The 56,309-nt window shown below is 71.5% G+C and carries 54 protein-coding genes (1 of these 54 only partly in view); 15 read left to right on the forward strand and 39 right to left on the reverse strand.

Annotation, left to right across the window (positions count from 1 at the left end):
* Positions 1-114 precede the first annotated feature (114 nt).
* The 9 genes from ABH926_RS40155 to ABH926_RS40195 all read right to left on the reverse strand — a co-directional run bounded on the left by ABH926_RS40155 (position 115) and on the right by ABH926_RS40195 (position 8,152).
* The gene (locus ABH926_RS40155) at positions 115-1,086 is read right to left on the reverse strand and encodes a lysophospholipid acyltransferase family protein (RefSeq protein ID WP_370371410.1); all 972 of its coding nucleotides are present in this window, start codon (positions 1,084-1,086) and stop codon (positions 115-117) included.
* Position 1,087: 1 nt separating this feature from the next.
* The gene (locus tag ABH926_RS40160; RefSeq protein WP_370371411.1) at positions 1,088-2,074 is read right to left on the reverse strand and encodes an NAD-dependent epimerase/dehydratase family protein; all 987 of its coding nucleotides are present in this window, start codon (positions 2,072-2,074) and stop codon (positions 1,088-1,090) included.
* A gap of 29 nt (positions 2,075-2,103) precedes the next feature.
* Positions 2,104-2,205 (reverse strand): 30S ribosomal protein bS22, encoded by a 102-nt coding sequence (locus tag ABH926_RS40165; protein ID WP_015796886.1) that lies wholly within the window; start codon positions 2,203-2,205, stop codon positions 2,104-2,106.
* Between the two features lie 137 nt (positions 2,206-2,342).
* Positions 2,343-2,567, reverse strand: a complete 225-nt coding sequence (locus tag ABH926_RS40170) for a helix-turn-helix domain-containing protein (RefSeq protein ID WP_015796887.1) — start codon at positions 2,565-2,567, stop codon at positions 2,343-2,345.
* Between the two features lie 208 nt (positions 2,568-2,775).
* Positions 2,776-3,573: a phosphatase gene (locus ABH926_RS40175; RefSeq protein ID WP_370371413.1), complete on the reverse strand. Its 798-nt coding sequence runs from the start codon at positions 3,571-3,573 to the stop codon at positions 2,776-2,778.
* 66 nt (positions 3,574-3,639) lie between these two features.
* Entirely contained in the window at positions 3,640-4,824 is a 1,185-nt protein-coding gene (locus ABH926_RS40180; protein WP_370371415.1) for an ABC transporter permease, read from the reverse strand.
* Complete coding sequence (locus ABH926_RS40185) at positions 4,821-5,516, reverse strand: ABC transporter ATP-binding protein (RefSeq protein WP_370371417.1); 696 nt, start codon at positions 5,514-5,516, stop codon at positions 4,821-4,823. The genes ABH926_RS40180 and ABH926_RS40185 overlap by 4 nt, the downstream gene beginning before the upstream one ends.
* Positions 5,517-5,519: 3 nt before the next feature.
* On the reverse strand, positions 5,520-6,911 hold the full coding sequence (locus ABH926_RS40190) for an efflux RND transporter periplasmic adaptor subunit (protein WP_370371419.1): 1,392 nt from the start codon (positions 6,909-6,911) through the stop codon (positions 5,520-5,522).
* A complete protein-coding gene (locus tag ABH926_RS40195; protein ID WP_370371421.1) occupies positions 6,908-8,152 on the reverse strand; it encodes an MFS transporter in 1,245 nt (414 codons plus the stop codon). The genes ABH926_RS40190 and ABH926_RS40195 overlap by 4 nt, the downstream gene beginning before the upstream one ends.
* Positions 8,153-8,223: 71 nt before the next feature.
* Between ABH926_RS40195 and ABH926_RS40200 the strand changes: the two genes are divergently transcribed.
* Positions 8,224-8,475 carry a hypothetical protein gene (locus ABH926_RS40200; RefSeq protein ID WP_370371422.1) on the forward strand — a complete coding sequence of 84 codons (252 nt, stop codon included), beginning with the start codon at positions 8,224-8,226 and terminating at the stop codon, positions 8,473-8,475.
* Positions 8,476-8,512: 37 nt separating this feature from the next.
* A complete protein-coding gene (locus ABH926_RS40205; RefSeq protein WP_370371423.1) occupies positions 8,513-9,664 on the forward strand; it encodes an SPFH domain-containing protein in 1,152 nt (383 codons plus the stop codon).
* Positions 9,665-9,755: 91 nt separating this feature from the next.
* Here the strand turns inward: ABH926_RS40205 and ABH926_RS40210 are convergent, their stop codons facing one another.
* The 10 genes from ABH926_RS40210 to ABH926_RS40255 all read right to left on the reverse strand — a co-directional run bounded on the left by ABH926_RS40210 (position 9,756) and on the right by ABH926_RS40255 (position 20,174).
* Positions 9,756-10,583, reverse strand: coding sequence for a S1C family serine protease (locus tag ABH926_RS40210; RefSeq protein WP_370371425.1), 828 nt, complete (start codon positions 10,581-10,583; stop codon positions 9,756-9,758).
* 236 nt (positions 10,584-10,819) lie between these two features.
* Positions 10,820-12,451 (reverse strand): purple acid phosphatase family protein, encoded by a 1,632-nt coding sequence (locus ABH926_RS40215; RefSeq protein WP_370371427.1) that lies wholly within the window; start codon positions 12,449-12,451, stop codon positions 10,820-10,822.
* Positions 12,452-12,549: 98 nt separating this feature from the next.
* The gene (locus ABH926_RS40220) at positions 12,550-13,998 is read right to left on the reverse strand and encodes a CoA transferase (protein WP_370371429.1); all 1,449 of its coding nucleotides are present in this window, start codon (positions 13,996-13,998) and stop codon (positions 12,550-12,552) included.
* Positions 13,999-14,065: 67 nt separating this feature from the next.
* Positions 14,066-14,998: a hypothetical protein gene (locus ABH926_RS40225; protein ID WP_370371430.1), complete on the reverse strand. Its 933-nt coding sequence runs from the start codon at positions 14,996-14,998 to the stop codon at positions 14,066-14,068.
* Positions 14,998-15,519 (reverse strand): SigE family RNA polymerase sigma factor, encoded by a 522-nt coding sequence (locus ABH926_RS40230; RefSeq protein WP_370371432.1) that lies wholly within the window; start codon positions 15,517-15,519, stop codon positions 14,998-15,000. The genes ABH926_RS40225 and ABH926_RS40230 overlap by 1 nt, the downstream gene beginning before the upstream one ends.
* An 86-nt stretch (positions 15,520-15,605) precedes the next feature.
* Entirely contained in the window at positions 15,606-16,412 is an 807-nt protein-coding gene (gene proC, locus ABH926_RS40235) for a pyrroline-5-carboxylate reductase (protein ID WP_370371434.1), read from the reverse strand.
* Between the two features lie 53 nt (positions 16,413-16,465).
* Complete coding sequence (locus tag ABH926_RS40240; protein ID WP_370371435.1) at positions 16,466-17,395, reverse strand: proline dehydrogenase family protein; 930 nt, start codon at positions 17,393-17,395, stop codon at positions 16,466-16,468.
* A gap of 148 nt (positions 17,396-17,543) precedes the next feature.
* Complete coding sequence (locus ABH926_RS40245) at positions 17,544-18,308, reverse strand: class I SAM-dependent methyltransferase (protein ID WP_370371437.1); 765 nt, start codon at positions 18,306-18,308, stop codon at positions 17,544-17,546.
* 10 nt (positions 18,309-18,318) lie between these two features.
* Entirely contained in the window at positions 18,319-19,239 is a 921-nt protein-coding gene (locus ABH926_RS40250; RefSeq protein ID WP_370371439.1) for a sugar phosphate isomerase/epimerase family protein, read from the reverse strand.
* 5 nt (positions 19,240-19,244) lie between these two features.
* A complete protein-coding gene (locus ABH926_RS40255) occupies positions 19,245-20,174 on the reverse strand; it encodes a Ppx/GppA family phosphatase (protein ID WP_370371441.1) in 930 nt (309 codons plus the stop codon).
* Between the two features lie 59 nt (positions 20,175-20,233).
* Between ABH926_RS40255 and ABH926_RS40260 the strand changes: the two genes are divergently transcribed.
* Together ABH926_RS40260 and ABH926_RS40265 are read left to right on the forward strand one after the other, a co-directional pair.
* Complete coding sequence (locus ABH926_RS40260) at positions 20,234-20,977, forward strand: hypothetical protein (protein ID WP_370371443.1); 744 nt, start codon at positions 20,234-20,236, stop codon at positions 20,975-20,977.
* Between the two features lie 130 nt (positions 20,978-21,107).
* Positions 21,108-22,634, forward strand: coding sequence for a sialidase family protein (locus ABH926_RS40265; RefSeq protein WP_370371445.1), 1,527 nt, complete (start codon positions 21,108-21,110; stop codon positions 22,632-22,634).
* Between the two features lie 150 nt (positions 22,635-22,784).
* Here the strand turns inward: ABH926_RS40265 and ABH926_RS40270 are convergent, their stop codons facing one another.
* A complete protein-coding gene (locus ABH926_RS40270) occupies positions 22,785-25,850 on the reverse strand; it encodes a hypothetical protein (protein WP_370371447.1) in 3,066 nt (1,021 codons plus the stop codon).
* Between the two features lie 171 nt (positions 25,851-26,021).
* The gene (locus ABH926_RS40275; RefSeq protein ID WP_370371448.1) at positions 26,022-27,323 is read right to left on the reverse strand and encodes an RNA polymerase sigma factor; all 1,302 of its coding nucleotides are present in this window, start codon (positions 27,321-27,323) and stop codon (positions 26,022-26,024) included.
* Between the two features lie 193 nt (positions 27,324-27,516).
* Here ABH926_RS40275 and radA point away from each other — a divergent pair, with 193 nt between their 5' ends.
* A complete protein-coding gene (gene radA / locus ABH926_RS40280; protein WP_370371449.1) occupies positions 27,517-28,923 on the forward strand; it encodes a DNA repair protein RadA in 1,407 nt (468 codons plus the stop codon).
* 145 nt (positions 28,924-29,068) lie between these two features.
* Complete coding sequence (gene disA, locus ABH926_RS40285; RefSeq protein ID WP_370371579.1) at positions 29,069-30,127, forward strand: DNA integrity scanning diadenylate cyclase DisA; 1,059 nt, start codon at positions 29,069-29,071, stop codon at positions 30,125-30,127.
* On the opposite strand, the gene ABH926_RS40290 is transcribed toward disA, so the two are convergent.
* A complete protein-coding gene (locus ABH926_RS40290; RefSeq protein ID WP_370371451.1) occupies positions 30,086-30,967 on the reverse strand; it encodes an MFS transporter in 882 nt (293 codons plus the stop codon). The genes disA and ABH926_RS40290 overlap by 42 nt on opposite strands.
* Positions 30,968-31,027: 60 nt before the next feature.
* Here ABH926_RS40290 and ABH926_RS40295 point away from each other — a divergent pair, with 60 nt between their 5' ends.
* Together ABH926_RS40295 and ABH926_RS40300 are read left to right on the forward strand one after the other, a co-directional pair.
* Complete coding sequence (locus ABH926_RS40295) at positions 31,028-31,108, forward strand: TetR family transcriptional regulator (protein ID WP_370371581.1); 81 nt, start codon at positions 31,028-31,030, stop codon at positions 31,106-31,108.
* Positions 31,109-31,516: a hypothetical protein gene (locus ABH926_RS40300; protein ID WP_370371452.1), complete on the forward strand. Its 408-nt coding sequence runs from the start codon at positions 31,109-31,111 to the stop codon at positions 31,514-31,516.
* A gap of 85 nt (positions 31,517-31,601) precedes the next feature.
* On the opposite strand, the gene ABH926_RS40305 is transcribed toward ABH926_RS40300, so the two are convergent.
* A complete protein-coding gene (locus ABH926_RS40305; protein ID WP_370371454.1) occupies positions 31,602-32,405 on the reverse strand; it encodes an alpha/beta fold hydrolase in 804 nt (267 codons plus the stop codon).
* A gap of 185 nt (positions 32,406-32,590) precedes the next feature.
* Positions 32,591-33,310 carry a hypothetical protein gene (locus ABH926_RS40310; RefSeq protein WP_370371456.1) on the reverse strand — a complete coding sequence of 240 codons (720 nt, stop codon included), beginning with the start codon at positions 33,308-33,310 and terminating at the stop codon, positions 32,591-32,593.
* Between the two features lie 131 nt (positions 33,311-33,441).
* Between ABH926_RS40310 and ABH926_RS40315 the strand changes: the two genes are divergently transcribed.
* A complete protein-coding gene (locus ABH926_RS40315; RefSeq protein WP_370371458.1) occupies positions 33,442-34,374 on the forward strand; it encodes an A/G-specific adenine glycosylase in 933 nt (310 codons plus the stop codon).
* A gap of 54 nt (positions 34,375-34,428) precedes the next feature.
* The gene (locus ABH926_RS40320; protein WP_370371459.1) at positions 34,429-35,001 is read left to right on the forward strand and encodes a DinB family protein; all 573 of its coding nucleotides are present in this window, start codon (positions 34,429-34,431) and stop codon (positions 34,999-35,001) included.
* A gap of 74 nt (positions 35,002-35,075) precedes the next feature.
* On the opposite strand, the gene ABH926_RS40325 is transcribed toward ABH926_RS40320, so the two are convergent.
* Positions 35,076-36,020 (reverse strand): helix-turn-helix transcriptional regulator, encoded by a 945-nt coding sequence (locus ABH926_RS40325; RefSeq protein WP_370371461.1) that lies wholly within the window; start codon positions 36,018-36,020, stop codon positions 35,076-35,078.
* Between ABH926_RS40325 and ABH926_RS40330 the strand changes: the two genes are divergently transcribed.
* Positions 36,019-36,618, forward strand: a complete 600-nt coding sequence (locus ABH926_RS40330) for a YbhB/YbcL family Raf kinase inhibitor-like protein (protein WP_370371463.1) — start codon at positions 36,019-36,021, stop codon at positions 36,616-36,618. The two genes, ABH926_RS40325 and ABH926_RS40330, sit on opposite strands and share 2 nt — an antisense overlap.
* A 156-nt stretch (positions 36,619-36,774) precedes the next feature.
* Positions 36,775-37,626, forward strand: coding sequence for a chaplin (locus ABH926_RS40335; RefSeq protein WP_370371465.1), 852 nt, complete (start codon positions 36,775-36,777; stop codon positions 37,624-37,626).
* Positions 37,627-37,881: 255 nt separating this feature from the next.
* Here ABH926_RS40335 and ABH926_RS40340 read toward each other — a convergent pair whose 3' ends face one another.
* Positions 37,882-40,437 carry an ATP-dependent Clp protease ATP-binding subunit gene (locus ABH926_RS40340; protein ID WP_370371468.1) on the reverse strand — a complete coding sequence of 852 codons (2,556 nt, stop codon included), beginning with the start codon at positions 40,435-40,437 and terminating at the stop codon, positions 37,882-37,884.
* A 331-nt stretch (positions 40,438-40,768) separates the two neighbouring features.
* Here ABH926_RS40340 and ABH926_RS40345 point away from each other — a divergent pair, with 331 nt between their 5' ends.
* Positions 40,769-41,317, forward strand: coding sequence for a hypothetical protein (locus ABH926_RS40345; RefSeq protein WP_370371470.1), 549 nt, complete (start codon positions 40,769-40,771; stop codon positions 41,315-41,317).
* Positions 41,318-41,414: 97 nt separating this feature from the next.
* Here ABH926_RS40345 and ABH926_RS40350 read toward each other — a convergent pair whose 3' ends face one another.
* The 11 genes from ABH926_RS40350 to ABH926_RS40400 form a co-directional block, all read right to left on the reverse strand.
* Positions 41,415-41,750, reverse strand: coding sequence for an Lsr2 family protein (locus ABH926_RS40350; RefSeq protein WP_370371472.1), 336 nt, complete (start codon positions 41,748-41,750; stop codon positions 41,415-41,417).
* 99 nt (positions 41,751-41,849) lie between these two features.
* Positions 41,850-42,368, reverse strand: a complete 519-nt coding sequence (locus tag ABH926_RS40355) for an amino-acid N-acetyltransferase (RefSeq protein WP_370371473.1) — start codon at positions 42,366-42,368, stop codon at positions 41,850-41,852.
* Positions 42,365-43,693: a globin domain-containing protein gene (locus ABH926_RS40360; RefSeq protein WP_370371475.1), complete on the reverse strand. Its 1,329-nt coding sequence runs from the start codon at positions 43,691-43,693 to the stop codon at positions 42,365-42,367. Before ABH926_RS40360 ends, ABH926_RS40355 begins: the two co-directional genes overlap by 4 nt.
* A gap of 270 nt (positions 43,694-43,963) precedes the next feature.
* Complete coding sequence (gene lysX / locus ABH926_RS40365; protein WP_370371477.1) at positions 43,964-45,484, reverse strand: bifunctional lysylphosphatidylglycerol synthetase/lysine--tRNA ligase LysX; 1,521 nt, start codon at positions 45,482-45,484, stop codon at positions 43,964-43,966.
* 80 nt (positions 45,485-45,564) lie between these two features.
* Positions 45,565-46,605, reverse strand: a complete 1,041-nt coding sequence (locus tag ABH926_RS40370) for a hypothetical protein (RefSeq protein ID WP_370371479.1) — start codon at positions 46,603-46,605, stop codon at positions 45,565-45,567.
* A gap of 135 nt (positions 46,606-46,740) precedes the next feature.
* Positions 46,741-47,529: a type III pantothenate kinase gene (locus ABH926_RS40375; RefSeq protein ID WP_370371481.1), complete on the reverse strand. Its 789-nt coding sequence runs from the start codon at positions 47,527-47,529 to the stop codon at positions 46,741-46,743.
* 4 nt (positions 47,530-47,533) lie between these two features.
* Complete coding sequence (gene nadC, locus ABH926_RS40380; RefSeq protein ID WP_370371482.1) at positions 47,534-48,442, reverse strand: carboxylating nicotinate-nucleotide diphosphorylase; 909 nt, start codon at positions 48,440-48,442, stop codon at positions 47,534-47,536.
* On the reverse strand, positions 48,442-50,115 hold the full coding sequence (locus ABH926_RS40385; protein ID WP_370371484.1) for an L-aspartate oxidase: 1,674 nt from the start codon (positions 50,113-50,115) through the stop codon (positions 48,442-48,444). Before ABH926_RS40385 ends, nadC begins: the two co-directional genes overlap by 1 nt.
* Before the next feature lie 38 nt (positions 50,116-50,153).
* Complete coding sequence (gene panD, locus ABH926_RS40390; protein ID WP_370371486.1) at positions 50,154-50,573, reverse strand: aspartate 1-decarboxylase; 420 nt, start codon at positions 50,571-50,573, stop codon at positions 50,154-50,156.
* Positions 50,573-51,439 (reverse strand): pantoate--beta-alanine ligase, encoded by an 867-nt coding sequence (gene panC, locus ABH926_RS40395; RefSeq protein ID WP_370371488.1) that lies wholly within the window; start codon positions 51,437-51,439, stop codon positions 50,573-50,575. Before panC ends, panD begins: the two co-directional genes overlap by 1 nt.
* Positions 51,436-52,323 (reverse strand): Rossmann-like and DUF2520 domain-containing protein, encoded by an 888-nt coding sequence (locus tag ABH926_RS40400; RefSeq protein ID WP_370371489.1) that lies wholly within the window; start codon positions 52,321-52,323, stop codon positions 51,436-51,438. The genes panC and ABH926_RS40400 overlap by 4 nt, the downstream gene beginning before the upstream one ends.
* A 164-nt stretch (positions 52,324-52,487) precedes the next feature.
* Between ABH926_RS40400 and ABH926_RS40405 the strand changes: the two genes are divergently transcribed.
* Together ABH926_RS40405 and ABH926_RS40410 are read left to right on the forward strand one after the other, a co-directional pair.
* Positions 52,488-53,735: an aromatic acid exporter family protein gene (locus ABH926_RS40405; RefSeq protein ID WP_370371490.1), complete on the forward strand. Its 1,248-nt coding sequence runs from the start codon at positions 52,488-52,490 to the stop codon at positions 53,733-53,735.
* 61 nt (positions 53,736-53,796) lie between these two features.
* Complete coding sequence (locus ABH926_RS40410) at positions 53,797-54,570, forward strand: GNAT family N-acetyltransferase (protein ID WP_370371492.1); 774 nt, start codon at positions 53,797-53,799, stop codon at positions 54,568-54,570.
* A gap of 79 nt (positions 54,571-54,649) precedes the next feature.
* Here the strand turns inward: ABH926_RS40410 and fbaA are convergent, their stop codons facing one another.
* On the reverse strand, positions 54,650-55,675 hold the full coding sequence (gene fbaA, locus ABH926_RS40415; RefSeq protein WP_370371494.1) for a class II fructose-bisphosphate aldolase: 1,026 nt from the start codon (positions 55,673-55,675) through the stop codon (positions 54,650-54,652).
* 58 nt (positions 55,676-55,733) lie between these two features.
* Positions 55,734-56,309 carry the 3' portion of a DedA family protein gene (locus tag ABH926_RS40420; RefSeq protein ID WP_370371495.1) on the reverse strand. 171 nt of this gene lie beyond the right edge of the window, so the window shows 576 of its 747 coding nt (coding positions 172-747); its start codon lies beyond the right edge, outside the window; the stop codon is at positions 55,734-55,736.

Raw genomic sequence — 56,309 nt, forward strand, 5'->3', positions numbered from 1 at the left:
CCCTCGGGGTAAACCACGTCATCTGATAGGCACGGGACACCGTGCCGTGTGTCCGCGATCACAGCAGGTCGAGACTCTTCAGAAGGACACCGGTTTTCAGAAGAACACCGGTTTTCAGAAGAACACCGACCGGCGCTGCAACAGCAGCCGGTACAGCGTGTCCTGGATCGTCTCCCGCACCTGGTCGGTCAGGTCGAAGACGAGCATCGGGTCGTCGGCGGCGCCGGCGTCGTACCCGGTGGTGGCGATCGGCTCGCCGAAGGCGATGTGCCACTTCGTCGGCAGCGGCACCAGGCCGAGCGGGCCGAGCAGCGGGAAGGTCGGGGTGATCGGGAAGTACGGCAGCCCGATCAGGCGGGCCAGCGGCTTGAGGTCCGCGATCTTGGGATAGATCTCCTCGGCGCCGACGATGGACACCGGGATGATCGGCACGCCGGTGCGCAGCGCCGCCGAGACGAAGCCGCCGCGGCCGAAGCGCTGGAGCCGGTAGCGCTGTGAGAAGGGCTTGCCGACGCCCTTGAAGCCCTCCGGGAACACCGCCACGACCTCGCCGCCGCGCAGCAGGCGCTCGGCGTCGGGGTTGCAGGCCAGGGTGTGGCCCATTTTGCGGGCCAGCTCACCCACGAACGGCAGCGTGAAGACCAGGTCGGCGGCCAGCATGCGCAGGTGGCGGCGGGCCGGGTGGTGGTCTAGGAGCGCCACCTGGGTCATCAGCGCGTCCACCGGGACCGTGCCGGAGTGGTTCGCCACTATCAGGGCGCCGCCCTCGGACGGGACGTTCTCGATGCCGGAGACCTCGACGCGGAAGTACTTGTCGTAGAGCGGGCGCAGGGCGCCCATCAGGAGGTTGTCGTTGAGGTCCGGGTCGAAGCCGAACTCGTCGACCTCGTAGTCGCCGGTGACCCGGCGGCGCAGGAACGCCACGGCGCCAGCCGCCTTGGCCTCCCAGCCGCCTGAGGGGTGCTGGGCGTGCTCCGGGGCGTGCTCCGACGCTTGGGCTTGCTCCGACGCTTGCTCCGGGGCTAGCTCCGAGGCGTGTTCTGGAGCGTGCTCTGGAGCGGCATCCGCCTCGGACCGGTCCGCCACCTCAGTACCCCTTCGTCCAGCCGGGCACGACCGGCTTCAGGCCGGCGGCCTCGGCGTGCGCCCGTAGCGCCTCGGCGGTGGTGTGCCCCGGCTCCCAGCCCAGGCGCTCCTTGACCCGCGCGGTGTCCAGGACCCGGCCGTAGCGGACCATCGCCACCTGGTCGGGCGTGAAGTCGACGATGCCGGCCCGGCGGATCACGCCGCCGAAGAAGCCGGCGCCGAAGGACAGCACCGGGATGGTCGGGCGGCCCAGGCGGCGGGTGATCTGGGACAGCGGCATGGCGCCGTCGCCGGCCACGTTGTAGGTGCCCGGGTGCCCGCCCAGCGTGGCCAGCACCAGGGCCCGGACCGCGTCGGCGAGGTGCACGAACTGCAGGCGCGGGTCGTAGCCCAGCACCGTGGGCACCACCGGCAGGGTGAGGTAGTCCAGCAGCGGGGAGGCCACGCCGGGACCGGCGAACGGCGCGAAGCGCAGCACGGACACCGCCACGTCGGGGCGGCGCCGGGCGAAACCGCGGACGTACCCCTCGGCCTCCGCCACGTCCTTGCCGTAGCCGGAGGTCGGCGGCAGGTGCGGCGGTGTGTCCTCGGCGAACAGGGCCGGGTCGCGGGGCGCGCATCCGTAGACCGCGCCGCTGGACTTGACGACCAGCCGCTTCAGCCCCGGCGCCCGAGAGGCGGCGGCCAGCAGTTGCATGGTCCCGATGACGTTGCGTTCCTTCATCGCCGCCCGGCCGCCGGCCCGCGAGGGCAGGGGCTCCAGGCCCAGGTGGACCACGGTGTCGGGGTCCGTCTCGGCGATGAGGCGGGCGATAGCGGGGGAGCCGGAGGCGTCGGCCCCGTCGGCGCCCGCGACGAAGCGGACGCGGCCTTGCTCACGCAGGGCCTCGACGACGGACCGTCCCAGACGGCTGTCCGCACCGATCACGAGCACGCGACGGCCGCCGGACGGCTTGCCGTCCGCCCGAGTCCGACCCGCTGCTGCCATCGTCGCGGCCAACCCCCGACGCGCCGGCGCTACTTCTTCTTGTTGCGACGCTGGATGCGCGTCTTCTTGAGCAGCTTGCGGTGCTTCTTCTTGGCCATACGCTTACGGCGCTTCTTGATGACTGAGCCCACTCGGGTGCCCTCGCTCACTTGTGACAGGGATTCGCGACTGGCCCAGAGTACCTGGTCGTCCGGTCCCGCCACCAAACGCCCGTCGGCGCAGGGTCCCACGGACCCGCGGCGCAAGTCCGGCTGAAGGTTTCGGGGCCCTAAAGAGTGTCCGCCACGTAGGCGTCGCGCAGGTATTCCTGCACGGCTTGTTCGGGGACCCGGAAGGAGCGGCCCACCCGGACCGCGGGCAGTTCCCCGCTGTGCACCAAGCGGTACACCGTCATCTTGGACACCCGCATGACCTGGGCGACTTCGGCGACCGTGAGGAACTTGACCTCGGAGAGCCGCGCGGCGTCGCCGCCCGTGCGAGCGCTCCCGTGCATGTCGGATATCTCAGAAGCCATGTTATGAGGATAGGGGTGGATGATACATATGGGGAAGAGGATGCGGCATTCGTGTGATTTGCGGACTGTTACACCTGGGGTGGCCCGCTTACCCGCTGTGGGCCGCCGCACACGTCCCGGCGCGCCCGCCGCGTCCTGTTCCGGCCATCCTCAAGCGTCCCTCAGGCGCTCCCGACGCTCCGGCGCCCTATAAGCCGGCCCGAGCGAGTACGTACCGTGACATAGGCGTGTAGTGCCGGGGCGCGATGCCGTCGTCGAGCGGCACCGCCACCTGCACCACGCCCTCGGCCTCCCCGACGAACAGCGCCGGGTCGTTGGAGTCGGCGAACCCGATCGCGTCGATCCCGGCCTGCCCCGCCCCGCCGCACCAGCCGTGGTCGGCCACCACCAGGTCCGGCAGCGGCTCGCCGTCCCCGGCCAGCGACGCCAGCGCGGCCCGGATGGGCCGCGCGGAGTGCGTGTGCACCAGCGACCCGCCCTCGGCCGTCACCCCCACCCCGCCGAAGTAGGCGATGGACCGGCGCTTGCGCCCGACCTGCGCCGAGGCCTGATACGACCAGCCGGCGCCGGCCTCTATCACCTCGCACCCGGCCTCGCGCAGCCCGGCGGCGAAGGCCAGGTGCACGGCCAGCAGGGTGCTGGGATGCCCGGTGGCCAGCAGGACCCGCTGCCGCCGCTCGCGCGCCAGCCCGAGCCGGTCGGCGAACCGGTCCAGGCCGTCCAGCGTGCGGTCGACGTCGATGTGGTCCTGTCCCGAGCGATACTTCGGGTCCGCGGACACCCCGGCGCGGTCGGCCATCAGCTTCACGACGTCGCTCTGCGTCCACACCCGCTCCGGCTCCAGCCCGAACAGGTGGTACGGATCCCGCTCGGCGAACATCGCGTACTTGCGGAGGTTGTCCTCCCGCGGAGTCGCCACGGCACCGGCGATGCGGTGCGTCAGCAGGTGGTCCCGGAGTTCGTCGCGAGCGGGGGCGGCGGTCATAGGGAAAAAGTAACCCGGCTACACGTACCGCCGCCGCTCGTTGTGCCTACATCACATGTACGGCACCTATTCGGTCCGCAGAGCCACCACCGGATCGAGCCTTCCGGCCCGCCGCGCGGGCATCACCCCGAAGAACACCCCCACCGCGGCGGACACCCCGAACGCCAGCACGATCGACCACCACGCCAGGACCGCGGGCAGCGGTGTGAAGGCGGACAGTATGTAAGACACGCCTATACCGAGCCCGATCCCTATGACGCCGCCGATGCTCGTCAGCATCACGGCCTCCAGGAGGAACTGCGCCAGGATGTCGCGCTGGCGCGCGCCGAGCGCCTTGCGCAGCCCGATCTCCTTGGTCCGCTCCCGGACCGAGACCAGCATGATGTTGGACACCCCGACCCCGCCGACCAGCAGCGAGATGCCGGCGATCGCGGCCAGCACCAGGGTGAGCAGCGACAGGATCTTGCCGATGGTGCCGAGGATCTCGGTCTGGGACACCGCGGTGAACTCGTCGCCCCGGTACTTCTGTTTCAGCGCGTCGACCATCTTGGCGCCGGTGGCGTCCACGTCACCGGGGCTGTCGGCCTTGGTGGCGAAGCCTGAGATGGTCTGCATGCCGAACAGCCGCTGCGCGGCGGTGACCGGGATGTGCACCTCGCTGTCCGGACTCAGGCCGAAGGCACCGCCCTTGGCCTGGAAGAGCCCGATCACCCGGAACTCGACGCCGCCCATGTCCACCTGGCGGCCGATGGGATCGGTGTTCGGGAACAGCGCGGCGGCGGCGTCGGGGCCCAGGACGATCACCCGGCGCGCGGTGGCGATGTCGGCCTTGGAGACGTACCGCCCCTCGGCGACCGGCCGGTCGAAGACGTCGACGACGTTCGCCGTGGTCCCCTGCACCGTCGCGTAGAAGGTGTTGGTCCCGGCGCGCAGGTTCTCGGCCGACGCCAAAGAGACGGCGACGGCGTCGGGCCGTCCGAGCACCCGGTCCAGGTAGTCGGCGTCGGAGAGCTGGAGCCGGGAGATGGCCGGGGAGGTGCCGAGCTGGAACTTGCCGGGCGCGACGAACACGATGTTCGAGCCCAGACCCTCCACCTCGGAGGTGACCAGCTGCTTCGCGCCGCCGCCGATCGCGACCAGGACGACCACCGCGGCGACGCCGATCACCACGCCGAGCATGGTCAGCAGGGAGCGCAGGCGGTTGGCACGCAGGGCGTCGAAGGCGACGCGGAAGGATTCGGTGACTCTCATGAGGACTCCGGTGCTTCCGCTGTGCCCTCTATAAGGCCGTCCCTCACCCGGATGATCCTTCGGGCGCGCGCCGCGATATCAGCCTCGTGGGTCACCAGGACGACCGCGACTCCGCGTTCCTTGTTGAGCCGTTCCAGGATCCCCATCACCTCATCGCCGTTGACGGTGTCGAGGTTCCCTGTGGGTTCGTCCGCTAGAAGTAGTGCGGGTTCCCCTACTAGCGCTCGCGCTATAGCGACGCGCTGCTGTTCTCCGCCGGACATCTGCGTGGGCCGGTGCCCTATGCGGTGCCCCAGGTTCACGGCCTCCAGTGCCTCGGCTGCACGCCTTCTGCGTTCCGCCCTGCGTACTCCTCTATAGACGAGAGGCAGTGCGACGTTGTCCAAGGCTGTGGTCCGTGCCAGAAGCTGGAACGCCTGGAAGACGAACCCGATCGTCTGGTTCCTGAGTTCGGCCAGCTCGCTGTCGTCCAGCGTGCCGACATCGCGGCCCCGGACCAGGAGGGTGCCGGAGGTCGGCCGGTCCAGGCAGCCGAGCAGGTGCATCAGCGTGGACTTCCCGGAGCCGGACGGTCCGATGATCGCCGCGTAGTCGCCCTCTTCGATGGTCAGGGAGACGCCGCGCAGGGCGTCCACGGTGACGCCGTCCATGCTGTACGACCGAGTGACGTCTACCGCCTCTATTTCGGCCATGCCTTAGAGCTTCTGCCCGTCGTGGACCTTGTCGGCCCCCGAAGTGACGATCACGTCCCCGGCGTTCAGCCCCGACGAGACCTCCACCGTGGTGTCGCCCTGCGCGCCGAGCCGGACCACGTGCCGGTGCGCCTTGCCCGCGGTCACCAGCCACACCGTGTCCTGGTTGCCGTCGTGCACGATGGCCGCCACCGGCACCGCGAGCACATGCGGCTTGTTCGCGACCTGTAGGTCGGCCACGGCACTCATCCCGGGGCGCGGGACCGGGGCCGCGGAACCGTCGCCCAGCGTTCCGGCCCCCAAGGAGAGCCGGACCCGGTAGGTGACGCCGCCCCGGCTGGAGGCCTCGCCCTGGCTGTCGACGGAGATGACGGTCCCGGGGTAGTCGCCGTCGGGGACCGCGTCCAACTGCATGTCGGCGGTGACGCCCGGGGTGACCTGGAGGATGGAGGTCTCGTCGACCTGCGCGGTCACCGTCAGGGTCGAGGAGTCGGTGATGACCAGCAGCGGGGCCCCGGAGTCCACCGGGGACCCCTGGGAGATCACGGTGTCGTCCCCCGGGTCGGTGCTCCCGCCGGCCCCGGAGGCGGCGGATCCGAGGCTGCCGCCGGCCGCGCCGGCCAGCGCACCGAGGTTCCCGCCGAGCTGGGACAGCAAGGAGGAGACATCCACTCCGGAGGCACTGGCTCCGCCGACTCCGCTGCGCAGGGATATGTCCCCCGATATGGAGGCCTTGATAGTGAGGGAGTCCACTGTCTTCTGCGCTATAGCGACTGCGGCCTGTGTCTGGGTCCGTTGTGCATCGCTAAGGGAACCGATCACGTCCGATGCGGAGGCGATCCCGTTATTGAAGTTCGCGATAGTGGTCCGCACCTCGGAGGACGCTGTGGCGTACTGATTCCGCGCGCTGGTGATCTGGCTCAGGATCGACGCCTTGATCGCCGGATCGGCGATCTGGTTCGCGGTGGCCTGCGCGGCGTCGAAGGCCTTCTCAGCGTTCGCGTCGGCGTCGGCCTCCGACTGGGAGAAGTCCAGGACGCTGCCGCCGCCGGAGGACTTCTTGCCCTGCGCCGCGGCCTGGGCGTCCGCCGCCTTCGCGGCGTTCAGCTGGGCCTGCGCGTCCGGCGAGTCGATCTTCAGAAGGGTCTGGCCGGCGGTGACGTGCTGGCCGTCGGCGACCATCAGCTGGGCGACGGAGCCCGAGGCGGTCGCGTCGAGCGTGATCTGTGACTTCGGTGTCACAGTCGCCGGCGCCTCGACGACCTGGGTGACAGGTCCGTAGGCCACCGGCGCTTTGGTGATCCCGGACGGAGTACCGCTACCACAGGCGCTCAATCCGGCGACGAGTAGAGAACTGAGAACCAACCCCGCTATTGCCGTGCCACGTTTGGTCACGTCCCCAATGTAGGTACCGTTTCCGCGCCGCCGACGGCCGGGGTCGGCTGCCCGCCGGGCCGGCTGTGGTCCGGCGCGCGCCGCGGGTCGAAGGCGTAGGCCAGCAGGACGATCACGGCGATCATCACCATCGGCACGGCCATGCCCTCGCGGTGGCTGACGCCCGCCCCCCATAGGCCGGTCACCAGCGGGGCGCCGAGCAGGAAGCCCAGGTAGTTGAAGACGTTGATCCGCGCGACCGCCACCCCGGAGCCGGTCGGGTCGTTGGCGTAGGCCGAGGTGAAGGCCACCGGCACCAGCGGGGACAGCCCGAAGCCGGCGATGAGGAACCCGACCAGGGCCATGTACGGGCCCGATGCGCCGACCACGATCGCGAACCCGGCGGCGCAGACGACGGCCCCGGCCCGCACCACCTTGACGCTGCCGAACCGCTGCACGGCCAGGTCGCCGCGGAACCGGCCGAGCACCTGGCCCAGGGTGTAGGCGCCGACGACCAGGCCGCCGAAGGTGTCGGAGGACTTCAAGCCCTTGGTGAGGTAGTCGCTGCCGGCGGCGGTGACGCTGGACTCGCCGATGTAGGCCAGGGTCATGACCACGCAGAGCAGGATCATCGGGCGCCAGGGGATGTGCGGCAGCCGGCCGTCGGCGTCCTTGACGATCGTCTCGTCGCGCAGGTTCTTCAGCAGCATCGGACCGGCGTAGAGGGTCGCCGCGACGCCGACCACCGCGGCCACCAGGTAGGTCAGGCTCAGGTGCCAGCCGGCCGCCGAGCCCAGCGCGCCCCAGCCCGAGCCGACGATGGCCCCGGCCGCCCAGACCCCGAAGAAGGCCAGGACGATCGACCGGCCGTAGCGCCGCTCCAGCCCGCAGGCCTGCATGTTCATGGTGGCGTCGGCCGCGCCGACCGCGAGGCCGAAGACCATCAGAGCCGGGATCGCCTGGTAGAGGTTCCCGGTGTGCGGGACGACCACCAGGATGCCGACCACCGTCGGCTCGGCGATCCGCAGGACCGCGGCCGAGGTCGTCCAGCGCATCGCCAGGCCCGCCAGCACCGAGCCGACCCCGGCCAGGATCGGGACCAGGGCCAGCAGGATGGACAGCGTGCCGTCGTCGACGTGCAGCTGCTTCTGGATGACCGACACCTTCGAGGTGAGCAGGGAGAAGGCGAAGCCCTGAACCCCGAAGAAGACGAAGGTCGCTATCCGGTTCCGGGTCAGCCCGCCCGGTTCTAGCTGCGGCATGCCCGCAGCGTAGGCGACGTGATCTTCGATGGGAAGGGGTTGCGTGCCCCGGGCCCGGGCACGGGTGTAACGTGCGGAAAGTGCCAGATGACGCGGTGATCGGATGCGTGGGGGTCCTGCACGTCGGTACACGCGGCCAAGGGGGGCCCGGCGAGGCGGTGGTGAAGGTTCGGGGCGGTACCGAGGCGTTTCTGGCCTGGTCGGAGCAGCCGCTGCCGAAGGGCACCCGGGTCCTGGTCGTGGAATCCCGCGGAGAGCGTGCGGTCGACGTCATCGAGTTCCCGGAAGCCACCGACCCGTTGGACGAACTGGACAGGCTGTGAACATCCATCTCAGCTCACGGGAAGAAGGCTGACCACCATGTTCGGCTACAGAGTGCCCGCCCCCGACCAGGCGATGCTCATCTCCGGCGGCCGCCGGGGGCAGGGCGGGGCGCCGTTCCGGGTCGTCACCGGCCACGGCAAGTTCATCCTGCCGGTGTTCCGCAAGACCCGGTTCCTGACGCTGTCCATGCAGGAGGCCGAGGTCTCCGAGACGTGCGTGACCAAGCAGGGCATCGCCCTGACCGTGACCGCGGTCATCGCCTTCAAGGTCGGCAACGACACCGAGAGCATCGTCAACGCCGGCCAGCGGTTCCTGTCCGACCAGAACCAGATGTCGACGCTGACCGCCCGCATCTTCGCCGGCCACCTGCGCTCCATCATCGGCTCGATGACGGTGGAGGAGATCGTCACCGAGCGCCAGAAGCTGGCCGAGGAGGTCCTGGACACCTCCAAGTCGGAGATGGGCAAGATCGGCCTGACCGTGGACTCGCTGCAGATCATGTCCATCGACGACATGAAGACCGGCTACATCGACGCCATGGCCGCCCCGCACAAGGCCGCCATCCAGCGCCAGGCCCAGATCGCCCAGGCCCAGGCCACCCAGGCCTCGGTCGAGGCGCAGCAGGAGGCCGAGCGCAACAAGGCCGAGTACGCCCGCCAGACCGCGATCGTGCAGGCCAAGTACAAGGCCGAGGTCGACCAGGCGCAGGCCATAGCGGCCCAGGCCGGCCCGCTGTCCGCGGCCAGGGCCCAGCAGGAGGTGCTGATGGCCCAGACCGAGCTGGCCCAGCGCAACGCCGAGCTCCGCCAGCAGCAGCTGGTCGCCGAAGTGGTCAAGCCCGCCGAGGCCGAGGCCGAGCGCGTCCGCATCACCGCCGCCGCCGACGCCGAGCGCATGCGGGTCCAGGCCGAGGCCGCCGCCAGCTACGACCGCGTGGCCCTGGACCGCATGATCATCGACCAGCTCCCGCTGATCGTCGAGAAGGCCGCCGCCGGCCTGAACGGCGCCAACATCAACGTCCTGAACGGCGCCGACGGCCTGTCCGAGATCGCCGCCGGCCTGGTCGGCCAGGGCCTGGCCATCCTGGACTCGGTGAAGAAGGGCATCGGGGACGAGGACGGCGCCATGAAGGACAGGAGCGCGAAGCCGCAGGTGGTCGAGCGGGTGCAGATCGAGAACGGGAAGTAGGCACTCAGCGCGTCAGGAGCTCCCAAGTCAGTGGCCTGAAGTATTCGGGCTACGGCTTGGGGGCTCGCTGCTTTAGGTCTGGCCGCGGGCGCTACTTCCCCTCGGCCAGCCGCCCCGGCACCACGTCGAAGGTGACCCGCTTGCCGTCGCGCACCACCTCGACCGGCGTCTCCTTGCCGATCAGCGCCCCGCCCAGCAGGTCGAACAGCGCCGCGTGCCCGTCGATTTCCTGTGCGGCCAGGCTGATCAGCACGTCGCCGGGCTGGAACGGGCTGTCGAAGACGACCCAGCCCTCAGCGATCAGCTGCGGGACGACGCGGGCCACGGTCGCCGCGGGTACTGCGAAGGCCATGCCCTGCGCGTCGTCGCGGATCATGGTGTTGACACCGACCACGGCGCCGTCCAGGTCGACCAGCGGGCCGCCGGAGTTGCCGGGGTTCACCGCAGCGTCGGTCTGGATCAGGCGTTGCAGGGGGCGTTCGTGCTGGGCGGCCTGGAGTTGGCGGGACAGGCCGCTGACGATGCCGACTGAGACCGACTCCGGGTAGTCGCCGAGCGGGTTGCCCATCGCCAGGACGAACTCGCCGAGCCGGACCGGCCGGTCGCGCAGCGCCAGCGCCGACTCGTGCGGCTCGGAGAGCTCGACCACGGCCAGGTCGGTCAGCGGGTCGCGGCCCAGGATCCTGATCGGCTGGGTGGGGTAGCCGTGGATGGCCGCGGTCCAGGCGAATCCCTCCTGCTGGTCCACGACGTGGTTGTTGGTGACCACGTGGCGGGCGTCGTCCAGGACGAAGCCGGAGCCCGCGGTCCAGGAGTCCGCGCCCTGGTCGCCCCGGATCGCCACGACGTTCGGCAGCACCTGCTCGATCAGGTCGGCCAGTCCGCCGCTGAACGCGGCCATCGCCGAGATCGCGCTCATCGCCTCGGACCTCCACCGAGTCGTCGGCGGCGGGGTCGCCGTCGAAGACGGTGTGGCCGGCGCCGACCAGCTCCTTGAACCGGTCGTCGTACTCGTCGGCGATCCGGCCGATCTGCGCGCAGGCCCCGGTCAGCTGGTCGGCGGTGCCGAAGACCTGCACCAGACCCAGGCCGTCGTCGGCCTCGCCCGCGGACACCCAGTACAGGGCGCTGCCGTGCCGGAGCTGGTACGAACGTTCAGCCGTCGCTGCGCTTCCGGCTCAGCGTGAACGTCTCCAACGCCGCGATCTTCCCGTCCGGCTGCCCGACCGTGTAGTACGTGACGTGGATCCGCGTCAGCCCGCCCGCGTGCGTCCCCGGGTCCACGTCGAACGCGGCGAAGCCGTACGGGTGCTCCTCGTCCCGGACGCCGATCCAGGGGGCGTCCTCGAAGATGTACGTCGGCGTCTTCTTGCCGCTGGCTCCGACCGCGCCGACACCCATCAGGACCTTCGCCTTGCTGCCGGCGAAGAACTTCTGGTTGGTGGGGCTGGAGGTGCCGCCGCCGCCGAGCACCATGTGGACGGTGCCCTTCGAGGTGTCGATCTGGCTGGTGTCGGTGGCCACCGGGTTGGGGGTGAGGGTCTGGCTGCCGGAGACCACGCCGCGGACCGGGTGGGAGCGCTCGTAGTCGTGCTCGTGGCCGCAGACGACCAGGTCCACCTCGTACTTGTCGAACAGCGGGCCCCACTGCTCGCGGATGCCGATGTCGGCTCCGTTGGCGTCGGAGCTGGAGATCATCACCTGGTGCATGCAGACGACGATCCAGTCGATCTCGTCGTTCGCGCGGGCGGCCTTCAGCGTGCGCTCGAGCCAGGCGCGCTGGCGGCCGGCGCTGTAGCCGCTGACGTAGGTGTCGCCGCCGTCCTGGAGGGCCACGTCGTCGTTCTGCAGGACGACGAAGCGGACCGAGCCGACGGTGAAGGCGTACCAGAGGCCTGCGAACTCCGGGTCCTCGCCGTTGGGCGGAAGGGCGAAGCGGGTCTGGAAGGACGAGAAGCCCAGGGGGCCGTTGCCCTTCTCGTTCTCGTGGTTGCCGGCGGCCGGCATCCAGGGGCGGAAGCGGGCCGAGCGGGTGTTGTTCTGGAAGAACGAGTCCCAGGTGCGCAGCCGGTCCGGGTTGATGTTGGCGTAGCACAGGTCGCCGTTGAGCAGGTGGAACAGCGGCGCGACCTGCTCGATGCCGGCGACCACGTCGGAGGCCGCCGGGCTGGCGATGGTCGCCGCGACCGAGCTGAAGCCGCCGCCGGCGGCCACCGACCACGTCGTGCCGGGAGTGGCCTGGTCGCCGAAGCTGGTGAAGGTGAACGGCCGGCGGCCGGACGGCGCGGTGCGGAACGCCGCCGAGTCCGGCAGGACGCCGTCGTGCAGGGCGCTGTAGACGTACGTCGAGTCCGGGCGCAGGTTCCCGATGCGCGCGTGGTGGACGTACACCTCGCGGCCCGAGGCGCCGTCGGTGTAGGTGCGGGTCTCGGCCTGGACGGTGTCGCCGTGGCCGCCCTCGACGGTGCCGAAGCGGACCCGCGGGCGCCGCACCGGCGCCGTGGTGGTCCACGACGCGTACATCTCGCGCGACGGATCCGCGCCGAACGTCAGGTGCAGCCCGTCGACCGGCGGGGCGCCGAGCGCGCCGGGCGTGGTGAGCAGAAGCGGGGAGCCGGACGCGGCGGCGGACCCGGCGGCCGCCGGTCCGGAGTCGGCGGACCCGGCGGCGGGCTCCGTGGCGGCCGCCGCCGGCGACGCGAGCACCGGAGCGGCAACGATGGCGGCGCCGGCGGTCCCGGCGGCGAGCAGGGCGGTACGGCGGTCGACGGACATCCGATCGGTCATGCCCGGGACGCTAGCCAGGAGGCTGACTCCGCCGGGTGAACGCGCAGTGAGCACCGGACGAAGGTTCGCCCGTCCGGCCGACCGTGGGCGACCGGGGATCACTCGTGCGGAGGCGGCCCCGACCAGCCGAGTCCGGCCCCCGCCACCGTGCCCGGGAACCGCACGTGGGTCAGCGTCCCGGCGGCACTCTGACTGCGCGCGAGAAGATCGTCGATGTCTGACAGCGCCGGATCGGGCACCGCGAGCCCGACCCCCGGATCCAGGCGGCCGAAGGCGTCCAGCGCGCGCCCGACCCCGGCCAGGCTCACATCGACCGCCAGTCCCCCGCCCCGGCGCAGCGCCTCGACCGCGCCGGCCGCCGCGAGCCACCCGGCCCCGTGGTCCAGCACCTGCGCGGGCAGCGGTACCGGACGCCCGGCGCCCGCGGCGCGCATGCCCTCCTCGGCGATCCCGACAGCCATCTGCACCAGCGAGTCGAAGCCGCGGCGCCCGCCCCACGGACCGCCGGAACCGTAGGCGGAGATGGAGACGTGGACCAGGTCAGAGTTGACGGCCGCCAGCTCGGCCGGGCCCAGCCCGAGCCCGGCCAGCGCGCCGGGCCGGTAGGACTGGAGCACGATGTCGGCGCCGCGGACCAGGTCCAGGAAGGCCGAACGGCCCGCGTCGGTGCGCAGGTCGAGGAAGCGCAGAGCCTTGCCGAAGTTCAGGTCCAGGTCCAGACCGCGGATGGTGGGCAGCAGCGGCGAGCGGACCATGGTGACGTCGGCGCCGTAACCGGCCAGCACGCGGCCCGCGTTGGGGCCGGCGATGATGCGGGTCAGGTCGAGGACGCGGATGCCGGACAGCGGACGGGGATTGAGCGCGGACGCGGGGATTCCAGGCTCCGAGGCGGACAGCCGGTCGGCGCCGGCGCCGGGACTCGCACTGGCCCCGGCCCCAGCACCGGAGGTGGCACTCGCCCCAGCACCGGCACCGGCACCGGCACCGGCACCGGAAAAGGTGCCACCGACACCGCCGGACTCGGCCGCGCACACCCCGGCCGCGAACACCCCGTCGCCGGCCAACGGCGCCATCGCCACCACCGGCCGGCCGGCGACCACCGCGCTGTGCGGATGGGCCAGCCACTCCTCGCGCGTCCGCATCGCCGCCGCGACGCCGCCGGCCTCGGCGATCGCGTCCTCCAGCTCGAACCGCCCGCGCCGCCGGACCGCGGCCTCCACCGCCGCGCGGTCCTGCGGCACCCCGAGCACCCGGCACGCGATCTCCGCGTGGTGCTCGAAGTTGCAGTGCAGCCGCACCCAGCCGTCGGCCGCCTCGTAGTCCCCGGACAGCGGCGCCCACTCGAACGCGGCCTCGCCGTCCACCCGCAGATAACGCTCGCTGCGGAAGGCGATCGCCGCTTCCCGCACGCCGACCGCCACCCGCGGCATCGCCTGCAGGCAGTTGCGCGTCGCGAAGTACGCGGCCGCCTGCGTGTGCGCCGCCGTCACCGCCCACGCCGCGAACTGCCCCACCCGGAACACCGACGGCAGACCGAGATCATCCATGGTCCCCACGGTAAGGCGGCGGCCCGCGTGAAGGACCCGCGGACCGCTGCCAGAAAGGGCAGGTGTGTCAGGGACCACACTTCTCGTGGGGCTGGAAACCGTCCGCGAACGGCAGCGGCAACGACACGTCGCTCACGATCCCGCTCAGCTGCGCGGCGGTGAAGGGGAACGGATTCGTGGGCTGGGTCTTGCTGTCCGGAGCGCTGGAGCCGTCCAGCGCGTAGATCAGAATCTGCTGACCGTTGCTCAGGGTCCGGACCGCCTGTACGTGGTGACCGTGGTCCGTCGTACCGGCTCGGACCACCGAGCCGTCCGGCAGCGTGCTCTTCGTCAGGGGGCCCCAGCCGTCGGAGGCCTGGAACTGGTCCACATTGTCCCCGGGGGCGTAGACCACGGCCGAGACCTGGACGTAGGGGCTCGTGGTGCTCGGGTAACGGGGAAACGGGTCCTTGCCGTTGGCCGTCCAGTCCCCGTTGAGCGCGTAGGCGGTCTGGATCCCGGTCTTCTCCACGCACTCCCCGCCGTTCGGCGCGAAGTCTCCCCCGGGCGAAGAATAGTGCGTGATGTGCTTCATCCCGGGATCGAGCTCGCCGAACATCTCGATGAAGACCGCGCGCGCCAGCTTCTGCTCGGCGGCCGTCCGCTCCTTGTCGGTCAATGGCGGCTTGGCAGCGCTCGTGCTCGTGCTCGTCGGCGCCGGCGAAGACGAAGACGAACTCACCGTCGTACTCGCCGCGGAGACGACCGTGCCCCGCCCCCCGCCGCCCCCGGCGAACGCCGTCGCCGCGACCGCCACCGCCGCGACCGAGGCCGTGCTCCCCACGACCGCGGCCACCCGCCGGCGCCGCACCCGCCGCCGGCCGCCGGCCACCAGGTCGTCGGCGGTGAACGCCAGCCGGTGGGGCTGGACCGCGGTGCGCGCGAACAGCTCGCGGGCCTGCGGGCCGTCCTCGTCGGCGCCTCGCCCTGCCGGGCCCGCCGTGTCTTCGAACTCTGTCATCAGGACTCCTTCTCCACGCGGCCCAGGGCCGTCGCCTGCTGGTCGAGGAGGATCCCGCGCAGGGTGGCCAGCCCTCGCGCGGTCTGTGAACGGACGGTGCCGGGTGAGCAGCCGAGCAGATCCGCGGTCTGCTCGATGGAGAGGTCCTCCCAGAACCGGAGGACCAGCGTGGCCCGTTGGCGCGGCGCCAGATGCGCCAAGGCCTGGAGAACGGCGTCCCGCTCCCCGATGTCCGGGCTGTCGGGCGCCGGCGATTCCGGCACCGCTGCCACCGAGCGCTCGCGGCGCCAGCCGCGGCGCTTCTCGTCGATGACACAGCGCACCAGGACGCGGCGCACGTACGCGTCGCGGTTCTCGGCACGCTCGACCCGGTTCCAGGCCACGTACAGCTTCAGCAAAGCCGTCTGCACCACGTCCTCGGCCTGATGCGCGTCGCCGCACATCAGGAACGCGGTGTGCCACAGCGCGTGAGAACGCGCTGTGACGTAGTCCTTGTACTCCGCTTCAGCAGAAGCTCGCATCGTCCGTCCTCCCCTTCTGGTGGTAGGACGGAACGACTCATCCTCGGCGCTGCATCACCGGCGAGGAGTTTCCCGGCGCCCCGGCCTCACGTCCCCGAAGCCAGCTCCCGCGACCGGTCGCGGGCCGCCTCCAGCGCCGCGATCATCGCCGCGCGCACCCCGTGGTCCTCCATGGTGCGGATGGCGGAGATGGTGGTGCCGGCCGGGGAGGTGACCGCCTCGCGCAGCTTCACCGGGTGCTCGCCGGAGTCGCGCAGCATCACCGCGGCGCCGATGGCGGCCTGCACGATCAGGTCGTGGGCGGCGGCGCGCGGCAGGCCGAGCAGGATCCCGGCGTCGGTCATGGCCTCGACCAGGTAGTAGAAGTACGCGGGCCCCGAGCCGGAAAGGGCCGTGACGGCGTCCTGCTGCGCCTCCGGGACCCGGATGGTCTTGCCGACCGGAGCGAAGATCTGCTCGGTGCGGGCCAGGTGCTCCTCGGTGGCGTGGGCGCCGGCCGAGATCGCGGACATGGCCTCGTCGACCAGGACCGGGGTGTTGGTCATGACCCGGACCACCGGCACGCCCTCGGCCAGCCGGGAGGCGATGAAATGGGTGGTGATGCCCGCGGCGCCGGTGACCACCAGGCGGCCGGCCGGGACGTGCGGAGCCAGTTCCTCCAGCAGCGCGGCCATGTCCTGCGGCTTGACCATGAGGATCAGGGTGTCGGCCTTGGCCGCCGCCTCGGCGTTGCTCACCGCGTCGACCCCGTAGGCCGCCTTCAGGGCCGCCGCGCGTTCCGGGCGGCGGGCCGTCACCAGCACCTCGGAGGCCGGTTTGCCGGCCCGCAGCAGGCCCGAGACCAGGGCCTCGCCGATCTTTCCGGTACCGAGGACGGCGACGCGCTGGCTCATGGGGTCCGGTCTCCTCACATCCGCCACGAAGGGCTCGGGTGGCTCAGGCTGGCTCAGTCTTTCGAGAGCAGCGACCGGGCGAAGAAGCCGAGGTTCGCCGGACGCTCCGCCAATCGTCGCATGAGGTAGCCGTACCACTCGCTCCCGTACGGCACGTACACCCGCATGCGTTCGCCGGCGGAGGCCAGGCGCTTCTGCTCGTGCGGCCGGACGCCGAACAGCATCTGGAACTCGTAGCTGCCGATGCCCCGGCCGTTGCGCACCGCCAGCGCGCCGCCGATCTCGATCAGCCGCGGGTCGTGGGTGGCCAGCATCGGGTAGCCCTCGCCGGCCATCAGGGTGCGCATGCAGCGGACGAAGGACAGGTCCACCTCGTGCGTGCCCTGGTACGCCACCGACTCCGGCTCGCGATAGGCGCCCTTGACCAGCCGGACCCGCGATCCGGAGGCGGCGAAGTCCTTGCAGTCGGCCTCGGTGCGCCGCAGGTAGGCCTGCAGGCACAGCCCCGCCGTCGGATAGTCCCGCCGCAGCTCGGACACTATCTTCAGGGTCGAGTCGGTGGTGGTGTGGTCCTCCATGTCGAAGGTCACCGTGGTCCCGGCGCGCTGCGCGCCCTCGCAGATGGCGTGCGCGTGTTCGAGCGCTATCTTCTCGCCGTCGTTGCTCAGCGACTGGCCGACCGCCGAGAGCTTCACCGACACCTCGGCGTGCGGCGTGAGGCCGGCCGCCGCCAGCCGCTCCAGCAGGAGCAGATAGGCCTCCTTGACCAGGATCGCCTGGTTGGCGTCGGTCGTGTCCTCGCCCAGATGGTCCAGGGTGGCCAGCAGGCCGTCCTCGATCAGGGCGTCGGCCACGGCGACGGCGTCGTCGGTGGCGGGACCGGCGACGTAGCGCTTCACCACCTGGCGCGACCCCGGGGAACGCTCGACCAGGGTGCGGGTGCGATCACTGCCCGCCGCCGCCAGCAACGTCCGACGCAACACCGCAGAGCCTCCTCGACCGGTCGGTACCCAGCAACCCAAGCCTAGGACCAGATCGAGGAGGCGGCCGAGCCGGTGAGCCGCGCGGGGTACGCGGTGGGCCGGACGGCCCAGACGGCTGCTGACGGCTGCTGACCGTTTCCCACGGCTGCTACGGCCGCCGCACCACTCCCAGCCAGGTCGTGTACTCCTCGACCACCATCCCGTCCGGGAAGTGCTTCAGCAGGACCTCGCGCTCGACGTCCAGGAACGCCGCCAGCCGCTCGGGGTCCACGGTGCTCATGTACGACCGCGAGGTGGCGTTGGTGAGCCGCTGCTCGATCGGGATCCGCCGGGACCACGCGGCCCGGAACACCCGCACCGGCAGGTGCGACCACCGGCCGCCGAGCTCGATCCGCGGCTCCTGGTCGAACGCGCTGCTGCTGTTGGTGTAGCCCGGCTCGCCGCCGATCAGCTCCCTGATGCGGTCGTTGTAGCCCGTCCGCCACGGCGCGTCCGTGTCGGGCTTGTTCCAGAAGCAGGCCAGCGCGCCGCCGGGCTTGAGCACCCGGAAGACCTCCGGGACCGCGAGCTCCGGGTCCACCCAGTGCCAGGCCTGTGCGAAGGTCACGAAGTCGACCGACTCCTCCCGCAGCGGCAGCGCGTTGGCGCTGCCCAGGACCGCGCCGACCCCCGGCGACTGCGAGACCAGCTGCCGCAGCATCGGTTCGGACAGCTCGACGGCGGTCACCTCGGCGCCGCGCTCGTGCAGCTGGCGGGAGGAGATGCCGGTGCCGGCGCCGACGTCGGCGGCGCGAGACCCGGACAGCGCGCGCCCGGACAGCTCCTCGATCGCGTCGAAGATCTCCGCCGGATATGTCGGTCGGGACTTGGCGTAGGCGGACACCAGGGTGTCGAACTTCGATGACTCGGCCAACGGAACTCCCCTATGAGTCGGACACCGGCAGAGCCCGCGGCTCCGCCTCCTCCCGCACGCTCGCCAGAGCGCGGCGGGCGAAGACCAGGGATTCGCGGAGGTCCTCCTCGCGCTGCAGATCGTTCTCCGCGCGCCGAGTACTCACCTCCAGCACGACGGCGCCGGCCAGCCCGCGGCGCGCGATCCGCTCCAGGACCTCCTGGCACGGCTGCGAGCCGCGGCCGGGCACCAGGTGCTCGTCCTTGTTCTGCCCGGTGCCGTCGGCCAGGTGCAGGTGGACGAGCTTGTCGCCCATGCGGTCGTACATCGCCAGCGCGTCGTTGCGGGCGGTCGCGGTGTGCGACAGGTCCAGGACGTAGTGCTCGAAGCCGGTCTCGGTGGGGTCCCAGCCCGGGAAGTAGGCCTCGCCCTCGCGCTCCATCCGCGGCATCTTGATCCGCGGGAGGCGTCCGAAGATGTCGGGGGTGGAAGCCCGCCACGGGTACATGTTCTCGACCGCGAAGCGGACCTCCGACTCCTGATTCAGCCGCTTGATGCCCTCGGCGAACTCCTCGGCGTAGGGCTGCTGCCAGCGGAACGGCGGGTGCACCACGACCACCTTGGCGCCGACCCGCTCGGCGGCCTCGCGGGACTTCTTCAGCTTCTCCCACGGATCCGAGCCCCAGACCCGCTTGAGGTTCAGCCAGAACAGGGTCGGGGCGTGGATCGACAACACCGGCATCTGGTAGGCGTCGACGTACTCGAGGATCTTGTCCGGGTGCTGGCTCGCCGGGTCGATCGAGACCATGACCTCGACGCCGTCGTAGCCGAGGCGGTTGGCCACGTCGAAGGCGTAGCGCGTGGACTCCGGGTAGACCGACGACGTCGACAGGCCCACCTTCGGTGTGGTGACCTGCTCCGTCGTCCCGGTGCTGTCGGTCCTGAAGGTCACGCGCCTCAGCTTACAAGGGAGTCCAGCCGCCGGAGGATGACGCCTTCGCGCAGCGCCCACGGGCACAGGTCGGCGACCTCCACGTTGAACAGGTCGAACGCGGCGTCGGCGACCACCGCGCCGGCCAGCAGCTGCCCGGCCCGGCCCGGGGAGACCCCGGGGAGCCCGGCGCGCTGGGCCGCCGACATCTGCGACAGCCGCGGCACCCACTCGGTCAGGTCCCGGGCGCGCAGCGAGCGCGGCGCGTACAGGCCCTGCGCCGAGGGCGCGGCGCCGGCGATCCGGGCCAGCTGGCGGAAGGTCTTGGAGGTGATCACCACGCGGTCCGGGCGGCCGGCCCGGGCCACCCGGGAGACGCCCTTGGCGATCTCGTGGCGCACGTAGCGGCGCAGCTCCCGGATCTGCTCGGGACCGGGCGGATCGCCCTTGAGGCGGTCGTGGGTCAGACGGGAGGCGCCCAGCGGCATGGACTCCATCACGTCCGGCAGCTCGTCCAGACCCACCGCGATCTCCAGCGAGCCGCCGCCGATGTCCAGGACCAGGAGCCGGCCGGCGGACCAGCCGAACCACCGGCGCACGGCCAGGAAGGTCAGCTTCGCCTCGTCCGGGCCCGGGAGCACCTCCAGGTTGACGCCGGTCTCCTCGCGCACCTTGGCCAGCACCTCGTCGCCGTTGGCGGCCTCGCGGACCGCGGAGGTGGCGAAGGCGAGCATCTCCTCGGCGCCCTTGTCCTCGGCCACCCGCAGGGCATGCGCGACGACGTAGCACAGGCGCTCGATGCCGCTGGGGACGATGGCCCCGCGGTCGTCGGTGAGCTGGGAGAGGTGCAGCTCGACCTTGTGCGAGAAGGCCGGGATGGGGTGCGCGCCGACGTGCGCGTCCAGCAGCAGCAAGTGGACCGTGTTCGATCCGACGTCCAACACTCCGAGGCGCATATCGCGATACGTTACCCGGCCTCCCACGGCCGAGCGCGCCGACCGCGTAGGCTTGTGCGGTGCCTGAAGTACCGCTCGACTTCCCCCGTGAGTGGGTGGAGTTCACCGACCCCGACAACGCCGCCCAGCTCTACCGGGCCGATCTGACCTGGCTGTGCTCGCGCTGGACCTGCATCTGGGGTGCCGGCTGCGGCGGGATCCGGCCCGGCCGGGCCTCCGACGGCTGCTGCACCCTGGGTGCCCACTATTCGGACAAAGCCGACAGAAAGCGGGTCGAGAAGGCCGCCGAGCGGCTCACCGACGAGACCTGGCAGTTCCGGTCGGTCGGCCTGGAGCTCGGAATCACTCAGAAGGATGAGGACGGCGACAAGCAGACCCGGGTCGTCGAAGGCGCCTGCATCTTCCTGAACCGGCCCGGCTTCGCCGGCGGCGAGGGCTGCTCGCTGCACGCGCTGGCGCTGCGCGAGGACGTGCACCCGCTGACCACCAAGCCGGACGTGTGCTGGCAGCTGCCGGTACGCCGCTCCTACGACCGCGTGGAGCGGCCGGACGGCACCGAGGTGCTGGTGGTCTCGATCGGCGAGTACGATCGGCGCGGCTGGGGCGGCGGCGGGCACGACCTGCACTGGTGGTGCACCGGGGCCACCGAGGCGCACGTCGGGCGCGAGCCGGTCTACGTGTCCTACGGCCCGGAGCTGACCGAGATGATGGGCGAGAAGGCCTACGAGGTGCTGGTCGGGCTGTGCGAGGCGCGGGACGCCTCGCGGGTGCTGGTCGCTCCGCATCCGGCCGATCCGGCCTGAGCCCGTTCTGATTCCGACCTGATTCCGACCTGATCCTGGTCTGATCCCGGTCTGATCCGGGGCACTCCTCACTGGTTCTCCACGAATCAGACCATTGCCACGCACCATTGAGAACCCTAGTTTGCCCAGTATGCGTTCTGTCATGGTGCTACTGACCGCCCTGGCCGCCTCCGCATCCCTCGTCACGGCCAGCGCCAGCGCCAGTGCCGGCTCCGGCTCCGGTCCGGTGCAACGGGTCTCGCCGGCGAACCCGGTCGTGGACTGCACGGCCGGCGCGGCCACCGGCACCCTTTATCCGAACACCACCACGGAGCCGTTCGTCTCCGTCGACCCGCGCCAGCCCCGCCGCGCGATCGTCACCTGGCAGCAGGACCGCTGGAGCGACGGCGGCGCCCACGCCGGGGACTACGCCTGGACCTCGGACGGCACCCACTACACGGTCGGGACACTGCCGTTCGGCCAGTGCTCCGGCGCGAACGACTACCACCGGATCTCCGACCTGTGGGTGAGCTTCGGACCGGACGGAGTCGCGTACAGCAGTGCCCTGCAGTTCGACGAGAACACACCGCGCTCGGGCGTCGGCGGGGCGACGTCCTTCGACGGCGGAGCGACGTGGAAGTACGCGCAGCCGATCATCGCCGACGACGACCCGAACCTGGGCGACGACAAGAACTCCGTGACCGCGGACCAGTCGCATCCCGGTGTCGCCTATCAGGTGTGGGACCGGCTGGACACCTCGGACAACGGCTTCACCGGCCCGGCGCTGATCTCCGTGACCCACGACCACGGCAGGACCTGGTCGAAGCCGGCGACCCTGGTCGACACCTCGGCGGTCGCGCCGTTCACCCAGACCATCGGCAACATCGTCACCGAGGCCCCGAACGGCACGCTCTACGACTTCTTCAACCTGATCGAGTACACCGACGCCAACGCCGACAATGTGATCAGCTCGACGTACTCGGTGGTGTCGTCCACCGACGAGGGCGCGACGTGGTCCAAGCCGACCCCGGTGACCCCCGACTCCTCGGTGGCCGAGGTGGACCCGAACGATCCGACCAAGGCGCTGCGGGCCGGCGGCGGCCTGGAGGCGGTCGCGGTGAACCCGGTGACCGGCCGGATCTGGCTGACGTATGAGGGCTCGGACTTCAGCGGCGGGAAGTACGACCAGGCCGAGCTGGTGTCCTCCGCCGACGGCGGCCGGACGTGGACGGCGCCGCAGCTGGTGAGCAAGCCGGGCGTACCGGCGTTCACGCCGGTGGTCTCCGTGGACGCGCTGGGCACGGTGAGCGTGTCGTACTACGACCTGCGCTACCTGCCGGCCGGCGACACCACGACGCTGCCGACGGCGCGGTTCCTGAAGGTGCTGCCGTTCGGCGACCCGCGGCTGGCGACCGAGCGGCAGCTGACGCCGGCGTTCGACTGGCTCCTGGCGCCGAACGCCGGCGGGTACATGCTCGGCGACTACGAGGGCATGACGCCCGCCGGTCCGCTCGGGGAGCAGAACGTGTTCGTGGCTTCGCTGAACGCGCCGCAGCACGCCACCGACGTGTACAGCGGGGTATTCGTCGGGCCGTTCTCGGCGGCCGGCGGGGACGGCCGGACGCCCGCCGCACACGCGGCGCCGTCCACGCACGCAGCGCGGGTGATGAACCGGTAGCGGGGCTTTTCCGGTAGCGGACAAAGGGAAGGCGCCCGACGGGCTGGGACACGTCGAGCGCCTTCCGGGGCTCCGGCGCGGCGGGTGCCGGAGCGTCTGTGGGCCGCCTTTATAGGCCGCGATCTCCGCCTCTGTAATGGCGGATGGCGATCAGTGAAGCGGCTTGCGATGCGAGGGCTTGGGTGCGGGGCTGGTGCCGGTGGGCGTCGGCGACGTCGAGCCGCCCGAGGAGCTCGGGCCGCCGGACGTGCTCGATCCGCCGGACGTGCTCGGACCGCCCGGTGAGCTCGGGCCGCGCGACGGGGCGCTGCTGGACGAGGTCGGGCCGCCCGGGCTGCTCGGGCTGCTCGGGCCGCTCGCGCTCTGGCTCGAGGGCGCCGAGCTGTGCGGCGTGCTGGGGCTGCTCACCGGGCTGGTCGGCGTCCCCGAGGGCGTGCTGCTCGGGTTCGTGGGCGGCGTGCTGGACGGGCCGGACGGCGAGCCGCCGCTCGGGCTGCTCGGGCTGCTCGGACCGGTCGGGCCACTGGGGCTGCTCGAACCGCCGCCGGAGCCGCCGACGCCGTTGATCGAGACCATCTGGCCGCTGGGGTCGAAGCGCACGTGCGCGGTCCAGGGGCCGCTCGGTGCGGCCGAGGAGTCCACCAGGATGTGGACCGACGTCTGGGCGCCGCCGGCGAGCATGCCGGAGGTGGCGCTGAGGCTGAGCCAGGAGGCGTCGGGGGACGCGGCCCAGCTGATCGGCGAGGTGCCGGAGTTCCAGAGGGTCACGTCCACGTCGCCGGGGTTGTTCGAGCGCTGCGACACGCTGATGTGCAGCTGCGCGTCCCCGCTCGGGTCCTGCGACGGCGCGGAGGTCTGCGACGGCGGCGGGTCCACCGGGCCGTTGAAGGGCAGGCTGCTCCCGGCGGTGGGCGCCGAGGACGAGGGCGTCGTCGGCAGCACCGCCGCGACCACCTGCGCGGTCACGGTGTCCCCGCCGGGCAGCCCGCCGGAGCGCACGCTGCCGGCCACCGGCAGCGCGGGCCCGGCGTCCGGGCTGGAGCTGGGACGCGGGTAGTCCGGCGTCTGCGAGCTGTTGGCGCCCGGATCCGGCGGCGTGAACAGCGTCTTGGTGCCGGCCGGCGAGGACGGCACGAAGAGCACGAAGGCCGTCACCCCGGCCGCCCCGACCCCGCTGAGCACGGCGGAACTGGCCAGCGCGGACTTGACGCCCGGCCGGTTGCGCCGGCGCGGGTCCGGCGCGCCGCCCATGGGCCGCGTGAAGACGCGAGTGGCGTCGTGCGCCGCCCGCGCGCCGGGCATCATGCCCAAGGGCATGACGGCGGTCGGCATGACTCCCACCGGGGCGATCGGCGGCACCCGGGCCCCGGCGGGATCGCCGGCGGCCACCGACGCGGCGGCGCTCGCGGCGGCCTCATACGCGTCGCCGACCGGGGCGACCCCCCGCCGCACGGCCTCGATCCCCCGCCGCCGGCCCTCGACGGCCGCGGCGACAGAGTTGCGGGGCACGGGGCCGCGGGTCCGCGTGGGGACCGGGCGGACCGGCCGGACGTCGTCGAAGACGCCGGGCTCGCGCGCGGTGCGGGCGGTGATCAGCGTGTCCTCGATGGAGGAATCGCGGGCCGGGCCGAAGGAGGCGACGAGATCTTCGGCGCGCAGGCCGGCGAGGACTTCGGTGCAGGGAAGGGCGGCCGGCTCGCGATCGGGCTCGGGCTCGGGCTCGGGGAACGCTCCGCCGGCCAGTGCCTCGGCACGATCGTCGCGGTCGAAGCTCGCACGGGCGGACCGCCGCTGCGGCAAGCCCTCGGTACCGCGCTCGTAACCCTCCCCCGCAGACCACCCCTCGGCCGGACCGCCCCGCTGCAACAGATCCTCGGCCAGGCCGCCCCGCTCGGCCCCGAACTCCGCGACCCCGGCAACCCCCGCGGCCCGCTCGTCCCCGGTCGCCGCACCACCCCGTCGCGGCGCCCCGGCATCGGCGGCCAGTCCCCGGCGCGGGGCGATCGGCCCCTCGTCCAGCTCCGCCGACCCGCGGCGCAGCCGGCGGCGCCGCTCGGTTCCGGCGCTCACAACAGCACCATCGAGACCACTTCCCTCGTCCATCGTGTTCGCCGGCGTCTTCGCGTCGGGGGACGCGGGCGCCGGGGTGCGTAATCGCTCCGGGGCCGTCGCCACCTCGCCGGCGACCGCCTCCGCGGCGGCCGAGGAGACGCGGCCGGCCAGCAGCGCCCCCAGGCGCCGCTGGCGGCGCTCCACCGGCATCGGGGCGGCGGTGCGGGGCTGGTGCTGCGGACGCTCCGACGGCGGCCGCGGCGTCGCTATCGCCGGGAAGCCGAAGGGGTCGAAGCGCGTCAGCCGGGTGGCGATCGCGGCCTTCTCCGCCGCCTTCTCCGGGGTGCTGTCCAGCAGGTCGCCCAGGACCCGCTCGCGCAGTTCCCGCGGCGCCGGGACGTGCGGCAGGATCGACGGGGCCTGCGGCGCCCCGAGCACCTTGTGCAGGTGGTACTGGCAGCGGGAGCAGGCGTCGACGTGCGCGACCAGCGGTTCGCGGCGCTGCGCGGTCAGCCGGCCCGACCAGCCCGCGGCCAGCGCGGCCAGGTCCGGGCAGTGCGAGCGCGAAGTGCGCAGCAGCGCCAGGGCCGCCAGCGAGCGCTCCAGTTCGTGCCAGGCCTGCGACAGGACCTCGAACGACTCGGCCGCCGGCTTGCCCAGCATCATCCCGACCGCGCGGCTCTCCATCCCGTGGCGGACCGAGAGCTCCAGCACCTCGCGGTGCGCCGCGGTCAGGCCGTCGGTGTCCGGCCAGTCCAGCGAGGCCAGTTCCGCCGACAGCAGGGTGCGCTCCAGCTCGGCCATCGACGCGTCCTTGGCGGCAGGCGCCACGACCGAGGCTGAGCCCGCCGCCGGGGACGCCGCCAGGCGCAGCCGCGGCAGCTTCCCGGCCCGGCAGTAGTGCCGGGTGATCGCGTACAGCCACGGCCGCAGCATCTCGGCGTCACCGAGGTGCGCCACGTGGTGGTCGGCGGCGACGAAGGCGCAGTACACCGCCGAGGCCGCGGCCTCGTGGTGGCGCAGGCCGCCGAGGGCGTAGGTGTGCAGACCGTCCGCATAGGCGTCGTAGGCCGCCGCGCGCCCCCAACTGTCGGAGACGCTGTCCCGGTTCACCGGGTCCGCGGGATCCAGGGGATCCGTGGCGTTCGAGTCGTGGTCTTTCACACCAGCCGACGTTAGACATGCGTCGGTGGGCTGATCGGGATAATCGGCCCAGGTTGCCCCCTTCGAGGGGTTCTGCGGCTCGGGCCGTGACCAAACACCGACGTCACTCGACCGAGCGACACGCACTCGGCGCACGCCCGGCCGCGCGCGCCGTGGCGCGCGCGGGGCGGATCAGCTGGAGGTGGCGCTCGTCGGCGGCGGCGTGTCGGTCGTCGAGCTGGTGGTGTTGCTGGGCAGCTGGTTCGACGTCGGCGGCGGCACCGGCTGACTCGTGCTCGCCGACGTCGTCGGCTTCTTACTCGGCGAGGAAGTCGTGTGCGAGGTCGTCGCCGTCGAGCGCCGAGTGGTCGCCGTCGTGTGGTGCGTCGACCCGGTGTCCTGCCCGCCGCCGGTCGGCACGGCGCCGGTGCCGGTGGCCGAACCCGTCGCCGAGTCCGTGGACTGCGGTGTCGTGGGCGCCGTCGAGGAGCCGTCCGAGGAGGAGGCGCCGTTGGTGTCCGTACCGGCCGCCGAGGACGACGCCGACGTCGTGGTCCCGGTCCCGGCCGGCGCGCCCTTGCTGCCCCCGCCGCCGGCCATCGCGACCGCGACGCCGCCGACCGCCAGCACCACCAGCGCGATACCGGCTATCGGCAGCAGCTTGCGGGCCCCGCCCACGCCGGACTTGCCGCCGGCGGTCGGGAACCCGGACTCGTCGAAGGCGCCGGCCCGGGTGGCGATGCGCTGGCAGAAGGCCGCGCCGGCCGGGTCGCGCAGGGTGTCCAGCACCCGGGCGCGCACGCCCGGCGGGACGAACGCGTGCGGCAGTTCCTCGAACAGCCGCAGCGGGCGCCGGTTCTCGATGTGGTCCGCGCAGGCCTGGTCGGCCTTCACGTGCCGGGAGACCGCGTCCAGCCAGGGCTCCACGCCCTTGCCGTCCAGCCGGTCGAAGCGCTTGCCGAGCTCGGCGATCTCCGCGCAGCGCGGGTCGCCGACCCGGTTGGCCAGCACCGCGGTCAGGCCGTTCTCCAGGTCGTCCTGGGCGTCCTGGACGACCTGCCCGATCTGCTCCTCGGACATGTCCATGACCAGCGCCAGGTCGCCGTCCACCATCCGGTGGCGGAAGGCCAGGTCGAGGATCTCGCGGCTCTCCGGCGGCAGCATCGCGTAGACGTCCAGCGCGGCCCGGGCGAACCGGTCGTTGCGGGTGCCCTGCGCGGCGTCGGCGGGGATGTCGTCGGAGACCCCCAGGCGCAGCGCCTCGTGGCGGCTCAGCGCGTAGAGCCAGGCGCCGAGCTCGTCGGGGTTGGCCAGTTCGCGGATCCGGCTGTTGGCGACGATGAACGCGTCACGCAGCGCGTCGGCGGCCAGCTCGTGATCGGCGAGCAGGTCATAACAATATGCATACAAGCGCGCGCCGTATGTGTCATAGATCTGCCCGATGGCGAGCTGATCCCCCGCGCGTAGCGCCGTCACCATTTCCCGGTCAGTCACGGCCCCAGACGTTAAGCCATTCGAGCGACAACTAGCCAGTGGATCAGGGCATTCGACCAGAGGTTGGCGTCGAAATCACCCTGTTTACACCGATAGATACCGCACGATTTATCCCGCGCGCGTACGCGAGGAGCCCCCGCGGTGGCCGGGCGGCCGCCCGAACCATGTCGGAGCCGACCGCTACCGTGGCCTCATGCCGACCGCCAACTCCCGCGCCCGGAAGGCCGACTCGGCGGCCTCGTACCAGTGCACCGAGTGCGGCACACAGTACGCGAAATGGGTCGGCCGCTGCGGCGAGTGCCAGACCTGGGGCAGCGTTGAGGAACGCGGCGCCGCCAAGTCCGCGCCGAAGACCGTGGCCACCATGCCGGCCCAGAAGGCCCGCCCGATCGGCGAGGTCGCGGTGGACGACGCCGCCGCGGTCCCGACCGGCGTCGGCGAGCTGGACCGGGTCCTGGGCGGCGGGATCGTGCCCGGCGCGGTGGTCCTGCTGGCCGGCGAGCCGGGCATCGGCAAGTCGACCCTGCTGCTGGAGGCCGCGGCCGCCTACGCCGCCTCCGGCGCCACCACCCTGGTGGTCACCGGCGAGGAGTCGGCGGCCCAGGTCCGGCTGCGCGCCGACCGGATCAAGGCGCTGCACCCCAACCTGTTCCTGGCCGCCGAGACCGACCTGGGCTCGGTGCTCGGCCAGATCGAGGCGGTGCGGCCGCGGCTGGTCATCGTGGACTCGGTGCAGACCATCGCCTCGGCGGCGGTGGACGGCACCCCCGGCGGCGTGACCCAGGTCCGCGAGGTGGCCGCCGCGCTGATCCGGGACGCCAAGGAGCGCAACATGGCGTGCGTGCTGGTCGGGCACGTCACCAAGGACGGCAGCATCGCCGGCCCGCGCATCCTGGAGCACCTGGTCGACGTGGTCCTGCAGTTCGAGGGCGACCGCGCCTCCTCGCTGCGCCTGATCCGCGCCGCGAAGAACCGCTATGGCGCCAGCGACGAGATCGGCTGCTTCGAGATGCACGACACCGGCATCCGCGGCCTGTCCGACCCCTCGGGCCTGTTCCTGTCCCGCCGGCCGGTCCCGGTCCCGGGCACCTGCGTCACCGTCACCCTGGAGGGCCGCCGGCCGCTGGTCGCCGAGGTGCAGGCGCTGGTCACCAAGACCAGCGCCCCGACCCCGCGCCGGGCCTCCTCGGGCCTGGACACCAACCGGGTGGCGATGATCCTGGCGGTGCTCCAGCAGCGCGGCGGCATCGCCGGGCTGGCGAGCTCGGAGATCTACAGCGCGACCGTCGGCGGCGTGCGGCTCACCGAGCCGGCCGCGGACCTGGCCACCCTGCTCGCGCTGGCCTCGGCCACGGTGAACGAGCCGGTCGGCGAGGGCGTGGTGGCCATCGGCGAGGTCGGGCTGGCCGGCGAGGTGCGGCCGGTGACCGGGGTGCGGCGGCGGCTCACCGAGGCCGCGCGGCTGGGCTTCAAGACCGCGCTGGTCCCGCCGGATCCGGACGGCAAGGAATACGGCGGGAACCTTGCGGGGCTGTCGATCGTCGAAGTGGGCGACGTCCGGGCAGCGCTTCACGCCGTGGCGACCGGCTCGCGCCGGTAAGGTTGAGACACTACGACCGTTTGCTTCCCGCGCTCGTGGAGACCGGGGACGAGCGGCACATGGGGGCCCCGGGCACCCGGGGCGGGAACAACGAGAGCAGGATGGGATTCGCACAGTGACAGGTGAGGCCTCCGAACGCGCCGCCCTGTCGGCGATCCTGTCCACCGTCGCCCCGGGCACCGTGCTGCGCGACGGCCTGGAGCGCATCCTGCGCGGCAACACCGGCGGCCTGGTGGTCTTCGGCTTCGACAAGCTCGTGGACGAGATGGCCACCGGCGGTTTCGTGCTCGACGTCGAGTTCTCCCCGCAGCGGCTGCGTGAGCTGTGCAAGATGGACGGCGCCGTGGTGGTCTCCAGCGACGGCTCCCGCATCGTGCGCGCCGGCGTCCAGCTGGTCCCGGACCCGGCGATCCCGACCGCGGAGACCGGCACCCGGCACCGCACCGCCGACCGCGTCGCCAAGCAGACCGGCTTCCCGGTGCTGTCGGTGTCGCAGTCGATGCGCATCATCGCGCTCTACCTGCGCGGCCAGCGCGTGGTGCTGGAGGACTCCGGCGCGATCCTGTCCAAGGCGAACCAGGCGCTGGCCACGCTGGAGCGCTACAAGCTCCGGCTGGACGAGGTCACCGGCACGCTGTCGGCGCTGGAGATCGAGGACCTGGTGACGGTCCGCGACGTGGCGGCGGTGGCGCAGCGCCTGGAGATGGTGACCCGCATCGCCGACGAGGTGGCCGGCTACGTGGTCCAGCTCGGCGTGGACGGCCGGCTGCTGTCCCTGCAGCTGGACGAGCTGATGGCCGGCGTGGACCCGGACCGCGACCTGATCGCCCGCGACTACCTGCCCGAGCGCACCGGCAAGAAGGCGCGCACCGTCTCCGACGTCTCCGACGACCTCGGCGGCCTGGACCGCACCCAGCTGCTCGACCTGCTGCAGGTGGCCAGGGCGATGGGCTTCGGCGGCGGCGTGGAGGTGCTGGAGTCCGCGGTCTCCCCGCGCGGCTACCGGCTGCTGGCCAAGGTGCCGCGGCTGCCCGGCGCGGTCATCGACCGGCTGGTCGAGCACTTCGGCGGGCTGCAGAAGCTGCTCGCGGCCTCCATCGACGACCTGCAGCGGGTCGAGGGTGTCGGGGAGACCCGGGCCCGGTCGGTGCGCGAGGGGCTGTCACGGCTGGCGGAGTCCTCGATCCTCGAGCGGTACGTCTGAGTTCTGCGGAGCGGCGGTCTGCGGGGTGACAGCCTGCGGAGCGGCGGTCTGCGCAACGGCAGTCTGCGCAACGGCGGCCGCCGGCGGCTTCAGGAAGCCAGTCGCCCAGGCGACCGCGATGGTGGCCACTGAGAAGGCCAGCCCGGTGGGCACCGTGGCCGACGCGCTGTGGCCGATCGCGATCCCGCCGGCGAACGCGCCGAACGCGATGCCGACGTTGGCAGCGGACACCGGCAGCGACTGCGCGAGCTGGCCGCCGGGGCCGGCCAGGCTGATCACCCGCACCTGGAGCGAGGGCACGATGCCGTAGAAGGACAGGCCCAGGACCAGCAGCACCGGCGCCACCAGCCACGCGACCGAGCCGACGAACCAGAGCGCCAGCAGCGAACCGGCGATCCCGAAGGACCCGACGAGCAGGGCCCGTCCGGCGTTCCGATCGGCGAACCCGCCGCCGCCGAACGAACCGGCCGCCGTGGCCGCGCCGTACGCCAGCAGGAACACGCTCAGCATGGCCCCGGACACGCCGGTGACCTTCTGCAGGAACGGCACCAGGTAGGTCAGCACCGCGAACACCGTCGAGAAGACGATGAAGTTCAGGAACAGCACGGCCAGCACCCTGGGCGCGAAGGCGTACCGGGCCTGGTGTCCGGCACCGGCGCCGCCGGACGGCACGGACGGGACCAGGGCCAGCGTCCCGATCAGCGTCACCACCGCACCGGCCACGATCGCCGCGAACGAGCCGCGCCAGCCGAGGGTCTGACCGACCAGCGTCCCCAGCGGCAGCCCGAGCGCCCCCGACACGGCGGCACCGGCGACGACGATCCCGATCGCCCGGCCCACGTCCTCCGTGTCGCCGGGGACCTGTTCTACGGGAAGGGCGTCCGGGCCACCGGCGTAGACGTGGTCGCGGCCGAGGCGGGAGTCGCCCCGACCACGCTGTACCGCCTGTTCGGTTCCAAGGACGACCTGATCGGCGCCTAGGTGGAGGAGGCCGACCAGGGCTTCCGGGCCATCATCGAGACCGCGGTCGCCGCGGCCGGACCGGATCCGCGCGACCGGATCATCGCGGTCTTCGACGCCGCCTACGGGGAGATCGCCGCCGAGCGGTTCCAGGACTGCACGATGATGCGGGCGCTCGCGGAGTTCCCCGACCCGGAGCTGCCGGCCCACCGCAACGCCGTCGCGGGCAAGGACTGGCTGCGGGCCCGCCTCGGCGAGCTGACCGGCGCGCTGGCGGTCGAGGACCCGGCCGGCCTCGCCGACCGGCTGACGCTGGTTCTGGAAGGCATGCTCGCTTCGGGCCACGCGCTGGGCCCTGACGGCCCGGCCGGGCAGGGGCGGCGCTTGGCGGAACTGCTACTGCCCCCGCCGCCCGGGACCGGCGACTGAGCCTGCTGCGACCGAACCGCCGCCAAGCCGCTCTCCAGCGACGCGGGGCGGCTTCCGCTGTCTGTCTCCGTCAGGGATCCGCGGCTCAGCCGAAGAACTCGACCAGCGTCGGCGCCAGCGCCTCGGGGTGCTGCAGCACGCCGTGGTCCTCGCCCGGCAACACGACCAGCCGCGCGCCGGGCACCGAATCGGCCACCGCCTTCGCGCCGGCCATCAGGCCCGGGGCGGTCTTGTCCCCGTAGACGGCCAGCACCGGCACCCGCAGCGCGGCCAGCCGGTCCCGGTCGACGAACTCCCACGGCCGGGACAGGGCCACGTCGTACGGCAGCGTCGGGGCCTTGTCGAGGAAGAAGGCCCAGGTCGGGCCATGCTTCATGCCCGAGACGATCTCCGGCGGCAGGCCGATGGCCTCGGTGAAGAAAGCGCTCGCCGCGCCGTCCCGGTCGCCCTCGTCGGCCATGGCGGTGAGCCGGTCCAGCAGATCGGACGGCGGGTGCGGCAGGTCCGGGTCGGCCCGGTAGGGCGACTCGTAGACGGCCACCGAGTCCGCCGGCAGGCCGCGCATCGCGCCTTCCAGGACCAGGATCGCGCCCGAGGAGTGGCCGAACAGGTGCGCGTGCCCGCCGACGTGCTCGATGACCGCCGCCAGGTCGTCGATCTCGGCGGCGACGTCGAAGCCGCCGCCGGCCTCGCGCACCGCGTCCGTGCTCTCGCCCCGGCCGCGGCGGTCGTAGGTGACGACGGTGAAGCGCGGGGCCAGTTCCATGGCGACCCCGGCGACCGTGCTGCGGTCGTTGAAGGCACCGCCGACGAGGACCACGACGGGCCCGCTGCCGAGCGAGTCGACCGCGATGGTGCTGCCGTCCTTTGACGTGATGTGGTCGGTCATGGCGATCAGCCTTCCTGAGGTGGGCTCTGGGGTGCTTCCGTCAGGTGGTCGGAGCCGGCTCCCCATTCTCGACACGGCCCGCCGATCTTTTCTCGGCGAGCCGCGGGGCCCATCGCGCCGCCGGCGGTCAGCTGTCAGCTGTCAGCCACCGGCGGTCAGCTGTCTGCCGCCGGCCGGCTTCCGGTTCAGCTGCCGGTCTTCAGCTCGAAGGTCTTCGGCTGGCTCTGCGCGGCTGGCGCGTTCGGGCCGCTGCCGGCGCCCAGGCTCACCACGCCGTAGTACGTGCCGAGCGCGGCGGGGCTGCCACCCGGTGCGCAGCCGGCGGAGGAGCGGGTGCGGTTCCAGGTGTAGGTGACGGTCTGGACCGCGCCGGGGGCGATGCCACGCAGATCCTTGCCGCCGGTCGCGCAGTCCGCCGAGGACCAGACGTGGTCCAGGCCGGAGTAGACGTTCAGGACCAGCGACTTCGGGCTCACGTCGACGTCGCAGTCGGAGGTGCCCTTGTTGACCACGGCGACCGTGAACTGCGGGTTGACCCCGTTGGCGTAGGCCGACTCCTGCGAGGTCAGGCTCACACTGAGCTGGCAGCCCGGGCCGCTGGTGCTGCCGCCGGGACCGGCGCCGGAGGCCCCGCCGGTGGTGCCGACCACCCCGCCGTTCACCCCGCCGGGCAGCGAAGTCGAGCCGCTGGCGCCGCCGGCCGGCGCGCCGGCACTCGACGAGGCACCGCCGGACGCCCCGCCGTTGGCCCCGGCTGACGAGGAGCCGCCCCCGGCGGTCGGCGTCGAGGACGACGACGCGGCCGGGCTGCTGCTCTTCCCGTCGCCGGCCGGCTGATTCTTCTTGGAGCCCGAACCCGAGCACGCATAGAGGACCAGCGCCAACGCGGCGACGACAGCCAGCACAACCAAAACGCGCCGCCGCCAATAGACGGCGGGCGCGAGAGATCCGACGGGATTTCGAAGCGAACCCACGAAGGGTCACTCTACGGGGCCGCCGCCACGGCGTGCCGCACGCCTCGCCGTACGATCGTCAGATGGCGCAAAGATCGACCGGGCCCGACCGCGGCCCCACCGACCTCGCAGGCTTCGAACAGGGTGCCGAACTGGTCGAACGGGTCGTCGACTGGTTCCGGGCCGAGGCCCGGGACCTCCCCTGGCGCCGCCCCGACGCCTCACCGTGGGCGGTGATGGTCAGCGAGTTCATGCTCCAGCAGACCCCGGTCTCCCGCGTGCTGCCGGTCTACGAGGCCTGGCTCGCACGCTGGCCGACCCCGGCCGCCCTGGCCGCCGAGCCCGTGGGCGAGGCCGTGCGGGCCTGGGGGCGTCTGGGGTACCCGCGGCGCGCGCAGCGGCTCCACGCGGCCGCCACGGCCGTCGAGGAGGCCTTCGACGGCGTGGTGCCGGACACGTACGAGGACTTGTGGTCGCTGCCGGGCGTCGGCGAGTACACGGCGGGCGCGATCGCCTCGTTCGCGTATCAGAAGCGGCACATCGTGCTCGACACGAACGTGCGCCGCGTCCTGGCCCGCGTGGTGACCGGCACGGAGTTCCCGGCCGCGGCGACCACCCCCGCCGACCGCCGCATCGCCACCGCCCTGCTGCCCGAGGCCGCCCCCGACGCCGCGGAATGGGCCGCCGCCAGCATGGAGCTGGGCGCCGTGGTGTGCACGGCCCGCGCGCCCCGCTGCGGCACCTGCCCGGTCTCCGGGCTCTGCCGCTGGGTCGCCGACGGCAAGCCCGCGTACGTGGGGCCCCCGCGCCGCGGGCAGACCTACGAGGGCACGGACCGCCAGGCCCGCGGTCGGCTGCTCGCGGTACTGCGCGACACCCACGGCCCGGTGCCGCGCGAGGAACTGGAGGCGGCGTGGACGCGGGACGTCGCGCAGCGGGAGCGGGCGCTGGCCAGCCTGGTGAGCGACGGGCTGGTCGCGGAGATGGAGGGGGAGATGTTCGCGCTGGCCCATTGAGGAATGTGAATATGCGTTGAGCTCGCTGCGGCCCGACTGTCAGGCTCGTGCTCCATGACCGCTGAATCCGCGAAGGATCTGGCCCACCGGCGCCTGAAGGGCGGCCGCGAGGCCCTGGTCTGGAAGCTCGACGGCCTGTCCGAGTACGACGCCCGCCGCCCGATGACCGCGACCGGCACCAACCTGCTGGGCCTGATCAAGCATCTCGCGCTGTGGGAGTCCCGGTACTTCGGCGAGGTCTTCGGGCGGCCGTTCCCGGAACCGCTGCCGCGGTGGCAGGACTCCGACGGCAGCGAGATGTGGGCGGCCGAGGACGAGACCCGCGCCGAGATCGTCGACCGCTACCGGCGGGCCTGCGCGCACGCCGACGCGACGATCAGCGGGCTGCCGGCCGACGCGCCCGGACACGTGCCGTGGTGGCCGCGGCCGGAGACCGAGCTGTTCGCCATCGTGGTCCACATGCTCGACGACACCGCGCGCCACGCCGGGCACGCCGACATCATGCGCGAGCAGATCGACGGCCGGACCGGGTACGCGGCCGCGTACGAGGAGCCGATCGACGTCGCGGCGCGGGAGACGCTGCGTGCGAGGATCGAAGCGGCGGCCAGGGCTGCCGACCCCCGATGAGCCGGCAGCCGGCTGAATCCGACAGCTGATTCTCTGATTCCGCATTCCGTTCCGCTATCGCGCGCGAAAGCCGGTCACCCCGCCAGCACCGCAGCCTCCCCCATCTCCGCCCCCTCACACGCGACCCGCCGCGAGTAGGCGGTCACCAAAGCCCGCAGCCGCTGCTCCGTCTCCGCGCCGACCGGCGTCACCACCACCAGCCGCTGCTCGGAGGCTTCCGGCGCGGTCAGCATGTCGTACCCCACCGTCAGCACCCCCGCGGTCGGGTGCGCCACGCGCTTCATCCCGCTGCTGCGCTCCCCGACGGTGTGGTCCCCCCACCAGCCGGCGAAGGCGCGGTGGCCGGCGCGCAGGCGGGCGATCACCGCGTGCAGGCGCGGGTCGTCGGGGTACTTCGCCGCGTTGGCCCGCAACGCCCCGACCGTCTCGCGCGCGATCTGGTCCCAGGACAGCTGGCTCCTGCGGCAGCCCGGGTCCAGGAACAGCATCAGGGCGGCGTTCGAGGCGGTGCCGTGGCCGAAGCCGTCGCCGAACATGGCGGTGGCCGCCGCGTTGTACGCCAGGATGTCGAAGCTGTGGTCGAGCACGTACGCCGGCAGCATCGGCATGCCGTCGAGGATCGCGCGCAGCGAGACGGTCACGCCGGCCCGCCGGTCGGGCAGCGGCCGCGGCGGCGCTTCGCCGCGGGCCGTCAGGTGCAGGTACTCGCGCTCGACCGGGGACAGGCGCAGCGCCTCGGCGAGGGCGTCCAGGACCGCCGAGCCGGGGGCGCCGGCGCGCCCCTGCTCCAGCCTGATGTACCAGTCGATGCTCACTGCTGCCAGCTCGGCGACCTCCTGACGGCGCAGGCCCGGCGTGCGGCGGCGGCCGACGCTGCGCAGGCCCACGTCCTCCGGCGCGAGCCGGCCGCGCATGGCGGTCAGGAACTCGCCGAGCGTGCTTTGGCGGGTGGTACGCGGAATACCAGGTTTCGAAGACTCTCCCAGTGATTCCCCGTGGACTCGAAACTCTTGACCCATGATGAAGAAGACGAAGATCGCCGTCGCCGGGGTTGCGTCCGCCGCCATGTTCGCCGCGGGAGCGGCCACCGCGTACGCCGCCGTCCACGACCGGTTCGGCTACAGCCCGGTCCGCAGCGGCATCCCGAAGGACGCCGCGCACTTCCACATCAGCTCCCCCGACCTGGTCGACGGCGGGGTCTTCCCGGCCTCCGAGGTCTGCACCGGGTACACGACCGCGCCGCGGCTGAGCTGGTCCGGCGCCCCGGCCGGGACCAAGAGCTTCGCCGTGGAGATGTTCGACCCGCAGGCCCCGACGGGCAGCGGGTTCTCGCACTGGCGCGCCTGGGACATCCCGGCGACCGCGAGCACGTTCGGGGGCCAGGCCCCGGCGCCGGCCGGGACCGTGGCCGGGCTGAACGACTTCGGCGACGCGTTCTTCGACGGGCCGTGCCCGCCGGCCGGCGACGTCGTGCACCACTACGAGATCCGGGTGCTGGCGCTGGACACGGCGAGCATCGGGCTGCCGGGCCAGGGGACCAGCACCGCGTATTCCGGATTCGTGCTGGGCCGGCACACCATCGGGGTCGCGCAGATGGTGGTCAACGCGAAGCAATAGATGATCGGCGCGTAACAAAAATCCTCGGTATCTGCCGGATGGTGGACATTCGGCCGTCTATAGGCCGGATGTCCGTTACCGGAGTTCCGAAAGTGTCGTTGAGGCCCGAGAGCCGACCTTCGGCTCCTCGAATTCGACGACATCTGAGGTACATCCATGCACGCCTTTGCAAGGAAGGGCCTGCTGCTGTCGGCCGCGACCGGCACGCTGGTCATGGGCTACGCCGGCATCGCGGCCGCGCAGGACTCGGCGACCACGCACGGGGCCGCCGCCGACAGCCCCGGCGCGGTCTCCGGCAACGTGGCGCAGGTCCCCGCCGACGTCCCGATCCAGGTCTGCGGGGACGCCGGCGCCGCCGCCGCCGGGATGGTGGGCAGCCGCGACAACGACTGCCTGACCGACGACGCCACGGCCAAGGCCGACGGCGTCGCCGCCGACAGCCCCGGGGCGGTCTCCGGCAACGTCGGCTCGGTCGCGGCCAACGTCCCGGTCCAGGCCTGCGGGCTGTCCGGAGGCGCGCTGGCGGCCGATGTCCAGGCCCACGACAACGACTGCGTGGACGAGGGCACGCACGCCCTGGCCAAGGGCGCGGCGGCCGACTCCCCCGGCCTGGTCTCCGGCAACGTGCTGCAGCTGTCCGCCGACGCGCCGGTCCAGGCCTGCGGCGACGCGGTCTCGCTGCTCGGCTTCGACACCGCGGCCAAGGACAACCACTGCGTGAACGGCGCCCCCGAGATGGCCCCGCCGGTGATGGCGCGCCCGCCGGTGATGACTCCCCCGCCGTCCGAGTGCCCGCAGCCCCCGCCGGTGATGGCCCCGCCGCCGGTGAACCCCTGCCCCCCGCCGCCCCCGGGCCAGTGCCCGCCGCCCGGCTCGGACACCTGGTCTCCCTCCGCCTCCGAGACCGCCCCGCCCTCGGACGCCGCCGCCACGCCCCAGTCCTCGGAGATCCCCGCGCCCCCGGCGGACACCGCCGCCCCGGCCATCCCGGCCCCGCCGGCGTCCTGAACCGCACGACCACCCGGCGGCCGTGAGCGTCGGCCGCCCGCTCCACCCCACGTCCAGCAGCGCAACCACGGGGACGCCCCCAGCCGGAGCCGACGTCACTCCGGAACGGGCCCGTGGTCAGGACACTGGACATGACGACGGCCGCTCACCCGCGTACGGGGTGGGCGGCCGTTGCTTTTCGGGCGCAAAGCAGTGGCCGCCCACCCCGTCTCCGGGGCGGGCGGCCGCTGGCTATTACTGGTTCCTACCGTCCGATCAGGCGCTGACCGGCGGCGTGGCCTCCGGCGCCGCCGGCGGCAGCGTCCCGGACTCCAGCACCGAGGCGTCCTCCGGGACGTCCTCCTTCGGGCCGGCCTTGAAGGTGAACCGCTGGTCGGACTCGACCGCGCCGGTCTCGGCGTTCTCGTCCACCGTGATCAGCTGGCCGGCCCGGACCTCGCCGAAGAGGATCTTCTCCGACAGCGGGTCCTCGATGTGGCGCTGGATCGCGCGGCGCAGCGGCCGGGCGCCGAGCACCGGGTCGTAGCCCAGGTTGGCGATGAGCTCCTTGGCCTTGCGGGTCAGGACGATGCCCATGTCCTTGTCCTTCAGGCGGGAGTCGACCTTGCTCATCATCAGGTCCACGATCGCGACGATGTCGTCCTGGCTCAGCTGCGGGAACACCACCGTGTCGTCGACGCGGTTCAGGAACTCCGGGCGGAAGTGCTGCTTCAGCTCGTCGTTGACCTTCGCCTTCATGCGCTCGTACGGGGCCTTGGTGTCGCCCTGGGCCGCGAAGCCCAGGCCGAAGCCCTTGGAGATGTCCCGGGTGCCGAGGTTGGTGGTCATGATGATCACCGTGTTCTTGAAGTCCACGACCCGGCCCTGGGAGTCGGTCAGGCGGCCGTCCTCCAGGATCTGCAACAGCGAGTTGAAGATGTCCGGGTGCGCCTTCTCGACCTCGTCGAACAGGACCACCGAGAACGGCTTGCGGCGCACCTTCTCGGTGAGCTGGCCGCCCTCCTCGTAGCCGACGTATCCGGGCGGCGAGCCGAACAGCCGGGAGACCGTGTGCTTCTCGGAGAACTCGGACATGTCCAGCTGGATCAGCGCGTCCTCGTCGCCGAACAGGAACTCCGCCAGGGCCTTGGCCAGCTCGGTCTTACCGACGCCGGACGGGCCGGCGAAGATGAACGAGCCGCCGGGGCGCTTGGGGTCCTTCAGCCCGGCACGGGTGCGCCGGATCGCCTGGGACAGACCCTTGATCGCCTGGTTCTGGCCGATGACGCGCTTGTGCAGCTCGTCCTCCATGCGCAGCAGGCGGGAGGTCTCCTCCTCGGTGAGCTTGAACACCGGGATGCCCGTGGCGGTGGCCAGGACCTCGGCGATCAGCTCCTCGTCGACCTCGGCCACGACGTCCAGGTCGCCCTGCTTCCACTCCTTCTCCCGGCGCGCCTTGGCGCCCTGGAGCTGCTTCTCCTGGTCGCGCAGGGCGGCGGCCTTCTCGAAGTCCTGCGCGTCGATCGCGGACTCCTTCTCCTTGCGCACGTTCGCGATCTTGTCGTCGAACTCGCGCAGGTCCGGCGGCGCGGTCATGCGGCGGATGCGCATCCGGGAGCCGGCCTCGTCGATCAGGTCGATGGCCTTGTCCGGCAGGAAGCGGTCGGAGATGTAGCGCTCGGCCAGCGTGGCCGCGGCCACCAGCGCGCCGTCGGTGATGGACACCCGGTGGTGCGCCTCGTAGCGGTCGCGCAGGCCCTTGAGGATCTCGATGGTGTGTGCCACCGAGGGCTCGGCCACCTGGATCGGCTGGAAGCGGCGCTCCAGGGCGGCGTCCTTCTCGACGTACTTGCGGTACTCGTCGAGGGTGGTGGCGCCGATGGTCTGCAGCTCGCCGCGGGCCAGCATGGGCTTCAGGATCGAGGCCGCGTCGATGGCACCCTCCGCCGCGCCCGCGCCGACCAGGGTGTGCAGCTCGTCGATGAACAGGACGATGTCGCCGCGGGTGCGGATCTCCTTGAGCACCTTCTTCAGGCGCTCCTCGAAGTCACCGCGGTAGCGGGAGCCGGCCACCAGGGCACCGAGGTCCAGGGTGTACAGGTGCTTGTCCTTGAGCGTCTCGGGCACCTCGCCCTTGACGATCGCCTGGGCCAGGCCCTCCACGACGGCGGTCTTGCCGACGCCGGGCTCGCCGATCAGCACCGGGTTGTTCTTGGTGCGGCGGGACAGCACCTGCATGACCCGCTCGATCTCCTTCTCGCGCCCGATCACCGGGTCGAGCTTGCCCTCGCGGGCCGCCTGGGTCAGGTTGCGGCCGAACTGGTCCAGCACCAGCGAGGTGGACGGCGTGCCCTCGGCCGGACCGCCGGCCGCCGCGGCCTCCTTGCCGCCGCCGGAGTAGCCGGACAGCAGCTGGATCACCTGCTGGCGCACCCGGTTCAGGTCCGCGCCCAGCTTGACCAGCACCTGCGCCGCGACACCCTCGCCCTCGCGGATCAGCCCGAGCAGAATGTGCTCGGTGCCGATGTAGTTGTGGCCCAGCTGCAGCGCCTCGCGCAGCGACAGCTCCAGGACCTTCTTGGCCCGCGGCGTGAAGGGGATGTGGCCGGACGGGGCCTGCTGGCCCTGGCCGATGATCTCCTCCACCTGCTGGCGGACCGCTTCGAGCGAGATGCCGAGGCTCTCCAGGGCCTTGGCCGCCACACCCTCACCCTCGTGGATGAGGCCGAGGAGGATGTGCTCGGTCCCGATGTAGTTGTGGTTGAGCATCCTGGCCTCTTCTTGGGCCAGGACGACGACGCGCCGTGCGCGGTCGGTGAACCGTTCGAACATTCCTCATCGCTCCCCGGAGCGTCGCGGGCCGACGTGTTGATCGAGATACAACCTGTGAAGGGAGTACAGATCGTGCGCTTGCCCTGGTGTGTTGCTAGTTCCGTGCGGTGCCAAACCAGTGTTCCCGCCTGTGGTGGCAGGCGGGCTCGCAACCGATGCTAGTCCCGCTGTCCCTGGCAGGTGGGGCGACTTCCCCGCTGTGTTCGGGGCGGTCACACCTCCCAGGGCCTTCAGTTGGTCCAACTCGCCGCCTCTGACGTGGTGTTCCCGGTAGCGGGGCCCCAGACCCGAATAGGGTGTACGCCAAGAGCGAACGGGGAGGTCGATCCACATGCCGGACGTGGTCTCCGTACCGGAAGCCGCGGGGCGCGAGGCGCTGGCCAGGCTGCTGGGATACGGCCAGCCTGCGGTCGCGCCGGGACCGGTCGCGCTGTCCGCCGCCGGCCGGGTGCTGTTCTACGTCGCCGACGGCGGCGCCGATGACCTGCCGGAACTGCTGGAGTGGCTGGACTGGGGCGGGGTCCGGCTGGACCTGACCGCGGTGCGCGGGCCCGACCTCACCGATCCGCCGGTGCGCTGGCTGCACCCCTCCACGGTCCCGATGCAGCGCCCCGGCGCCGAGCAGAGCATCACCACCGCCACCCCGGACAGCACTGACGCCACCGACCACGTCGGCGGCGTCGGCAACAGCAACAACAACAGCGGCAACGACAACAACGGAGCCGACCCCGGCGGAACCGGCGCCGTAAGGGCGGTCGAGCACGCCCCACGCCGCCCCGCCTACCCGACCCCGGGCCTGCCCGAAGCCCCGGAGCTGATCGCCCTGCTGGCCACTCTGGCCGCGGCCTGCCACCGGCTCGCGGTGGCCGCCGCGCGCTGAACCCGGCGGCGCCGCCCGAGCCGCCCGAGGCCGCTCCGGCCGGCCCCACAGCTCCCGTGACGTCGCGCTGGTACGGCTCGGCGACGCCCGGGGGCTATTAGTGGGCGGCGTTGTAGCGATTCATCAGGTCGGTCGGAATACGCCCCCGGTCGCTGATTTCCACGCCCTGGGAGCGCAGCCATTCACGGATGTGCTTGGTGTCGCGGCGGGCCGGGCCGGTGCCGTACTTCCGACGGCCGGTGGCCGCGGCGTTGTGCGCGCTCACCTGGGTCGCGGCACCGACGTACTTCTCAAGCGCCTTGCGCAATTCCTTCTCATGCGCCTCGGACAGGTCGATCTCGTAGGACTTCCCGTCGAGGCCGAACTTCACAGTGCTCGCGCCCTCGGAGCCGTCGAGGTCGTCGTGGAACACCTCAATGGTGCGCTTGGCCATCGGGCGGCCCGCCTTTCTCCAGTTCTGGGATATACCTGCAGTCAGCAAAGCGCATTACGGTGGTGAAATCAAATCCCCGCCGAGTGCCGCGCTGAGGTCCTACAAGATCCGCAGCATGCGCGTATTGCCCAGAGTGTTGGGTTTGACCTGCTCCAAGTCCAGGAACTCCGCGACCCCGCCGTCCGGCGACTTCGACAGTTCGGCTTCGATCTGCGGCGGCACCGGGACCCCGCTGATCTCGGAGAATCCGTGCGCGGCGAAGAAGTCCACTTCGAACGTCAGGCAGAACAGCCGGCGAACGCCGATCCGGGCGGCGGTACGGACGAGTTTGTCAAGGATTCGCGCGCCGACTCCCATACCCCGGCATTCCGGGTCCACGGCCAGCGTGCGCACTTCTGCGAGATCCAGCCAGATCACGTGCAGGGCCCCGCATCCGACCACCCGGCCGTCGCCGTCGTGTTCGGCCACCCAGAACTCCTGGATGTCCTCGAAAAGCGTGACGTCCGGCTTGTCCAGCAGGATGCCTTTGTAACGCCCGAGCAGTTCACGGATCGCGCCGACATCGTCGGTACGGGCCCGGCGCACGGTGATATCGGCGGCGGACAGGGAGCTGGTCATCCGAAAAGGTCGCTTCTCACGTCGGCGGGATCGGCCCCGGCGGCCGCCAGGACACCGAGGCAGGCCTGGACCGTGCCGGTCGACCCGACGGCCACGCCGCCCCACCCGGACAGTGTCCCGCCGTCCGCGAGGCCCTTGAGGTATTCGTCCAGATGCTGAGGCAATTCCTCGGCGGCCCCCAGGTGCACGACGACCGCGTTGCCGTGCGCGGCGGCCAGCTCGACCAGGCGCTCGGCCAGGTAGGACGCCTGGTCGGCGCCCTCGTCCGCAGCGGCGGCGGCCACGGCGGCCTTGGCAGCCTTCTGGGCTTTCACCGGTGGCGTCGCGGCAGCCTTCGCAGTCTTGGCGGTCTTCTTCGCCGCCGCGGCCTTCTTTGCGGGCTTGGCGGCGTTGAGGGAGTTCCCGACCACGATGTGCACCGGACGGTCGTCCCCGGCCGCGGCGGCGTCCTCCAGCAGCGCGGCGATGGGGGCCAGGCCGGTGCCGTGCCCGACCGCGATCAGCCGGGAGGCGCCGGCCGGGAAGGCCAGGTCGCCGGCCGGGGCCGCGATCCGGATGCGGTCGCCGACCTCCAGCTCGTCGTGCACGACGTTGCTCAGCCGGCCGTCGGCGGTGCGCTGGACGTGGAACTCCAGGACCGAGTGCTCCGGATCGGCGGCGGCAGCGGCATCGGTCTGAGGCGCGGCGGCGAAGGAGAAGTCCCGCCAGACCCAGGGCAGCCGGCCGAGCTCGATCGCGGCGTACTGGCCGGCGCGGTAGGGGTACGGGAACGCGGTGCGGACCCGGAGGCGGACCACGTCCTCGGCCATCCGGTCGACCTCGACGACCTCGGCCTCCCAGTACGCCGGGCCCTGCGCGTCGGCCTCGGCGGCGATCCCGAGCATCGCCGAGGCGACCATGGTCAGCTCGTCGACCCAGGCGACCGCGGCCTCATAGGTCCAGGCCTCGCCTATGGTGCGCTCCAGAGCCGTCATCACCGACCCGGCGAACGCGCGGTAATGCGGCTCGCGGACACCGTACTTGCGATACTCCAGCGCGAGCCTGCGCAACAACGGCAGCAGCGCGCCGGGCCGGTCCAGGTCGGCGATGACCCGGCCGGCCGCCTCCAGAGTCCGCTCGTCGCGGCGCTTCTCGTCCCCGGCCGCGAAGTACTTGCGGTAGCGGGGATTGGAGGTGAAGAAGTCCTCGTACAAAGAATTGGTAAAAACTTCCGGCCGTGCACTGACGGCGGCGAACCCTTGCCGCACCAACGCCAGAGCTTGCGCGCGACCGGCCAGCAGATCGTCGTTGAGGGATTCGCCGTCCACAGCCAGAGCTTCCGTCACGCGCACGACATTAACAGGACGCTAAGCGGCGCCCGACTCTGATCCGCGCTTCGGACCCGAACTGAAACGCGGGTCATTCCGCTCGGCTTCCAACTCACGCGCCCGTGCCTCAGCCCGCTTCTGCGGGTTCTGCGACACGACAATGAGCCTGATGACGTAGATGAACGCTACCGCCACCACGAAGGACGGTACATAAAGGCCCAGATTGCCCATCATCGTGTCGCTTCCCCCTCGAACTGAACGAGGCGTTTGTCGGTCCCGCCAGAGTACCTACGCGGGCTTAACGAACGGGAACAGGATGGTCTCCCGGATCAGCCGGCCGGTGAGCGCCATCAGAATCCGGTCGATGCCGGCCCCGATGCCGCCGGCCGGCGGCATCGCGTACTCCAGGGCCCGCAGGAAGTCCTCGTCCAGCTGCATCGCGTCCGGGTCGCCCCCGGCCGCCAGCAGCGACTGCTCGGTGAACCGCTCGCGCTGGTCCACCGGGTCGATCAGCTCGGAGTAGCCGGTGCCGATCTCCGCGCCCCAGCCGACCAGGTCCCAGCGCTCGGCCAGCCGCGGGTCGGTGCGGTGGGCCCGGGTCAGCGGCGAGACGTCCTTCGGGAAGTCCCGGTAGAACGTCGGCAGCACGGTCTTGTCCTCGACCAGGTGCTCGTACATCTCCAGCACCACCTGGCCGCGGGTCCAGCCCGGGGCGTAGGGGATCTGCGCGGCGTCGCACAGCTTCTTCAGGGCGCCGATCTCGGTGTCGGCCGAGACCTCCTCGCCGAGCGCGGCGGAGATCGCCTCGTTGACGGTGACCGACTTCCAGTCCCCGCTGATGTCGAACTCCTCGACCTCGCCGTCGGCATTCAGCCGGCGGGCCACCTGGGACCCGAAGATCGCCTCGGCGCCCTCCTGGATCACCTGCTGCGTCAGCTTCTGCATGACGTCGTAGTCGCCGTAGACCTCGTAGGCCTCCAGCATGGTGAACTCGGGGCTGTGCGTGGAGTCCGCGCCCTCGTTGCGGAAGTTGCGGTTGATCTCGAAGACCTTCTCGATGCCGCCGACCAGCAGCCGCTTGAGGTAGAGCTCCGGCGCGATGCGCATATAGAGCTTCATGTCGTAGGCGTTGATGTGGGTCTCGAACGGCCGGGCGTTCGCACCGCCGTGGATCGGCTGCAGCATCGGCGTCTCGACCTCGGTGTAGCCGCGCTGCGCGAGGCTCGAGCGCAGCGAGCGCACCAGGTCCGAGCGGGTGAAGAGCATCCGCCGGGCATCGGGGTTCACGATCAGGTCGACGTAGCGCTGGCGCACGCGCGCCTCGGGGTCGGTCAGCCCCTTGTGCTTGTCCGGCAGCGGCCGCAGGCACTTGGAGGTGATGGCCCAGCTCTCCACCATGATGGACAGCTCGCCGCGCCTGGATGTGATGATCTCACCGGTGACGCCGACCAGGTCGCCGAGGTCGACGTCGCCCTTCCAGTCCTCCAGCGACTCCGCCCCGAGCCGGTCCAGCGAGAACATCGCCTGGATCTCGAACTCGCCCTCGCGCAGCGTGGCGAAGCACAGCTTGCCGCCGGTCCGCGACAGCACGACGCGGCCGGCGATCCCGGCCCGCTGCCCGGTGGCGGTGTCCGGCTCCAGGTCGCTGTACTCCGCGCGCAGCTCCCCGATGGTGGCGGTCCGCGGGTACCCGACCGGGTACGGATCCACGCCGCGCTCGCGCAGTTTGTCCAGCTTCTCCCGGCGGATGCGGATCTGCTCGGGAAGGTCGGACTCGGGCTGCGCCGGAGGCGGGGTGGTTTCGGTCATGGGTCAAGGCTACTTGGCCCGCTTCAAGGGGTCGCAACCGAATACCACGTGGCGGGCTGAATCGGGGCCCCGAGCCCGGCTCAGCCGCGGAAGGCCGGATAGGCCGGCAGGTCCGCGGTACTCCAGTGCGCGGTGAGAAGCAGCAGGTCCCGGAAGACGCCAGCCATCACCGGCAGCTCCCCCGCACGCTCCAGGGCGGTCGCCGTCACCTCCCACCGGTAGCGCAGCACCTGCCGCGCACTGGCGATCGGATTGCGGTTCCGGTTCATAGGCCGGTCCTCCTCCAGAACGCCCGGCATCAGCCACTGCGTAATGTTGACCACGTAGGCGACCGACGCCAGCCGCACCCCGGGCCGCCAGATCCGGTCATCAGCCAGTTCCGGATACGCCTTCACCACCTCGGCGCGATAGGCACGCTCCGCCTCCATGGAGAAGCTCTTAGGCAGCCGGAACACGCACCAGCAGCTCCCGAACGGCATCCGGCTGTAGGACGCGTCCAGGAAGACCGAGTGGAACCCCGCGCCCTCGAAGTCGATCGGCCGCAGCCCCGAGGGCGTCAGCAGATGGTTGTCGGGGCAGATGTCGCCCGGGGAGAAGACCCGGAACCGGTCGTGGTCCAGGGCCGACACCGCGTCGAGGTCGGCGTCCAGCCCCGGCGGCACCGCGATGCCGAGCGTGCCGAGAAGGTCCGGCACCTTCGCCATGTCCTCGGTGACCCACATGCCGTGCGCCTGCCCCAGCTCGCTCTCGCGACCGACCGTCTGCACGGCGAGCCGCCCATAGGTGACGGCCCACTCGATGAGCACCTCGCGCGCCCGCGTCTCGTCGCCGCCGAGCAGCAGGTCGGCGAGGTTCGGGGCGTCCCCCAGATCCTCCATCGCGATCAGCCGGTGCTCCGGGTCGGCCGCCAGCAGCCGGGGTCCCAGATCGGTGAGCCGGAGCCCGCTGGACTCGGCCGCGTAGCCGGCTTGCTCATTGTGCGCTTTCAGGATCACCGTGCCGCCGTCGGCGGTCCGGACCCGCAGCACCGTGCTCCGGCCGCTCCCACCGAGATCGACCGGATCAGCCAGCTCTGTGCCGAGGAGAGTCGAGGCCGTTTTGAGGATCTCCGTGTTGTCCACCAGGTCATGCAACCACGCACAGGAACGGCGGCCGAGCGATTTTCCGCTCGGCCGCCGTCGGTGTTCTGTGTTCCGTGTTCTGTGTTCTGTGTTCCGTGTTCTGTGGCGTTCCGTTGTGGAGAACGCTATAGAGAATCAGCTTCCGCTGTTCCGCTCGTACACCAAGCGCAGCCCGACCAGGGTCAGCCACGGCTCGTGCACGTCCACCACCTCGGACTCGTCCAGCACCAGCGCGGCGAGTCCGCCGGTGGCGACCACGGTCACGTCGTCCGGGTCCTCGGCCATCTCCTCGGCCATGCGGTGCACCACTCCGTCGACCTGCCCCGCGAACCCATAGAGGATTCCCGACTGCATGCACTCGACAGTGTTCTTCCCGATGATGCTCCGCGGCTTCGTCAGCTCGATCTTGCGCAGCTGCGCCCCGCGCATCCCCAGCGCCTCGACCGATATCTCGATGCCGGGGGCTATCGCGCCGCCGAGGAACTCGCCCTTGGCCGACACCGCGTCGAACGACGTCGCCGTCCCGAAGTCGACCACGATAACCGGGCCGTCGTACAGGTAGTGCGCGGCGAGCGCGTTCATGATGCGGTCCGCGCCGACCTCCTTGGGGTTGTCGACCAGGATCGGCACCCCGGTCTTCACCCCCGGCTCCACCAGCACCGTCGGCACGTCTCCGTAGTGCCGCCGGCTCATGTCCCGCATCTCGTGCAGGACCGAGGGCACCGTGGAGCAGATCGACAGCCCCGACAGGCCGCCGGGCTTGCCGGCCGTCGAGTGCTGGTTCAGCAGGCCCTGCGTCATCACGGAGAGCTCGTCGGAGGTCCGGCGCGGGTCCGTGGCCACCCGCCAGTGCTCGACGATCTCCTCGCCCTCGAAGAGCCCGTAGACGGTCTGCGTGTTGCCGACGTCAATGGTCAGGAGCACAGGGCTACTTCCCTTCTTCGCGGAAGTCGGAACCGATGTCCAGGATCGGCGCCGAGTGCGTGAGCGCGCCCACCGAGAGGTAGTCCACCCCGGTCTCGGCGACGGCGCGGGCCAGGTCCAGGGTCAGCCCGCCGGACGCCTCCAGCCGGGTGCGGCCGTACAGTTCGTTGCGCCCGGTCACCTGCACCGCCGCGCGCATCCGCTCCGGCGTGAAGTTGTCCAGCAGGATCAGCTCGGCGCCGGCCGCGAGCACGCCGGGCAGCTGCTCCAGCGAGTCGATCTCGACCTCGATCGGCAGCCCCGGGTGGGCCTTGCGCACCGCCTCGAACGCCTCGACGACGCCGCCGGCGGCGACCACGTGGTTGTCCTTCACCAGTCCCGCGTCGGACAGCGACATGCGGTGGTTCTCGCCGCCGCCGCACCGCACCGCGTACTTCTCCAGGGAGCGCAGGCCCGGGGTGGTCTTGCGGGTGTCACGGATCTTCGCGCCGGTGCCCTCTACCGCGTCCACCCACAGGCGGGTCTGCGTAGCGATCCCCGACATGTGGCACAGAAGGTTCAACGCTGTGCGTTCCCCGGTGAGGAGGTCCCGCGTAGCGCCGGTGACCGTGAACAGCACGGTGCCCGGCTCGACCCGGTCGCCGTCCTTCACGGCCTGCCGGATCTTCGCCGTGCCCTGCGAGACCAGGTCGAAGACCGCCGCGGCGACCGGGACGCCGGCGGCGACGCCGTTCGCGCGCACGGCGAAGTCCGCGGTGTCGGTCGCGTCGGCGGAGACCGTGGCCTCGGTGGTGACGTCCGGCCCGTCGGCCAGGTCCTCGTCCAGGGCCATCATGATCACCGAGGTCACGTACTCCGGGTCGAGGCCGCCGTCGGTCAGGGCTTTGGCAATGTCCGGGGACAACGAGCTCATCAGGGCTTCACTCCATCCATCTCAGCGCTGCGCAGCGGCTGCTTCTCGGTGACCAGCTTCCCGGTCGCGGGGTCCAGACGGGTGGCCAGGCGCACCAGCCAGCGGTCCGCGCTGTCGGGGAAGTCTTCACGCCAGTGCGATCCCCGGGTCTCGTTGCGCAGTGCGGCGCCCTTCACCAGGGCACTGGCCAGCAGGTGGAGGTTCGTCGCCTCCCAGGCCTCCAGGTGCGGGGCCTGTGCGGAGCGCCCGGCGAGCTGCTCCAGGTCGTCGGCGGTGCGGTCCAGCGACTCCGCGCTGCGCAGGACACCCGCGCCGGCGGTCATGGTGTGCTGCACCTCGGCCATCACCGAGGGCTCCAGCAGAACGTCCTCGACGCCGTCCGGCGCCTCGACCGGGACCGGGGCCTCGGTCCACGGCAGCCGCTTGCCGAGGTCCGCGCCGATACGCTCGGCGAAGACCAGTCCTTCCAACAGGGAGTTGGACGCCAGGCGGTTCGCTCCGTGCACTCCGGTACAGGCCGCTTCTCCGCACGCGTATAGGCGCGGGATAGAAGTGCGTCCCCATATGTCCGTGCGGACTCCGCCGGACGCAAAGTGTTCCGCCGGAGCGACCGGGATCAGGTCCTTGGCCGGGTCGATCCCGTGCTCGAGACAGGACTCGCGGATAGTGGGGAACCGGGTACGCCAGTACTCATCAGAGAACTCGCCTACGCCGGTCCGCGCGTCGAGCCACACATGAGGCTCCCCGGTCTCCGCCATACGCCGCATGATGCCCTTGGCGACCACGTCGCGCGGCGCCAGTTCGGCCAGCGGATGCTGCCCGACCATGAAGCGGACACCGCTGCCGTCCACCAGGTACGCGCCCTCGCCGCGGACGGCCTCGGAGATCAGCGGCTGCTGACCGCGCGCCGCGCCGCCGAGCCACATCACCGTCGGATGGAACTGCACGAACTCCAGGTCCGCGACCTCGGCGCCGGCGCGCAGCGCCAGCGCGACGCCGTCCCCGGTCGCGACCGAGGGGTTCGTGGTGGCGTCGAAGACGTGGCCCATGCCGCCGGTGGCCAGCACCACGGCCTTGGCGTGGACCGCGCCGACGCCGTCGCGCGCGCCCTCGCCCATGACGTGCAGCGTGACGCCCGCGGCGCCGCCGTGCTCGTCCTTGAGCAGGTCCAGGACCAGCGCGTGGTCGATGACCTCGATCTCGCCGATGGTGTGCTCCAGCGCCGCGATCAGCGCGCGGGAGACCTCCTTGCCGGTGGCGTCGCCGCCGGCGTGCGCGATGCGGCGGGCCAGATGCCCGCCCTCGCGGCCGAGCGCTATGGCGCCGTCGGCGGTCTTGTCGAACTCCGCGCCCAGGGCGATCAGCCGGCGGACCGCCGCCGGGCCCTCGGTCACCAGGACCCGCACCGCGTCCTCGTCGCAGACCCCCGCGCCGGCCACCAGCGTGTCCTGCAGGTGCGCCTCCGGACTGTCCCCGACGCCGAGCGCCGCGGCGATGCCGCCCTGTGCCCAGCGCGTCGAGCCGTCCTGCAGGCGGGCCTTCGTCACCAGCAGCACGCTGCCGGCCTGCCGCGCGGCCAGTGCCGCCGTGATGCCGGCCACGCCGGATCCGACCACGACGGTGTCCGCGTAAGCCCGCCAACCCGGGTGGGGCGCCCTCAGCCGCTGGACCATGTCATCTACCCCTCACGTACCGGTACCCCGGTACCCCGTCAATTCGCGGTGACGTCGCCCCGGCTCAGTACCTGTGAGCCCGGCACCGGCTCGGCCGGGTCCGCCCCGAGGGCGACGATCCGGTTCTCGGTGTCGACGTGCACCACCTTCGGCTGAAGACTACGCGCCTCCGCGTCGTCCACCTGCATGTAGGAGATCAGGATGACCAGGTCCCCGGGGTGCACCAGACGCGCCGCGGCGCCGTTGATGCCGATCACGCCGGTCCCCCGCTGCCCGGGTATGACGTAGGTCTCAAGGCGGGCGCCGTTGTCGATGTCGACGATCGCGACCTGCTCGCCGGGCAGCAGGTCCGCGGCGTCCATCAGGTCCTCGTCGATCGTCACCGAGCCCACGTAGTGCAGATCGGCCTGGGTGACCGTGGCACGGTGGATCTTGGACTTCAACATCGTGCGGTGCATCAGCGGGCTCCGTGGGTGGTGAGGGTGAGGGGGAGGTTGTCGATGAGGCGGGTGGTGCCGACGCGCGCCGCCACCGCGAGCACGGCCTGTCCGGTGAACGCCGGCGGGACCTCAGAGAAGTCCCGCGGGTCGACGAGTGCGAGGTAGTCCACAGCCAGCCCGCCGGCGGCGCCGGCGGGCTCCAGGACCGCGTTCGCGGCGTCCCGCACCGCGTCGGCGCCCTCCGCGGCATTCTCCTGTCCGGCGAACAGTGCGCGCGACAGCGCGAGCGCTGTAGTGCGCTCCTCAGGGCTGAGGTAGCGGTTGCGGCTGGACTTGGCCAGGCCGTCGTCGTCCCGGACCGTGGGGACGCCGACGATCTCGACCGGCATGTTCAGGTCCAGCACCATGCGGCGCACCAGGGCGAGCTGCTGTGCGTCCTTCTGCCCGAAGAACGCCATGTGCGGGTCCGTCAGGTTGAGCAGCTTGTTCACGATGGTCAGGACACCGGTGAAGAAGCCGGGGCGGAACGCACCCTCCAGCACCTCTCCCATCGGCCCGGGGGTGACCTTCACGATCGGCTGGCCGCCCGGGTAGACCTCCTCCACGGCGGGCGCATAGACGACGTCCACTCCGGCTTCCGCGCAGAGCTTCAGGTCGTCGTCGAGCGTCCGCGGGTAGCGGTCGAAGTCCTCGTTCGGACCGAACTGCAGCGGGTTCACGAAGACCGTGGCGACCACCAGGTCGCAGTCGTGGCGGGCCTTCTTCAGAAGCTCCAGGTGCCCCTCATGGAGCGCCCCCATAGTCATGACCACTCCGCGCTTCCCATTGGCGAAGCCGTCGAGGAAGGGCTGAAGTTCGGCGCGGGTGTGGACGAGCGCTGTCATGCGTCTGACTCCTTGTTCAGAACTCCGAGCAGGGGTTCGGCTTTCTCGGCGGAGAGCAGTCCGGATGCCATCGCGCGGTCCGCGGTGAGGCGGCCCAGGGCGCGGTAGCCGCGGGCGGCCTGCGGGTCCCGCTCGGCCAGCACCTCCAGGTGCGCGGCCACGGTCCCGGCATCGCCGCGCGCCACCGGTCCGGTCAGCGCCAGGTCGCCGGAGCGCAGGGCGTTGTCCAGCGCGGCGCCGAGCAGCGGGCCGAGCATGCGGCCCGGTTCCCGGACGCCGGCCGCGGCGAGCAGGTCCTGGGCCTGCGCGACCAGAGTGACCAGGTAGTTCGAGCCGTACGCGAGGGCCGCGTGATACAGCGGCCGCGCCTCCTCCTCGATCCACTCCGGCTCCCCGCCCATCTCCACCACCAGCGCCTCGGCGATGGGACGGAGCGGGTCCGGGGCGGTCACCCCGAAGGAGCACCCGGCCAGCCGCGCGACATCCACCTCGGTGCCGGTGAAGGTCATCGCCGGGTGCAACGCCAGCGGCAGCGCTCCGGCGCGGGTGGCGGCGTCCAGGACGGTGTAGCCGAAGCGGCCGGAGGTGTGCGCCAGTATCGTGCCGGGCTTGATCGAACCGGTCGCCACCAGGCCCTCGACCAGCCCCGGCAGGGCGTCGTCGGGGACGGTGAGCAGCACCAGGTCGGCGGCGGCCAGCACCTCTTGGGCGGGCACCAGCGGAACGCCGGGCAGGAGTTTGTCGGCTCGGCGCACCGACTGCTCGGAGACGCTGGAGGCGGCGACCACGCGATGGCCGGCGCGCTGTAAGGCGGCGCCGAGGGCCGAGCCGACGCGGCCGGTGCCTACGACCCCGACCGCCAGGCGGGACTCTGCGGAATCCATGGGCTCCCGTTATCTTTCTACGATCCAGTCCGCTGGGGGTACCAGTCGTATCAAAATGATGGCGCGATCAGGGTATCCCGTCACTCGCGTCGCAGTCATCATGCCCGATCTCACATAGGCACCGCCTAGCACTCCCACCCCAGCTGGTCTGCCATGATTCCCCCATGCCACGCTCCACGGACTCGGTCGGCGAGTTCACCAGGGAGGTGCTCGACCGTGGCCACACCACCTTGCGCTCCGGGATCGAGCACTCGGTACGCGTGCTTCAGCTGCACGGCGTACGGCACTGGTACCGCCGCGAACGTGAAGCGTTCATACAAACACTCAAGACAGCTCTGGCCTGTGCGGTGGCCTGGGAGATCGCCAAGAGGGTGATCTACCACGGCCACCCGCAGTTCCACGCCGTCCTGGCGCCGGTGGCCGTCCTGATCACCATGCAGGTCACCATCTACCAGACCTTCCGCCGCGGCCTGCAGCAGGTCGCGGCGGTGCTGCTGGGGGTCATCGCGGCCCTGATCATCGGCCGGTTCGTCGAGCTGACCTGGTTCACGCTCTCGCTCCTGGTGATCGTCGCGCTGATGATCGGCCGGACCCTGCGCCTGGGGACCCAGGTCAACCAGGTCGCGACCACCTCGCTGCTGGTCTACAGCCTGGGCCGGGGCTACGGCATGGAGCGCATCTACGACACCCTCGTGGGCGCCGCGGTCGGCGTCGTGGCCAACGCGCTGATCGCCCCGCCGACCTACAGCAACACGGCCGCCAAGGACCTCGCGGACCTCGCCGACGACCTGGCACAGCTGTGCCGGGACGTCTCCAAGTCGCTGAGCACCGAGTGGTCCGCGGCCGACGCCAAGAAGTGGCTGGAGCGCTCCCGCGCGCTCAAGGGCGAGAGCGCCGACGCGGAGGACATCGCGGACCAGGCCGAGGAGGCCGTCCGCTACCACCCCCGGCGCTCTGCGCTGGAGCCGGAGGTGAACCGCGTCGACCAGGCCGCGATCTGCCTCAGCCACGTCTCCTCGCAGCTGAACAGCCTGCTGCGGGGCCTGTCCGACCTGGCCAACGGCGCCCGCGGCCTGCCGGCCACCACCGAGGTCCCCCAGGCCCTGTCGATACTGCTGCTGGACGTCGGCCGCGCCCTGAACCGGTTCGGCCGCCTGCAGATCCCGGACCGGGACAGCCGCCAGGTCCTGGAGGAGCTGAAGGTCATCATCACCGCCGCCGCGGACCATCAGCTCTCGGCGATAGAGGACATGCTCCCCATGGGGGCGTACGCCGTGGAGAAGTGGTCGGTGCACGGTTCGCTCCTGGACGAGGTGCGGCGCATGCTCTACGAACTCGACCCGGTGGAAGGTCCGCACGTCCTGGCCATCCCCGAGATCCACCCGGCACCGGTGCCCAGCGCCTCGACGTGAGTAGCGTGCGCACAGTCCTGCGGATCCGCATTGAACCCACGATCCGGGGATGATGCGCGGTATGACTTTCCTGGACCAGAGCGACCGGACCACCCTGGCCGCCGCGCGCCTGTTCGCCGAGCACGAGGACGGCACCGTAGTCGGCGAGGACGCGGGGATGTTGATGGTGGCGTCAGCACGCCCCTTCCTGCGATCGCTGTTCTACAGCTCCGCGCGGCGGTTCGACCGCGGGGTCCCAGCGGAGAAGTCAGTAGAGGCGGTCCGGTCCTTCGGCGAGGAACACCGTCAGCAGCTGAACCTCTGGGCCTCGGTCGACGGAGACACGGATCTCATAGCAGCCGCGGAAGCGGCGGGGATGACGCGCGGTATAGAGCTGGAGGACATGGGGATCGCGTCGGCGCCGGCCGTCCCGAGCCCGGCGTTCGGCGTCGAACTGGCCGAGGTCCGCGACGCCGAGGAGGCCGACTCGTTCGCGGATGTGCACCGCGCGCTGCGGATCGAGGCGGAGCAGGACCCGGAGACTGTGCTGCACTTCGCCTCGGCAACGGTACTGCTCGACCCGCGGGTCCACGCGTTCGTCGCCTACTGGGAGCGCGAGCCGGCCGCGGCCGCCTTGGCGTTCCGGCACGAGGACTCCGCCGGGCTGTTCTGGGTCGCCACGAAGACCTCGGCTCGCAATCGCGGACTCGGTGCGCTGGTGTCCGCCGCCGCCATAGACGGTGCGTTCCGGGCCGGGGCCAAGAGCGCGACACTGACCGCTACAGCGCTGGGTGCGCCGGTGTACCGGCGGCTGGGCTTTGAGCGGTTCTCCGGGCGGGCACGCTATACGTTCTGAGACGCTATACGTTCTGAGAACAGACAAGTGGGGCGCACTCCTCTATAAGGAGTGCGCCCCACTATGCGCTGTCAGTGGACTACTTCAGCTTCGTCCCCACCGAACGCAGGTCCGTGCACGCCTCCACGACGCGCGCGGCCATGCCCGCCTCCGCCGACTTGCCGTAGGTGCGCGGGTCGTAGGTCTTCTTGTTGCCGACCTCGCCGTCGACCTTCAGGACGCCGTCGTAGTTCTTGAACATGTGGTCGGCGACCGGCCGGGTGAACGCGTACTGCGTGTCGGTGTCGATGTTCATCTTCACCACGCCGTAGTCCAGGGCCTCGCGGATCTCCTCCAGGGTGGAGCCGGAGCCGCCGTGGAAGACCAGGTCGAACGGCTTGTCGCCGTGGCCCGGGTGCTTGGCCGCGACGGCCTCCTGGATGTCGTGCAGGATGCTCGGGCGGAGCTTGACGTTGCCCGGCTTGTAGACGCCGTGCACGTTGCCGAAGGTGGCGGCCAGCAGGTAGCGGCCCTTCTCGCCCAGACCGATCGCGTCCACGGTCTTCAGGACGTCCTCGGCGGTGGTGTAGAGCTTCTCGTTGATCTCGTTGGCGACGCCGTCCTCCTCGCCGCCGACGACACCGATCTCCAGCTCCATGATGATGTCCGCCGCGGCGCACTTGGCGAGCAGCTCCTGCGCGATCTGCAGGTTCTCGTCCAGCGGCACCGCCGAGCCGTCCCACATGTGGGACTGGAACAGCGGCAGCTGCCCGGCCTTGACCCGCTCGGCCGAGACCTCGACCAGCGGCCGCATGAAGCCGTCGAGCTTGTCCTTCGGGCAGTGGTCGGTGTGCAGGGCCACCGTGATGTCGTACTTGGCCGCGACCACGTGCGCGAACTCCGCCAGCGCCACCGAGCCGGTGACCATGTCCTTGACGGAGCCGGACAGGTACTCCGCGCCGCCCGTGGAGATCTGCAGGATGCCGTCGCTCTCGGCCTCCGCGAAGCCACGCAGGGCGGCGTTCAGCGTCTGGGAGGAGGTCACGTTGATCGCGGGGTAGGCGAACCGGCCGGCCTTGGCCCGGTCCAGCATCTCGCGGTAGACCTCAGGGGTCGCGATAGCCATCGCTGTTGTCTCCTTGGGTGGGACGGTCGCACTCGGATTAGCGCTGCTGGGGCGCAGTTTACCGGCTGCGGTGCCGACCGCTCGAAGCGACCGAATCCTGGTCGCTCTGCCGATAACCGGCAGGAGCGTCGCCCTTGCCCTTCTTGGACTTGCGCCACTCGAAGAAGATCGGCAGCAGCGACAGCGCCACGATGACCAGGGTGATCGGGATGATGTACTTGTCGACCTTGTCCGCGCTGATCGCGTTGGAGGCCAGACGGCCCAGCAGCAGCACGCCGTCGGCCCAGATGATCCCGCCGACCAGGTTCGCCATGAAGAACTTCTTGGCGGGCATCTCCAGCACGCCGGCGACCGGGTTCATGAAGGTGCGCACGACCGGGATGAAGCGCGCCAGCACCACGGCCTTGGTCTCGCCGTAGTTGTTGAACACCTCCTCGGCCTTGTTCACGTGCTCGCGCTTGAACAGCCGGCTGTCCGGTTTGTCGAACAGCGGCCGGCCGAAGCGCGCGCCGAGGTAGTGGCCGAGCTGGGCGCCGGCCACGGCGCAGATCGGCACGGCCACCAGCAGCAGCGGCAGCGACAGGTGGTGGGTGTTGGTCACGCCGGCGGACGACTTGCCCGACAGGGTGAGCAG

Origin of the sequence: Catenulispora sp. GP43 (assembly GCF_041260665.1) — a bacterium.
Taxonomy (GTDB): Bacteria; Actinomycetota; Actinomycetes; order Streptomycetales; family Catenulisporaceae; genus Catenulispora.

Coding starts and splice junctions, on each gene's coding strand:
- ABH926_RS40160 (WP_370371411.1), bottom strand. CDS start 2,074: ATGGCAGCAGCGGGTCGGACTCGGGCGGACGGCAAGCCGTCCGGCGGC.
- ABH926_RS40170 (WP_015796887.1), bottom strand. CDS start 2,567: ATGCACGGGAGCGCTCGCACGGGCGGCGACGCCGCGCGGCTCTCCGAG.
- ABH926_RS40175 (WP_370371413.1), bottom strand. CDS start 3,573: ATGACCGCCGCCCCCGCTCGCGACGAACTCCGGGACCACCTGCTGACG.
- ABH926_RS40180 (WP_370371415.1), bottom strand. CDS start 4,824: ATGAGAGTCACCGAATCCTTCCGCGTCGCCTTCGACGCCCTGCGTGCC.
- ABH926_RS40185 (WP_370371417.1), bottom strand. CDS start 5,516: ATGGCCGAAATAGAGGCGGTAGACGTCACTCGGTCGTACAGCATGGAC.
- ABH926_RS40195 (WP_370371421.1), bottom strand. CDS start 8,152: ATGCCGCAGCTAGAACCGGGCGGGCTGACCCGGAACCGGATAGCGACC.
- ABH926_RS40205 (WP_370371423.1), top strand. CDS start 8,513: ATGTTCGGCTACAGAGTGCCCGCCCCCGACCAGGCGATGCTCATCTCC.
- ABH926_RS40210 (WP_370371425.1), bottom strand. CDS start 10,583: ATGAGCGCGATCTCGGCGATGGCCGCGTTCAGCGGCGGACTGGCCGAC.
- ABH926_RS40215 (WP_370371427.1), bottom strand. CDS start 12,451: ATGACCGATCGGATGTCCGTCGACCGCCGTACCGCCCTGCTCGCCGCC.
- ABH926_RS40220 (WP_370371429.1), bottom strand. CDS start 13,998: ATGGATGATCTCGGTCTGCCGTCGGTGTTCCGGGTGGGGCAGTTCGCG.
- ABH926_RS40225 (WP_370371430.1), bottom strand. CDS start 14,998: ATGACAGAGTTCGAAGACACGGCGGGCCCGGCAGGGCGAGGCGCCGAC.
- ABH926_RS40230 (WP_370371432.1), bottom strand. CDS start 15,519: ATGCGAGCTTCTGCTGAAGCGGAGTACAAGGACTACGTCACAGCGCGT.
- proC (WP_370371434.1), bottom strand. CDS start 16,412: ATGAGCCAGCGCGTCGCCGTCCTCGGTACCGGAAAGATCGGCGAGGCC.
- ABH926_RS40255 (WP_370371441.1), bottom strand. CDS start 20,174: ATGCGCCTCGGAGTGTTGGACGTCGGATCGAACACGGTCCACTTGCTG.
- ABH926_RS40265 (WP_370371445.1), top strand. CDS start 21,108: ATGCGTTCTGTCATGGTGCTACTGACCGCCCTGGCCGCCTCCGCATCC.
- radA (WP_370371449.1), top strand. CDS start 27,517: ATGCCGACCGCCAACTCCCGCGCCCGGAAGGCCGACTCGGCGGCCTCG.
- ABH926_RS40305 (WP_370371454.1), bottom strand. CDS start 32,405: ATGACCGACCACATCACGTCAAAGGACGGCAGCACCATCGCGGTCGAC.
- ABH926_RS40315 (WP_370371458.1), top strand. CDS start 33,442: ATGGCGCAAAGATCGACCGGGCCCGACCGCGGCCCCACCGACCTCGCA.
- ABH926_RS40320 (WP_370371459.1), top strand. CDS start 34,429: ATGACCGCTGAATCCGCGAAGGATCTGGCCCACCGGCGCCTGAAGGGC.
- ABH926_RS40330 (WP_370371463.1), top strand. CDS start 36,019: ATGATGAAGAAGACGAAGATCGCCGTCGCCGGGGTTGCGTCCGCCGCC.
- ABH926_RS40325 (WP_370371461.1), bottom strand. CDS start 36,020: ATGGGTCAAGAGTTTCGAGTCCACGGGGAATCACTGGGAGAGTCTTCG.
- ABH926_RS40335 (WP_370371465.1), top strand. CDS start 36,775: ATGCACGCCTTTGCAAGGAAGGGCCTGCTGCTGTCGGCCGCGACCGGC.
- ABH926_RS40340 (WP_370371468.1), bottom strand. CDS start 40,437: ATGTTCGAACGGTTCACCGACCGCGCACGGCGCGTCGTCGTCCTGGCC.
- ABH926_RS40345 (WP_370371470.1), top strand. CDS start 40,769: ATGCCGGACGTGGTCTCCGTACCGGAAGCCGCGGGGCGCGAGGCGCTG.
- ABH926_RS40350 (WP_370371472.1), bottom strand. CDS start 41,750: ATGGCCAAGCGCACCATTGAGGTGTTCCACGACGACCTCGACGGCTCC.
- ABH926_RS40355 (WP_370371473.1), bottom strand. CDS start 42,368: ATGACCAGCTCCCTGTCCGCCGCCGATATCACCGTGCGCCGGGCCCGT.
- lysX (WP_370371477.1), bottom strand. CDS start 45,484: ATGACCGAAACCACCCCGCCTCCGGCGCAGCCCGAGTCCGACCTTCCC.
- nadC (WP_370371482.1), bottom strand. CDS start 48,442: ATGAGCTCGTTGTCCCCGGACATTGCCAAAGCCCTGACCGACGGCGGC.
- ABH926_RS40385 (WP_370371484.1), bottom strand. CDS start 50,115: ATGGTCCAGCGGCTGAGGGCGCCCCACCCGGGTTGGCGGGCTTACGCG.
- panD (WP_370371486.1), bottom strand. CDS start 50,573: ATGCACCGCACGATGTTGAAGTCCAAGATCCACCGTGCCACGGTCACC.
- panC (WP_370371488.1), bottom strand. CDS start 51,439: ATGACAGCGCTCGTCCACACCCGCGCCGAACTTCAGCCCTTCCTCGAC.
- ABH926_RS40400 (WP_370371489.1), bottom strand. CDS start 52,323: ATGGATTCCGCAGAGTCCCGCCTGGCGGTCGGGGTCGTAGGCACCGGC.
- ABH926_RS40405 (WP_370371490.1), top strand. CDS start 52,488: ATGCCACGCTCCACGGACTCGGTCGGCGAGTTCACCAGGGAGGTGCTC.
- ABH926_RS40410 (WP_370371492.1), top strand. CDS start 53,797: ATGACTTTCCTGGACCAGAGCGACCGGACCACCCTGGCCGCCGCGCGC.
- fbaA (WP_370371494.1), bottom strand. CDS start 55,675: ATGGCTATCGCGACCCCTGAGGTCTACCGCGAGATGCTGGACCGGGCC.